The organism is Bacteroides sp. D22 (assembly GCF_000163675.1).
GTDB lineage: Bacteria > Bacteroidota > Bacteroidia > Bacteroidales > Bacteroidaceae > Bacteroides > Bacteroides xylanisolvens.
In genome coordinates this window covers 1-53,774 of the sequence record NZ_GG774812.1, presented here as the reverse complement: position 1 = coordinate 53,774, position 53,774 = coordinate 1, and the positions used below count along the sequence as shown (strand labels likewise).

The window sequence follows — 53,774 nt, the reverse complement described above, 5'->3', positions numbered from 1 at the left end:
CTATTCTGCAAGCGTGCAGGAATAGAGCCGACTATCGGGCATTTGAAATCAGACTTTCGTTTAGGACGCAACTTTTATAAAGGTGTGTTCGGGGATGTTGTCAATCTGCTCTTAGCCGCAGCAGCGTACAACTTCAAAAGAGCCATGAGGGTTCTTTGGCTACTTGTTGAAAAAATCTGCGGGACACTGTTTTCTTGCAATATCCCGCAGATGAGTACTTTTTAAGGGACGACTATATAGTCTATACTAATAATACTCTCTGTTTAACCCATAACAATGCGACAGACTTAAATCCCATATAAATAAAAAAAACGAGCTAATTCTTTTTATAGAACCACTCGCCACCGCATCAGAAAAGCCTAAAGGCTTTTCCATAGTACCTCAAATTTCCTGAAAACTAATCTTCTTTTTACCTAAAAACGTCTTACCTATTGTTATCCTTTTACCTTCTATTAAAAACTTATCCTATTGAACTAAACTAAAAAACTTTTAATACCTTAAACTGTCTAATCTAATACCTCTATTTAATATTTTCTTTTACCTTATAAACTAACAGCAATTTCTCAACTGCTTTGCAAAGGTACGAATATTTTTCGTGTGCGCAAACGGTTTTATATTTTATAACACTTCCGCAGGCTATAAGTCTTTCACATCGCTCAATGCAACCAGCTTATTTACAATAGCATAGATAGTCAAACCGGCAGCACTATGTATTTGCAATTTTTTGCTAATATTTCTCCGGTGTGTAATCACCGTATGAATCGACAAAAAAAGCTTTTCCGCTATTTCCTTATTTGTCATTCCCTTCACCACACAGATAACGATTTCCTTTTCCCGCTGGCTAAGCGTATCCTGATTATCCATCCCTTCTTCTTCAGAAACCACATTCAGCAAACCCGCAATTTTCTTAGAAAGAGTTTCCAAATCATCGAATATTGAAATAGACTCATCATACTTACCCAATAATGAAGCATCTACAAAAGAAGTAACCAACGCTATTAAACGTATCCTTTTACCAGATATTTCTTCTCGAAACTTAGCTACATCAAAGTAATCACCAAAAGCAGGATTGACAATCAACATCTCGGGACATTGCGTCCGGACGCAATCGTGCAAAGCTTCAACAGACAACAATTCTATTGGTTGCACTTTTACGTTAGAAAGACGCTTCAATGCAGCAGTCAACCCACCACGAATAATTACAGAGGTCTCTGCAATAGCTATTCGAACAACTTCGTTATTTTTCATTTTCCCTAATCCTCCTTTCCAAATTCAGAATAGCAGGAACAAAAATATAGTCCTCAACCTTGCAATGAGATTCCAGTCCGGCTTCACAAGCATATATGTCGAAAAGAGCCGCGTTCAGAAGATTCTCATTTGCTTTGGCAGGGCAATATTTTATAATGATATTTTTTAGTTCTGTCAACTTCTCCCCTACCTGATCGTGATGTTTGGAAAAGGTACTGATCTGATAGTTTTTGGGAGCATTTCCCTTAATCAATGAATCGACATACTTAAAGACGGTTTTCTCTTCATAATCCATGTGCTTACGCACTTCTCGTGTATATTCATCAAAAAACTTGAGAATAAGAAAAGCTACATCGTCCTGCGAACAATCAATTGCCTCGATCAATTTACGACGAATAGCCGGAAGAGAAAAATCAAGAAAATAAATATGTGCCTGCCGCAGATAATCAATCAATGCAGGTATGGAAATATCATCTTTATCCCCATCGAGCCGGGAAAAGCCTTCAGCCATAAAGTTGACTACAATCAGAAAAGTCCGACAGTCCACTCCATTTAGTTCACAAACTTCTTTGACTGTTTTGTCACCAAACCCCAATGAAAGCCCAAAACGACTCATCACTTGCAACAAAGAATAATTATCGCTGATGAGATCGATCATCTTATCAGTCGGCTTGTATTTCTGTAAATTATCCATCATACCTATGTATATTAGAGAGTACAAAGAAACGGAATATTTTGCTGAAATGCAATCATCATTTATAGGTATTTTAAATCATCATTTATTGGCAAATACTAATTATACGCTACTATTTTGTGGCACAACTTTAGGCAAGCTAGTCTTTTTTTAGTAATTTTGTCGCTATCTATTTGTAATTAGTAACTCATAATTTTATATTTAATAAAATGGCAAACGAACTCGAGCTGAAATACGGCTGCAACCCCAATCAAAAGCCTGCCCGTATCTTCATGAAAGAAGGAGAACTCCCCATCGAAGTATTGAACGGACGTCCCGGTTATATCAATTTGTTGGATGCGTTCAACAGTTGGCAATTAGTGAAAGAACTGAAAGAGGCTACCGGACTGCCGGCTGCCGCTTCTTTTAAACATGTCAGCCCTGCAGGTGCTGCTGTTGCGGTAGAAATGAGCGACACGCTGAAAAAGATTTATTTTGTGGACGACATGAAACTGTCTCCATTAGCTACAGCATACGCCCGCGCACGTGGCGCAGACCGTATGTCATCTTACGGAGACTTTATCGCATTGTCCGACACCTGTGATGAAGAAACAGCACGCATCATCAACCGTGAAGTATCCGACGGCGTCATTGCTCCTGACTATACTCCCGAAGCACTGGAGATTCTGAAGAATAAAAGAAAAGGAACCTATAATGTAATAAAGATAGATCCTGCATACCGCCCGGCTCCTATCGAACACAAAGATGTATTCGGAGTGACTTTCGAACAGGGAAGAAACGAATTAAAGATCGATGAGAGTCTTTTGAAAGAGATGCCTACGCAGAATAAGGAAATTCCGGCTGATGCGAAACGCGACTTAATCATTGCCTTAATCACTTTAAAATATACGCAATCCAATTCGGTGTGTTATGCCAAAGACGGGCAGGCAATCGGTATTGGCGCAGGCCAACAGTCACGCATCCACTGTACGCGTCTGGCAGGAAATAAAGCAGATATCTGGTATTTACGCCAACATCCGAAAGTGATGAACTTGCCATGGATTGAAAAAATCCGTCGTGCAGATCGTGACAACACTATCGACGTTTACATCTCGGAGGATTATGACGATGTATTGGCAGACGGCGTTTGGCAGCAGTTCTTCACAGAAAAGCCGGAAGTGCTGACACGTGAAGAAAAACGGGCATGGCTGAATATGATGACAGGTGTAGCTTTAGGATCGGACGCTTTCTTCCCATTCGGAGATAATATAGAACGCGCGCATAAAAGCGGTGTCAGCTACATTGCACAACCGGGTGGTTCCGTACGTGATGACCATGTGATTGGAACTTGCGACAAATATAATATGGCAATGGCATTTACAGGCATCCGCCTATTCCACCATTAACAATATCGACTATTTTTATTCCATATATCCCCATTTATAATGAGAATGAGACAAATCTTCCATTATAAATGGGGATTTCCTATTTCTTCAAGCCCCTCTATCTTTGCAGCGTTACATTTAAAAACGAATCAAAGATGAATAAAATTGGTGTATTTTATGGTTCCACAACCGGAACAACAGAAGACCTTGCCCGTCGAATTGCAGAGAAATTAGATGTACCATCGGCAGATGTATTTGATGTATCCAAGCTAACAGAGGCATTAGTCAATGAATATGACGTATTGGTGCTCGGCTCTTCCACTTGGGGAGCAGGCGAACTTCAGGACGACTGGTACGATGGAGTAAAAGTTTTAAAGAAATGTGATTTATCTCATAAGTCTGTAGCCCTGTTCGGTTGTGGCGATTCTGACTCGTATAGCGACACCTTCTGTGACGCAATAGGCATTCTTTATGAAGACTTGAAAGATACCCATTGTAAATTCTGTGGAGCAACAGACACCGCAGGTTACACATTCGACTCTTCTATCGCTGTTGTAGACGGCAAGTTTGTAGGCCTTCCGCTTGACGAAGTCAACGAAGATAGCAAAACAGACGAACGTATCAGCGCATGGGCTGAACAAGTGAAACAAGAAATTAGCTAATTTTACCTTAACATAAAAAGAATACTTTGCATCATGGCAACTGAAAGAATCATCCCCGGCGAAATCCGAATTTTTCTTAATCATATTTATGAGTTTAAGAAAGGCGTACGCAACATGGTACTTTACACAATGAGTAAAGAGCACGAAGAATTTGCCATCCGCCGATTGAAAAATCAAAAGATCAGTTATATGATACAGGAAGTAGGTACCAATAAAATCAACCTGTTTTTTGGAAAGGCAGAATGTATGGAAGCCATGCGGCACATCATCATCCATCCTTTAAATCAACTGACTGCCGAAGAAGATTTTATTTTAGGAGCCATGCTGGGATATGACCTATGCCAGCAATGCAAACGATATTGCAGTAAAAAAGAAGGTATAAAGATGGCAGTTTAAGCGATAACCTTAGCATAAGTTTAGCTTTGTTTGTATGTAGTTTGTCTTGAGTGGAATCGTTTCTTTAAAAATAGGTATCCATTAAAACATTTTCCAATGGAAACTTGTTGTATAAGAAACGATTCACTCAATTATAACAAAATCAAACATTGCAATGAAGCAGCAACAAGAACAACTTACCGCCTATACACTGGCCGGTATTTTCACCCTTTCATTACGACTTATTGTTGGTTGGACTTATTTTTCAGCCTTTTGGCGGAGACTCGTCCTCGAAAACAAACTTATCCCGGATTCTACCGGATACATTGGAGAGAAGTTCAATCATTTCCTACCTAATTCCATAGGAATCAAACCCATCATCGAATATCTCGTCAGCACCCCCGATTTACTTTGGTGGGCGATGGTTATCTTTACTATCATTGAAGGTGTTGTCGGATTACTCTATATGCTTGGTTTCTTTACCAGATTAATGAGTATCGGCGTATTCAGTCTTGCATTCGGCATTCTGTTGGGTTCCGGCTGGTTAGGAACAACCTGTCTTGATGAATGGCAAATAGGTATTTTAGGCGTATCCGCAGGATTCACCATTTTCCTGTCCGGCGGCGGAAAATACTCTTTGGATTATCTGCTACAGCCCCAACTATCCAAAAATAAATGGCTGGTATGGGTTACTTCCGGCGAACTTCCATTGTCTATCAAGCGATTCAGTAAAGTAGCAATCGGCGGTGCAGCCATATTGTTCATACTCACCCTATATACCAACCAGGTTTTTCATAATGGCGTATGGGGACCACTACATAACAAATCAGTAAAACCCAAAATTGAGATATCAGATGCAAATGTCAATAACGGAGCCCTGTCTTTTAAAGTATATCGTGTTGAGGGTGCCGATGTATACGGCTCATTTCTTATTGGCATTACTCTTAAAGACACAAGTGGAAAAGTGATACTTCAAAAGAATGGAGAAGACCTTGCATTATTCCCTCTCACTAATATAAAGAATGATTATATAGCTAAGGTAGTCCCTGGTAAACATAGCCTTATCATCCCATTGGGCAGCAAAGCTACTTTGGCAATTAGAGATAACAGTTTGCAAAATCTTCCCGAAGGCCAGTATGAATTAATATTGACCGACATTAGTGGAATTACTTGGAATAAAAACATCACAATCGAGTAAATCCGGCCTACTCTACAAACGGATCATAGACAAAGGTGTATATCAGCAAAATTTATTCGGCTGGCATACACCTTTATTCTTTTATTTTACCAAAATAACAGGTTTTATCTTCTCAAGCACTCAAAATTACCTACATATACTGAATTTTAGAAATTACTATGCCTAGTATTGGGTATTGCCATATCTTTTAACCTCATATAACTTTGCAGCCGATAAAATTATTAAAAAAATGAGAAAAATAACTGCAATCATTATTCTTTGTTTCCTACATTCTCTCACACTTCCGGCACAGGAAACTAAAAAAAAGTCTAAAAACCGTAAAACTTCTTCCACAGAAGAATATACTAAATTCCGTTTCGGAGGGTATGGAGAAATGGCGGCGAGCTATAAAGATTATAATTTCAATCGTTTTACTCCCAATGGTTCCGGTAAACTTAATCGTGGAGAGATTTCCATTCCACGTTTTGTATTAGCCTTTGATTATAAATTCTCCTCCAAATGGGTATTGAGTACCGAAATCGAATTTGAATACGGAGGTACGGGATCTGCTCGCGAAATTGAATGGTTTGAAGAGAACGGCGAATATGAAACAGAGATTGAAAAAGGCGGTGAAGTAGCTTTGGAACAATTTCATATCACCCGTCTCATTAATAAGCACATCAATCTGCGTTTCGGACACATGATTGTACCGGTAGGATTGACCAACAACCATCATGAGCCTATTAATTTCTTTGGAGTTTACCGCCCGGAAGGTGAAACAACGATATTGCCTTCCACCTGGCATGAAACAGGTATCGCCGTATTCGGTGAAATTGGACGGTTTGATTATGAACTTCAATTAGTCAATGGGCTTGATCCACAAGGATTCCGCAGCGAAGACTGGATAAAAAACGGCAGACAAGGAGCATTCGAAGTCAACAATTTCACCAGTCCGGCTTTTGTAGCCCGCGTAAACTACCATGGGGTAAAAGGATTAAGAGTAGGTGCTTCTTTCTATTATAACCAGACAGCAAAGAACGGAACTAAGCCTTGGAGAAATACAGGTTATAAATTTCCGGTAACCATTGTAACCGGTGATTTGCAATACAAAGGCTTTAATAACAACCTGATTGTACGCGGAAATGCCGTTTATGGAAACCTAGGAGCGAGCGGAGCTTTAACCACAATCAACAACAGTTCTTCAGCAGCTTCCGGTTACCCTAACACAACAGTAGCACAAAATGCAGTCAGCTACGGGGGTGAAGCAGGATATAATATAGGTTCTTTCTTCCATTCTAAAGCTCCCCGTATCTATCCTTTTATTCGTTATGAATATTACAATCCGATGGAAAAGACAGAAGCTAACACAGGTTTGTTGGCCGACAAACGTTTTCAGGTATCAGCCGTAACAGCTGGATTGAATTACTACGCTCTACCCAATCTAGTAATTAAAGCAGACTACACCCACCGCTCCATAGGAGGTGGAAAATATAATGACGAAAACTTAGTCTCTGTAGGCATAGCCTATATTGGTTGGTTTATCAAAAAATAAATATAATTTTTAATAGCAATGAAAATGAAAACATGGAAATTTCTGCCTATAATGGCAATGGGAGTATGTATGGCGATGACCTCTTGTAGTGAAGATTCTAAAAAAGAAGATGTTTCACCCAACCCATTTGCGGGTTTTAATACCCCGGACAGTGGCACTGCAACAGATGATGAATTAAAGGCTGCGGTTGCAACGTATGTAGATGATGTAGTGATTCCTACTTATCAAGATATGTACAATAAAGTAACCGCATTAAACACGGCAGTACAAAAGTTATCAACGTCCTCCAGTGATAATGATGTAGCCAATGCAGCAGACGCTTGGGTTGCAGCACGTAAACCCTGGGAAAAAAGTGAAGCTTTTCTATATGGTCCGGCAGATTTGAATAAGCTCGATCCTAGTCTGGATAGCTGGCCTTTGGATAAAGGAGGTATTGATGCAATTCTACAGTCCGGAAATTGGGAAGACGCTGTCGGAGGAGACGTAGACGACGGTGATGATGCACCAGCCGATGCACCACAGAACTTGCGTGGTTTCCATACTGCCGAATATTTATTGTTTGAGGATGGTGAAGCAAAAAAAATCACAGACCTGGATGCTAATAAAATAGGATACCTCAAGGCTGTTGTCGGACGTATGTCAAAAGACACAGAGCTTTTGTTAAAAGGTTGGACAGAAGGTAAAAATCTGGAGAACGGTGCCTATAAAGATGCAATGAAAGCACCTAACGGAACTTACTCTATAAGCAATATCAAACAATCTGTTGCAATGATACTAAACTCTGACAATGGTGCAGAAGGAATTGCCAATGAAGTAGGTGCAACGAAAATCGGAGATCCGGTAGATAAGTGGAACAGCGGAGATAAAGAAGGTGGTGTATTAGCCGTAGAATCCTGGTATAGCTGGAACTCTTTAGATGATTATACTGATAACATTTACAGCATCCGTAATGCTTACTATGGTAGTTTAGACGGAACTGTTGCCAGTGCAAGTCTGTGCTCTATCATGAAAAAAGTGAACCCGACATTGAACGACATGGTTGTTAAGCAGATTCAGGAAACAATCACAGCAATCAATGACATACCTCACCCCTTCCGTAACAATTTAGGCGCTACTACTGAAGTTAAGAATGCTCAAAACCAATGCGCATTTTTATGCAGTGGTCTGGCTTTAGTCCGCGGAAAATTAGCAGGAGAATAAACAATATTAATTATGATGACTAAGTTCTTTCTTTTAGGAAAGCCGGTTATCAAAGCATTACGAGGAGGACTCCCAAGGCGATTGGGAAGAATCCTCTTTGTTGCGATAAATATAGGCTTCCTGCAAGGTTGTGATCATGATGCTTTCGACGGCATTATTTATAAGCCAAACGGAGAAATAGCAAAACCGGAGGAATTATCAGCCGGTATTTCCACTATTTTTTCTACCGTAAGTGGCGCTTATGACACCAATGCAGACTGGGTCACCGGTGAATTATTAACACGTTTCAATCGTGGCGATGGTTTGTATGACAATTCTCGTGGAGTAGGTACAGGCAGCGGTAATGGATTAGGACCTATTTTTGGAGGCTATTCCTGCGGAGCTTGCCATAGAAACACAGGACGTACTACTCCGGCATGGGTCACAGGTGGTTCCGGTGCAGGCTTTTCATCTATGCTGGTTTATATTACACGCAAAACCGGAGGATATTTCCCCGAATATGGCCGTGTATTACATGACCAGTCCATTTATGGCGTAAAAGCCGAAGGCAAAATAAAGATAACCACTACTACCGAAAAGTTCAAGTTTCCCGATGGAGAAGAATATGAATTAATAACTCCTCATTATGAAATAACAGATTGGTATGATTATGAAATAAAGCCCGAAGATCTGATTATTTCGGTACGTGCCCCCTTGCGGCATGTCGGCATGGGTCAGATGATGGCACTTAACCACGATGAATTGAAACAGTTGGCAGCTCAAAGTAACTATCCCGAATACGGCATTAGCGGACGCCTGAATTATGTGACGGAAAAAGGAAAATATGACATTGGAATATCCGGCAACAAAGCCAACCATCAGGATTTAACAGTAGAACTGGGATTCTCTTCGGATCTGGGGGTAACCAATGACCGTTTTCCACATGAAGTGGGCGAAGGACAATCACAAATGATGGGATTTGCCAACCAAGGTGTAGAGATTTCGACCCGTGACATGGAAGATGTCGATTTATATATGCAGACATTGGGAGTTCCTGCACGCCGCAACGTGGATGACGAAACCATCAAACATGGAGAGCAAATGTTCTATCAAGCAAAATGCCATTTATGCCATACCGTTACTTTACATACCCGCCCGCGAGGCAGCGTATTACTGAACGGAACTCAACTACCCTGGCTGGGCAATCAGATCATTCATCCCTACTCCGACTTCTTATTACACGACATGGGACAAGGATTAGCTGACGATTACCCTAGCGGCCTGGCACGCGGTTGCGAATGGCGTACTACTCCATTATGGGGAATCGGCCTGCAGGAAATTGTCAACGGACATACCTATTTCCTGCATGACGGACGGGCACGTAACCTGACAGAAGCCATCATGTGGCATGACGGCGAGGGAGCCGCTTCACGTTCCATTTTCTCCCGCATGTCGAAAGAAGATCGCGCAGCCTTACTAACATTCTTGAACAGTTTATAATATAATCAGCAACAACAATGAAAAAAAAATATCTAGCACTCGCGCTCACTGCATTTCTGTGCAGCCACTCTTATGCTCAAGATTCAAATGCAAAAGAAATCGATGATAAATATGTAGAGAATGATGTTGTTTCGCTGGCAGGAAAGAAAGGTTTTTCTTTTTCTACCAAAGCCGGTGATTTCTTATTCAAGCCCTATGCCTTAGTTCAAACCAGCCTCTCTTTCAACCGATATGACGATCAAGGTTTGGAAAGCCTTTATGCACGTAACTGGGCAAACAGTGGTTTTGCTATTCCGAACGCAATACTCGGATTTACAGGCAAGGCATTCGGGAAAGTTACATTCAATTTATCACTGAATGCGGCAAAAAGCGGTGCCGCCTTATTGCAACAAGCCTGGTTTGATGTAGCGCTCAAAGAATCATTCCGTATTCGTGTCGGGAAGTTTAAAACGCCGTTTATGCATGCCTATCTGACCACACTGGGGGAAACATTATTTCCGGTGTTGCCCAGTTCCGTGGCAGGTGGCGTATTAATGCCCTATGACATCAATGCTGTGAAGCCGAGCATAGCTACCGGCTTCGACCTGGGTGTTCAGATACATGGTTTGATTAACGGAAAATGGAATTATCAGTTAGGTATTTTCAATGGCACAGGGATTGATGTCAATTCGGCAACCAAAGGAATGTGTGATGATCATAAATGGCTGCCCCAACTGCTTTACTCCGGTCGCCTGGTATATATGCCCAAAGGTGAAATGCCAGCCACACAAGGTAATCCGAACAATCTGAAAGAAGATAAAATGCAATTCGGTGTATCTACATCTTATAATGCCGAGGCCGAAGATCATAGTAGCAGCGATTGGCGTATAGGTGCAGAGTTTGCCATGGTAAAGAACCGTTTCTACTTTGCAGCCGAAGGTTATTACATGAATATGCATTTCACAGAAATCATGCATAAAGACAAAGACCTGAATTACTGGGGAGCTTATACACAGGCCGGTTATTTTGTAACTCCTAAATTACAGGCTGCTCTCCGTTATGATATATTCGATCGCAACGGGACAGACGAAGGCGGTTTGTTGAATATGCCTGCCATCGGAGCCAATTACTACTTTGTCGGTTCTAATTTAAAACTTCAGATGATGTACCAATATCTGGGCAGAACCGGTCATGACACGCAGACTGATCGTGATAATGATGGAGTGGGACTATCACGCCATAGCGTTACCGCTATGTTACAATTCACTTTCTAATGTATAGGAGGAGGAATCTGTCTATGAATAAAAGACTCAACTATTTATTGATAACCTGTGCCTGCCTAAACCTGTGTTCAGCTTGTGATGAAGGTAAAATCTATCCGGATGACACGATTGACAGTGGACGTACGGCTACTGTAACACTTCATTTCACCCATCTGGATGCTTGGCCGCAGAAAAACAATATGTCATTAATCTCCTTAGGTGAGGACGGAGTTACTCCCATATTGGTTAAGCGCATTCTGGAACCATCTAGCGAGGCAGAAGCTGTAACTGTAACATTAAACAACTTAAACGGAAACACGCGTAGTATTGCCGTAGCCGTTATCACGTCCGGAATGTCTTTGGTGCATGCGTATCAGTCATTTCCCGTAAATGCGTCGGATGAATCGCTGACTTTACCAGAGACAACAATCGAAGTGGCTTCATTCAGCCGCATCCAAACGCAAGTTTTCAATGCCAAATGTGTGATGTGTCATGGAGGAAGTACAACAACAGCCGGAGATTTGGATCTGACGGCAGCCAAAGCCTATCAATCACTGATTAATGTAAAAGCTCCCCATTCTGCGAAAGGAAAGAATTATGTCACTCCTGGAGATTTAAACAACAGTTATTTATTAGATGTATTAGAGCACGATAATCACATCGATATATTCAATGGAGCTGAACAACGTGAAGTTCGCGCTTTGATTCGGACATGGATCAAAGCAGGAGCCGAAAACAATTAACTTGTAACAGAAATTTTTGATATGAACAGCAAAAAACAACAACCCTTGAAATCAGAAAAGACTTTAGCAGAAATATTTAAATACGAAGTGGCAGACGGTGTTTCCGAGTATCATTTAATGATTCACGCAATCCAGCCGGAATCCACTTATGAAGAACAATTAAACGCCATTATAGATACATACTACCAATTACGGGAAAAAGAACTGCAAGGGACCGTCGCCATTTTCAAACGATACTTTTTGAGCGACGCTTCCAATCAGGCAGATACCTTGTTGGCACTTACTGCTGAAAGCTCGGATTGCGCACTTTCTATCGTAGAACAGCCACCATTGAATGGAACCAAAGTAGCAGTATGGATTTACCTTCAGACGAAAGTACAGACACAAATGCTGCATAATGGTCTTTTCGAAGTCAAGCATGGACCCTACCGTCACCTTTGGGGTGGCAGCTCTTTCAATCGGGCAGCCAACTCCGAATACCAAACCCGGCTACTATTAAACGACTATGTTATGCAGCTCATTGAACAAGGTTGCAAACTAGCCGCCAACTGTATTCGTACCTGGTTTTTCGTACAGAATGTGGATGTGAATTATGCCGGAGTAGTAAAGGCACGTAACGAAGTATTCGTTACCCAGAACCTGACGGAAAAGACACACTATATCTCCAGCACAGGTATCGGCGGACGCCATGCTGACCCCAAAGTACTTGTACAAATGGACACGTATGCCGTTGGCGGAATCAAACCCGAACAAATTCATTTCCTTTATGCGCCAACACATTTGAATCCCACCTATGAGTATGGTGTCAGTTTTGAACGTGGCACGTATGTAGATTATGGAGACCGGCGCCAAGTATTCATCTCCGGAACAGCAAGTATTAATAATAAAGGCGAGGTGGTATATCCGGGAGAGATCCGTAAACAGACAGAGCGGATGTGGGAAAATGTAAAGGCTTTACTGAAAGAAGCAGAATGTACATTTGATGATATGGGACAAATGATCGTGTATCTGCGTGACATAGCAGATTATACCATCGTCAAAGAAATGTACGACAAACGTTTTCCTTGTACCCCTAAGGTATTTGTACATGCGCCGGTATGCCGCCCGGGATGGTTGATCGAGATGGAATGTATGGGAGTAAAAACCTGTGAAAATAAGGAATACGCTCCCTATTAATATCATTAAAAAGATATGCCGTTGAAAAGATTACTTATCATTTTATACATCTGTCTGATAGGATTACTTGCCGCAGCCACTTTCATAGAGCAAGCATACGGGACAGAGTTTGTAGAAAGAAATATATATCACACAATCTGGTTTTGTTGTTTGTGGGGAGTTATTGCTGCAATAGGGGTTGTTGCCCTCATCCGACGTTCCTTATGGCGGCGACTTCCCGTTTTGCTGTTTCATGGCTCCCTCCTCGTTATCTTGGTGGGGGCCATGATTACATTTATCTATGGCGAACAAGGATATATGCATTTACGTCCGGATACAGTAAAAAGCAGCTTTCATTCGCCACAGGGCGACAAGAACATTCATCTGCCATTCACGATGAAGCTAGATAGTTTCCGGGTAGAGTATTATCCGGGGACAAAAGCTCCCGCCGATTATGTCAGTCATATCAGCTATTCACTTCCCGGTCAGAAAGATTCCGTGCACAACGAATGTATCTCAATGAACCGTATCTTTACTACACAAGGCTTCCGATTTTATCAGTCCTCATTTGACGAAGACGGTCAAGGAAGTTGGCTGACAGTAAATTATGATCCATGGGGTACAAGAGTGACCTATAGCGGCTACATTCTACTGGGCATCTCTATGATTTTACTACTATTTTGCCGTCAGGGAGAGTTTCGTAAGTTACTAAATCATCCCTTATTGAAAAAAGGAGGATTATTTATCTTATTCCTTTTCTACCTGACAGGAACAATGCAGGCACAGCAAACACCTCTTCGTGTATTAAACAAAATACAAGCAGACAGCTTGGCACAACAACAGGTTATTTACCATGACCGGGTAGTACCATTCAATACACTGGCAAGAGACTTCGTCAAAAAACTGACAGGAAAAATCTACTATAAAGGATTGACTCCCGAGCAAGTTATAAGCGGTTGGATTCTTTACCCGGATTCATGGAAGAATGAACCTATGATATACATCAAAAGTCCCGAACTGCATCATTTACTCGGTTTGGAATCTTCTTATGCACGCTTGACCGATTTATTTGACGGTCCAGTCTACCGTCTTCAGAAAACCTGGCAACAAGAACAGGGAAAAAGTAGCAAACTCGCCAAAGCCATCCAGGAAACGGATGAAAAAGTGGGACTGATCCTGATGGTGGAAAAAGGAACATTCATCCAGCCATTACCCACTGATGGTAGCGTGCAACCTCTCTCCGAACTGGAAGTGAAAGCCGAATTACTCTACAACCGGATTCCGTTCAGCAAGATTCTTTTTATGATAAATCTGTCATTGGGAGTGTTGTCTTTCATGCTTCTACTTCATAACAGCCTGCAAAGAAATACACCCTCGCCCAAAGCCAAAACGATTTCCCGCACAGCAGGAACGATCTTTTCTGTTGCACTCTATCTTGCTTTCATATTCCATTTAGCAGGATATTGCCTGCGCTGGTATATTGGCGGACGTGTTCCTCTTAGCAACGGTTATGAGACAATGCAGTTCATGGCACTCTGCATCCTCTTGATAGCCTGTCTGCTCCATCGAAGATTCTCATTTATACTTCCATTCGGATTCTTGCTCTCCGGCTTTGCGTTGTTAGTCTCTTATCTGGGACAGATGAATCCCCAGATCACCCCATTAATGCCGGTGCTCGTCTCTCCGTGGCTAAGTATTCATGTTTCATTGATTATGATGTCTTATGCCCTATTGGCATTCATCATGCTAAACGGAATACTGGCATTATGCCTCCGAAAAAAAGAATCGGAAAACAATGTCTCCGGAAACGACGCTGTACAAGACAACCGGATAGAACAGTTGACGCTAGTCAGCCGTTTGCTACTCTACCCTGCTACGTTCTTTTTAGGGGCAGGCATCTTTCTGGGAGCAGTTTGGGCAAACGTTTCCTGGGGAAGATACTGGGCGTGGGACCCGAAAGAAGTATGGGCGCTGATCACTTTCCTGGTATATGGAGTAGCATTCCATTCACAAAGCCTGCGCATTTTCCGCAAACCACTATTCTTCCATATCTATATGATTCTTGCTTTCCTGACTGTCTTAATGACCTATTTCGGAGTAAATTATGTTCTTGGGGGGATGCATAGTTATGCAAATTCCTAAACCACTATATATAGCTAGTAACCGATAGAAGAATACCCATTTTAGGGGATTGCGGGAAAAGCGGAAAGCCCCTATCTTTGCAGTATCAGAATTAAATTAATTAGTCATAATTATATTACGTAGCCACATTAAAAATACATAGAAATCGGCCGAAGTGATTCACCCGCATTTCTTTTATTTGGTTGTTAAGTTAGAAAAAACCATATAATGTATTCATTTTGGAATATGAATAGATGACATATTCTAAAAGAGGCAAGGACGTCCGGCTTGTGAAAGCCGGACGTTTTTTTATATCAGTAAGAGAATAAAGTAAGAGAGCTCATGCATTCATGAGCTCTTTCCAACCAGCCGTTTCGAAAACGATATACTCCGCTATAAATTTCTCCATCTCCTCCTTCTTCACAGGATGCAACACCAACTCTTCGAGTAAGGCAAACAACCATACCGTATTCAAGTGAATGAAAAAATTGGTTATTGCTATATTGATATGCGGATATTTCTGTTTCATTCCTTGAAAAAAGACAGAAATCGTACGCGTCATCAAATCCGTATATTCGGAACGGAAGTTCTCCAAAACAGAACCTTGTGCCTGAAAAAGCAGCAGCCGTAAACGGTCACGATGTTCAGAGACTAATCTGATATATTCCCGTACAGATGTTTTCTGGTAATCCGAATCCATAAAGACATCGATTGTCATCTGATCGGCATCATGATTATAAATCATAGCATACAGATCATTCAATACCGGTTTCAGAATCGTACGGAATATCTCATCTTTATTGGTGAAATAATGATAGATATTACTCACCGTCATCCCTGCCCTCGAAGCTATTTCACGCATAGAGGCATCCTTGTATCCCTTTTCCAGAAACACTTCTTCGGCTACCTTCAAGATTCGCTCTTGTATATCTCCCTTCAAAAACTGCATAGTATCACTGCTATTTATCCATTCATATTTGTAACCTGTCTGTTCACCATCCGGGCAAATATACCATTTTTCTTTTTCAATTCCTCCGGTGTTCCCATTTCAGCAACACTTCCATTCTCCAATACTACAATTTTGTCGGCATTGGCAACGGTTCGCATACGGTGCGCAATAATCAGTACTGTTTTGTTACGTACCAATTCCGATATGCCTGCCTGTATCTTGGTTTCATTTTCCACATCGAGCGAAGCAGTAGCCTCATCCAGCAAAACAATTGGAGCATCCTTCAACAAAGCGCGGGCGATGGAAATACGCTGCCGCTCACCACCTGACAATGTTTCCCCGTTCTCACCGATAATCGTCTGATATCCCTGCGGCATTTTAGTGACAAACTCATCACATTGTGCTAGGCGGGCAACTCTCCGGACTTCCTCATCCGTAGCATCCCGTTTGCCAATACGGATATTATCCATGATGGAAGCATTAAAAAGAACTACTTCCTGAAAAACAACGGAATAGTTCGTCAGTAACGTTTCAGGATCAATCCGGCTGATATCCTGTCCGCCGAGGGTAATCTTTCCCGACTGAATATCCCAAAAACGTGCTGCCAACCTGGCTGCCGTACTCTTGCCACTGCCCGAAGGACCCACCAAAGCTGTTTTTTCGCCTTGTCGGGCAGTAAAGGACAAGTTCTTCAATATTTGTTTTCCCTGCTCATAAGCAAAGTCTACCTGCTGAAACTCGATGTCATAGCCTTTAGGAGTAAAATCGGTAGTTCCATGCTGTACCGGCAATGCTTCCATCTCATTCATTCTGCTGATACGCACATCCAGATAGAACAAAGCGGCAATATTATTCATCACCTCGCTGATCGGAGCATATACACGCGAGCCGATCACCATAAATATAAGATAGGTAAACAAATCGATTGTCCCCGAAGCCAAGAGATTGGCACCGACGATAATGACGCTTGCCAAGCCGAGTTTCAATACACTTTGGGAACCGTTTACCAATATGCCGAGCACCAGTTCATTACGGGTCAGTACCTTTTCATAGGTATCGATGCTTGCATCCAATTTCTCCAGATAGTCCCTCTCCTGATTATAAGATTTTATCTCCTGAATAGTATCAAGTCCTTCTTGAATATGTTCAGTCACCATTCGCTTGTTCAGATAATTACTTTCATTGCTTTTCTGTATTTCCTTCTTCGAGAAAAGAAGAATTGCGGCGGCAAGCGGCACTACCCAGAACAAAGCAATCGTCAACTGCCAGTTATAAAATGCCATACCGACGGTAATAAGCAGAATGCTGATAATGGAAGCAAACAACTGGGGAACCGCATGCGAGAAAGTATGTTCGAGATCAGTGCAGTCATCCATAATCGTGGCGGTAAGGTCGGAAAGATTCTTTTCGCCGAAGAAAGCCAGAGGCAACTTGCGAAGTTTTTCCGCCAATGAGATACGCCGGTTCGCGCTCTCATCATAAACGGTGGTATAGGTGCTACGATATTGCAATACCGCAAATATATACATGACTATCATAAAGATAATACCGAGTATGCTATAGTAGAGAATACCATGCGTCACCGAAACCGAAGGCTGAAACACCGGACGAAGATATTCCTCAAGAAAGAGAAAAACAAATACCGCCGGCAACATCAATACAATATCTAGCAGTGTAGTGAAAAACACACCTTTACAGAAATCTTTTGCTCCTTTAGTTGAAAGGGCAAAACGTCTTTTTATTACTTCAATCATTAGAAACCTCCTTTCCTATTGTCCAGCGAACGGATTGCTGGTATTCATTCCACATATTATAATAGATACCTTGTTTTTCAAGCAGTTTGGCATGTGTGCCTTGTTCCGCAATCTTACCCTTGTCAATCACAAGAATATTATCGGCATCCGTGATGCTTGAAAGACGGTGGGCAATCATCAATACGGTTTTTCCTTTTGTCAGTTCTTTCAGGGCTTGCTGAATCAGATGCTCATTTTCGGGATCGGCAAAAGCAGTCGCTTCGTCCAGTACGATGATGGGGGCATTTTTCAGTATCGCACGTGCGAGCACGATTCGTTGTTGTTCCCCGCCGGAGAGATACGTTCCTTCTGTACCGATCTTTGTATTTAGTCCGAGCGGAAGTTTATTGATAATTTCCCGGCATTGTGCCATATCTACTGCCCGTTCCACTTCCTCCATTGTCGCGTTGGGATTACCATATTTGATATTTTCAAGCAAAGAAGTCTTAAATAGCTTTGTATTCTGAAACACAAAAGAAATATGTTTCATCAGTTCTTCAGGGGCGATTTCTCTTACATTGATGCCACCTATTAAAACCTTCCCTTCTGTTGCCTCCCAGAAACGGGGAACAAGACGGGCAATTGTCGTTTTCCCTCCGCCTGAAGCTCCGACAAGAGCTACTGTCCTTCCTTGCGTAATGGTGAAACTGATATCATCTACCGCCTTTTGATTAGCTCCCGGATAGCTGAAGGAAACCTTTTCGAACTGAATACTGAATTCCTTTACCGGTTGTGGATGCGCTACAACAGTCAGGTGCTCATAAGCAACCAGATTTTCAAGACGTCCGATGGCCTCACTCGCCTGCCCCAAAGCCTGATTGAGATACATACTTTTCATGATACTTTGGGAGAATACGGGAGTAATGAGAACAAATAGGAAGAAATTAAGTAATACCGATGCATAATTACCAGAATAACCGATCAGCAAAATAGCCAACGGAGCAAGGAAAAACACAAAGCCATTGATAATAACGGTATAGAGCGACATCGGCTTCTCCCACATTCGTGTATAGCCGAATACCATTTTATTATAATTCATGATACAGCGATGAAAGTTCTTGAAAGAGTAAATGGTCTGCTGGAAAACCTTCACTACGGGAATTCCTCTCACATACTCTACAGGTTCGGTATTCATTTCCTCCAGAGAAGTCATGTAGCTTTTCATAAACTGCCGTCCCTCCGCATTCATCATAAATCCCATAACCAGCATGGCAATAATTACAGGAACGATACATGCCAGACCGAGTATCCAGTCGAACATAAAAATCAGTATGACAGCTACCAACGGCACTAGAAAAGTAGCCGCAAGGTCGGGCAACTGATGTGCCAGAAAACTATGGGTAACCCCTGCATTGTCATCTATAATCTTACGGATACGTCCGCTCGTATTAATGTCAAAGAAACCGAGAGGCATACGCACTATCTGGCGCATGGCTTCTTTGCGCAAATTCGATTCAACCCGAAAAGCTGCAAGATGCGAAGACATCAAGGCGGCAAAATAAAGGACGATACTCGCCACGGCCATGCCTGCCGCCCACCAGGCATACGTCACCACATTACCGGAAGAGGTTATCTCTCCGTATTCAAGCAGTTCTCTCACAATCAGCCAAATAAGAATATAAGGCAACATGCCCGCCAGGGCACTTAGGGCAGACAGTAGCATTGCCGCAGGCAAAAGCACTTTCCGTTTACCCATGTAGTTCTGAAGTTTTTTCAATGTACTCATAACGTACGTTCAATCTATATTAAGTTCGACAATCATTTAACTTATCGCTTGTTTTCAAAAAAGAACAATATTCGAAATCGTTCAAAAAAAAAGAGAGCTTATATTTCTATAAGCTCTCTTCATCCCATTCAATCCGGTGCATGTGCACCTTTGATATATGATTAATCTCGACTCGTCTCTCACTGATTCGCATAAGTTTTCAATTATTTTCTGCAAAGGTACCGCTCACCGGCAAGACGAGCAATACCTAAAAATAATGAAATTTGCTATTCAGACTATAACGAATAAGTAATGATTAAAACAACAGAATAGTTATTCATGTTTCAGCCACGTACTTGGCAATACTTCTTTTTCACTTTTTTCATTCACCAGTTCCATCTGCAATACGCCTCCGTTACAATCGAAGTAACGCACCTCTATCGGATGAAGCCCGGCTTTCAATGCCTTCTGCACAATAATCTCCACCGGCGAATGTGCTCCATCATTATCTCCCAACAATTCACCGTCGAGCATCAATGTGCTACCGTCGTCCGAAAGAAGGGCAAATGTATAGATACCATCGGCAGGAACTTCCAGATAGCCGGTCAACACCAGACCGATATTTCCTTTCACCTCTTCGGGGATAGATACCGATTCCACCACATACTCCCCTTTGACAGGAGCTGCTTCAATATCCGCACAAAGATTACCACGAAAATCGTGCCATACTGCTTTCAAGCCGGACTGCAAAGCAGCCGGAGCAGTCACCGCCTCCGCATAAGGAGCCTTTACATACTTGGTACGCACCACATCCGATGGAGAACCATCCGGACGGAAAGTACGGAAAGCAAAATCGGTAGTCTCCTCCACTTCCAAAGCACCGTCATAAAGAGCTGATTCCTTGGTAGGCATACTTCCATCTGTCGTATAGCGTATTTCAGTGCCGGGCAACGGGCAAGTCAAGTCAACTGCTGTTTCATCAATAAATGCATTCACTTTATAGAATCCCTGCAAATCGGGCACACGATAATTTACCCTCATCACATCCATCCGTTTAAACTGCGGAACAAGCTGACGATAAAACTCTTCGAGACTTGGTTTAGCAGCCGGCTCTGCCCAAGCTATTTCGCTCAATGCAATCATGCGGGGAACAATCAGATATTCAATGCGTTTCATAGTCGGAATCCATTCAGCCCAGAGATTAGCCTGTACACCCCAGATGTATTTCTTCTCTTCCGGTGATAACCGTTCATCCGCACACGGATCATACGCCAGTATTTTCTTTACTGAATTCTGATCCTGCGCATAATCAAAATAGAAATGTTCATTCGGACAAGCAATCACTTTCTGCTTTTGTGCGGTCGCCGTAGGCAACGCGTCTTTCGCCCAACTTCTCCACCATGTAATAGCAGCATCGGAAGATAATCCGTCGGTTACCACTTCATCCCAACCAATAAGTTTCTTTCCGTTGGCAAGGAAGAATTTCTCCATGTCACGTACAAACCATGCCTGAAGCTCTTCTACTGAACCCAGTTTTTCCGTACGAATACGTTTCTGACAGAGAGGACATTTCTTCCAGTTGGCTTTCTCCACTTCATCACCACCCATGTGCACATATTCATAAGGGAAAAGCTCGAAAATTTCTTTGAACACATTCCTACAAAACTCCAGCGTTGTATCTTTACCCGGACAGATAGGAGAAGAGAATGTTTCCCCCCACCCGATTAATCCGTCGCACGCCAATTCCGGATATTGACCGATAGCCGCCAGGAAATGTCCCGGCATATCAATCTCGGGAATGACATCAATTCCTCTTTGTGCAGCATAGGCTACAATTTCTTTGATATCATCGTGAGTATAATAGCCTCCATACAGCGTATCTCCTTCCACAATGCGTATCTTATCTTCCGGAATCAGGAAATCGGTATTATCTTCCTCTTTCGCACGTGCCATACAGGTACGATCCTGCGTATTGAATTTACGCCAGGCCCCTTTTTCCGTAAGCAACGGGTACTTCTCGATCTCTATACGCCAACCTTGGTCGTCGGACAGGTGCCAGTGGAATTTATTGAGTTTATACAAAGACATCAGATCCAGTACATGCTTCACCTCATCTTTATTCCAGAAATGACGGGAAGCATCCAGCATAAATCCACGCCATTCAAAACGGGGGGCATCTTCTATTTGCACGGCAGGAATCGAATAAGTTTGTTTTTCTCCCTGTACTTCTATCGTTGCAGGAAGCAACTGGCGAATAGTAGTAATCGCAGAAATAAAGCCCGAATAGTCAGTTGCCTCTACCCGAACAGACTCCGGTGTAGACTCAAGTTTATAAGAGCCGGGCTTTCCACCGGTATCTTTCAACTGGAAATACATATCTACCTGATTCTGATCGGTAGTGACTTCAACAGAAGACGATATGACATTCCGAAGAATCTCCTGCAGATACCCGACAGCCGGAAACAAGGACTGATCGGAAACCCCAATCTTCATTCCATCTTTTAAAACAAACGAGCCAGACTGCTCGGTCAGACTAACGGGGGTAGGTAGGATTGCAATCTCTTGCTTGACGGTGGGCGTACAAGAAGAAAAAACACAAGCTGATACAATGAGTAAAGAACTACTTAGTTTTTTGAACATGCGGTTAACTATTTAATAAATGATTTGTCCTGTCTTTAATTGACCATCTATATATAATACAACTAAAACATAGAAACTACTAAAAGCCCGGAAAAAGTTTTTTTTGCGACTTGACGTCACAGACTCCTATAAATGTTTATCTTTGCTAGCCAATCTCAATCAAACAATTAATTATAAAGAGTCACTTCAATGTCAAGAGAGAACATCTTAATCAAAACCTCATGGATTAGCACCATTGGCAATGCAATCCTGTCCGCATCAAAAATCTTCATCGGTTTATGGGCCGGTAGTTTGGCGGTAGTAGGCGACGGTATCGACTCGGCAACCGACGTCGTTATCTCTATCGTTATGATTTTTACGGCACGCCTCATCAACCGTCCTCCTTCAAAGAAATATGTATTCGGTTATGAGAAAGCGGAAGGCATCGCGACAAAGATTCTGTCACTGGTGATATTTTATGCCGGTATGCAAATGCTGATATCTTCCATTCAAAGCATCTTTTCAGATGAAGTGAAAGAGATACCATCGGCTATCGCTATCTATGTGACTATATTCTCTATTGTCGGCAAACTGATGCTGGCTTCGTACCAGTACAAACAGGGAAAGAAAATAGACAGTTCCATGCTGACGGCGAATGCGATAAATATGCGTAATGATGTTGTCATCTCGGCCGGAGTTTTATTAGGGTTGATTTTTACTTTTATATTCAAATTGCCGATACTCGATTCGATAACGGGATTGATAATCAGCCTCTTTATCATCAAGTCGTCCATTGGTATTTTTCTCGACTCGAATGTGGAGCTTATGGATGGCGTGAAGGATGTCAATGTGTATAATAAGATATTCGAAGCTGTCGAGAAAGTGCCGGGAGCAAGTAATCCGCACCGGGTCAGGTCGAGAATGATAGGAAACCGGTATATAATTACGCTCGATATAGAGGTGAATCCGCAGATAACGATTACACAAGCGCATGAGATTGCCGGGGCGGTGGAGAAAAGTATTGAAAGCTCGATAGATAATGTCTATGATATTCTGGTGCATGTGGAACCTGCCGGGGAGTGCCAGACGGATGAGAAATTCGGGGTAGACAAGGATATGGTGTGACACGTGAAAATCTTCGGCAACAAAGAAAGCTATTCCGCTTCTTTTTCTTAACTTTGCATTCATCGTTCACATTTTAATAAAAATTTGATATGGAAGAAGGAACATTCAGGCGCTATCCTATCGGGATACAGGATTTTGAAGATTTGCGCAATAATGATTACATATATGTTGATAAGACTGCACTGATTTATCAACTCGTCAATACAAATAAGATTTATTTCCTGAGTCGTCCCCGTCGTTTCGGGAAAAGTCTGCTTGTCTCTACGCTCGAAGCCTATTTTCTGGGAAAGAAAGAACTTTTCAACGGACTGGACATGGAGCAGTTAGAGAAAGACTGGACAGTGTATCCGGTGCTACATATCGACTTTAGCGGCAGTAAATATATGGAAGCAGAGTCACTTCGCGCATCTATCAATGTTCAGCTGTTACTTTGGGAAAACGTCTACGGACGTCAGGAAGGCGAAGACACATTTAGTTTACGTCTGGAAGGTATCATCCGCCGCGCTTATGAGCAAACCGGGCAGCAGGTTGTCGTATTAGTGGACGAATATGACGCCCCGATGCTGGACAGTAACAATAACCATGAGTTGCAGCATGAGATTCGTGGTATCATGCGCGACTTCTTCAGCCCCTTAAAAAAGTCAGGTAAATATCTTCGCTTCCTCTTCCTGACGGGCATCAGCAAATTCAGCCAGATGAGCATATTCAGCGAACTTAACAATCTTCAGAACGTCAGCATGAGCGATAATTACAGCACTATCTGCGGTATCACCGAACAGGAACTGCTGACACAGATGAAAATTGATGTCGAACAGATGGCACAAGCCAACGATGAAACGTATGAAGAGGCGTGTGCCCACTTGAAGAAGCAATATGACGGATATCATTTCAGTAAATCCTGTGTGGATGTGTACAATCCTTTCAGCCTGATTAATGCTTTTGCCCAAAAGAGTTATGAGAACTACTGGTTTTCTACCGGTACCCCTACCTTTCTGATAGAACTCCTGCAACAAATGAACTTTGATATCCGTCTGCTCGACCGTATGGACGCCAAGCCGGAAGACTTCGACAAGGCTACGGATTGTCTCACCGACCCAATTCCGGTGCTCTACCAAAGCGGTTATCTCACAATCAAGTCGTACGATGCTTTCTTTCGTACCTATACATTAGGCTACCCGAACGAGGAAGTAAGAATCGGCTTTATCGAGTCGCTCATCCCTTCTTATCTTTACCAACCTACGCGCGAAAGCAACTTTTATGTAGTGTCCTTTGTGCGTGATTTAATGAAAGGAAACCTTGAATCTTGCCTTGAACGCACCCGGTCTTTCTTCGCCTCTATTCCGAACGACCTAAACAACAAAGAGGAAAAACATTATCAAACTATATTCTATCTTCTGTTCCGCTTGATGGGACAATATGTGGATACCGAAGTCAAAAGCGCTGTCGGACGGGCGGACGTGGTTATCAAAATGCAGGATGCTATTTATATACTTGAATTTAAAATGAACGGCACCGCAGAAGAGGCTTTAGCGCAGATTAACAGCAAAGGGTATGCGATTCCTTATGAGGCAGACCACCGGAAAGTGGTGAAGGTCGGCATCAACTTCGACAGTACCACGAGAACGATTGGAGACTGGAAAATCGAAACGGATTAACAGCGTACGCCACTTGCTTGAAGTAGACAAGGATATGATGTGACACATGAAAAAGGCAGCAGTTGCTCTCGTCTGTGAGTAACTGCTGCCTTTTTGCGTGTTCTGTGCTGTCGTAGCCGGGAAATTAGGGTGTATTGCCACAGCTTGCTGTGGTGCGTTTCCCTAACTTGTTGTGGCATGCTCCCCTTGCCTGCTGTGGCATGCTTCCCTAGCCTGCTGCGGCACGTCTCCCCAGCCTACTGCGGCACACATCCCTTTCCGCCGTTCCGGTTTTACGTATTCAATAGGCTGTTGCTTTGATACGCAGCTTGATGGCATTTTCGGCTGTATCCAGTACCAGTTCGCAGTTTTCAGAGGTTACAGAACTACCGGTGACGTCCATTTCCAATGAGGTGATTTTCTCAAGATCGAGTTGGGTTAAGGTGTATCCGTCTCCTTTCACCACCGTGAATCCACCTTCGGGAAAATGGGATGGCCGCATCTTCCATTGAGCCACAAACGTCAGTTTGTCCTTGTCAAGGGTGATTTTCTCTACCGGTGTAGAGTTGTCTTTGTCGTCGCCGCCGCAGGCGGTTACCAACGTTGCTGCCACAAGGCAGAGGAAAAAGATTCTTAGTTGTTTCATGCGTCTTTCTGTTTTCTTTAAAAGGGTAAATTATGAAAGGCTGCCGCTTTTTTGTTTGCCATGAGGGCGGATGCGCTGTCTGCAGCCGGACTGTCCGTCCTCATTCGTGACCTGCTTCTTTATGCAGCCGGGTCGGGGGCTTCACCTCCTCCGGGGATTTCAGGGTCGGGCGCTTCGCCACCGCCACCGCCACCACCCGCGTTTTCGTCACCCAGCAGAATCGGGAAACGGTAAGAGCGTGGCGTTTTCAATGCCTTGTTGCTTCCGCTATATTGTGTCGTGATGCTTAGCGCATAGAGCTTTCCGGCTTCTATGGCAGGTAGCATGATGGTGAGTTGTGACGGTGCGTTGTGAACGATGACGGACACTTTCAACGGGACGGCTCCCTCTTCGTCTTTGGTGAGATAGATGCCGACCGAAGGGTCGTCACCGAGGATTTTAATGTTGCTTCCGCTGATAACGGCAGGACCGCCGGAAGTGATGACCTGGCTGATACTCTTCGTCACGGAGTCGGTGATGGAGTTGATGACCGGCCCCGTCTGTGCCAGCCCGTTGCAGATTACTTTTACGGCTTTGAGCTGGTCGCGCAGCAGTTGTCCCGGTGTGTAGGACACACCGAGCGAGTGCTTCGTGGCGTCAAACTGGGCGTTCTCCCCGAGGAACGAACCGCGTACGGTGACGATGTACTGTCCCACACCGTCTACCACGCTCTTCCCTTCGGCGATGGCTTCCACCTTCTTCTGGTCGGCAAGGTCGAGGATGTTCTCGATGGTTTCCTGCCGGTACTCGGTACGCTCCTTGATGATGCGTGCTGCGATTTCTTTGTTGTGCAGACTGCCTGTGATGCGTGCGCGTCCGGTGTAGTCGCCTTTTTGCTCGGTCATGATGTTGTCGTAAAGGTCAACATTGAGCGTGATTTTTTCGTTTGTTGCCATGATAATGATTGTTTTAAGGAAAGTGAATATCTATTTATTAGTTACGTTCTGTGCTGCTTGTCATTTCGCACGTATCTTGATAGCATTACCGTCCAGATAAAGTTCGAGATAACTGTCATATGTCATGCCCCCAGTAGTATTAGTCATCAGATGGAACTTCATAAGATCACTGTCAGTCAAGGTGTAGCTGTCGGTTCCCTTAACAACGGTTTCGGCTCCTGGCCGGACAGTGGAACGACTCAACAAGTAATCATATAGATCTAATTTAAAATCAGAATCCGCCGGAAGTTCGTTTTCAACCGTAACGGTGGGGATGGTCACTTGATTGCCATTAATCGCAGCTTGCAGACAGAGGCTCCGTTCACTCCCATACGTTCCCTCCTCCCTTGCTTTTATTTTTCCGCCTTTCAGTTGCAGTATTCCTGTAGGGGCAACAAGCACTTCCTGCCCCTTTATGCTTTTGGAGATTTCAGCATCGCCTTCCATAATGAGCGTGGCATTATCACCGACAGAGATACCAATTAGCTGGTCATTATCATTCCCATTGCCGGAATATAGTTCGAAGCCGTTACCCAGCGTTAGTTTGCAAGACGCCCTAACAAATATGCAGGCGACTTCAGCTAAATGGGCATCAGCATTTCCATAAATGTTGAGGTTGGTCAGCTTCAATGACGCGCCGTTTGTAAGCTCAAAAAGGCTTTTGTCGCTAGCGGTACGGGAAATACTATAATTATCGCCGCTGATAGGATTATTTCCGTCGTCAATAGCAATGTGTTTGCCGTCTATTGAAAAGGCAAAATGCTCTGCATCCGCAGCAACCTCAAAACTTCCACCGAGGATGATTTGTGTTGGTGCATCCGCAGTGCCGTCTGCCGTTTCAATAGCGGTTTTCAGTTCGGCTGCGGTAGTGACAAGCGTCTTGTTGCTGACCGTCACAAGGCAGGTGGCGGACTTTTCGCGTGCGGTGGCGGTGATGGTAGCTGTTCCTTCAGCTACGGCGGTCACCAGTCCGTCTTTACTTACGGTGGCTACGGAAGTTTTGTCACTGCTCCATACTACGGATTCGGCAGTCACCCGGTCGGGGACAATGGTGGGAACCAGCGTTTCGGTCGCTCCCGATTTCAGGGTCAGAGTCTCATGATTGAGGGTGATGCTCTCTACGGGCACGGAGTTGTCGTCATTGTTGTCGTCGCCACAGGCGGTTGCCAACGTTGCTGCCATAAGGCAGAGGAAAAAGATTCTTAGTTGTTTCATACGTCTTTTGTCTTTCTAAAAGGGTGAATAAATCGTGTTCTCTTTTCGGACAAAAATAATATGCAACAACGAAAAGGTATAGCCAAAATCCTGCATTGTATAGCCAAAATCCTGCAAATCTTGCAGGATTGCCGGAAATTCCATTGTTCGGAGAAACTTCTACCTATGCATTGATGGAAACAACAGCATTTGATGATAAAAGAGTATCGCCTTCTCCTTTAAAGTACAGACTTTTGTTGGCGGAACTCAGTAGGAGTCATTTTTACCAATTCGCGGAAATTGCGGTTGAAGGTGCGCATTGCCTTGAAGCCCGACGCTCCGGCAATGTCTTCGATTGTGTGGTTCGCGTAGTCCGGAAGCAGGAGCAAGTCCATGGCATGACGGATGCGCAGGCGGAGAAGATAATTTTGCAAGGTCAGTCCTGTGGCACGCCCCACAGCGGCGGAGAGATTACGCTCGTTTGTGCCAAGAGCTTTAATCAGGTCGTCACGCTTGAAGTTGTAGTCGAGGTACGGTTGTTCTTTCTGCAGATAGGCTTCGAGCTCTTCAAACAAGTGGTTGCTATCGCCGGATTGCAGGTAACAGATGAGGTCGCCCATATCGGCTTCGAGCGGTGGTTGGGACAGTTTTCCATCCTGTTCGACGATAAAACGGCGTAGCATCTCGTAAGTGTAATGATAGTTAGTGTACAGCCATGCAAAAGCAGGATAGAAAACCACGATAAGGAAACTGAAACTAAACTCGGGTATCGGTCCCGGACAGACAAGTAAAACCCATGCGCCAATGCCGATACTCAACGCATAAAGGAAAGCGCGCATCGTCCACCGGAGTTCCAGTTTTGAGATACACTCTCCGGTCAATTCTTTTAAATGCGTGATGTAGCGGTGTTTTTTAGGGCAAAAGAGGCGGACGTAAACGAACAGTTGTACGGTATAGGTGACACCGAACAAGGTCCGCACTGCCAACGGGAGATTGTGAACGACACACGCACGCCATTCTGCTAAAGAATATACACAGACGTCCGCTTCAATGCAGCAACTCACCACATACAGCAGAATGAAAACGAGCGAAGGCGCCGCATGCTTCATCACATTGGCAAAAGTGACGTATCTGCTGTCGAACAGCAATATCAACATAAACGTGAACATCAACGCCTGCGAAGAAGCAAGCACCAACACCAATATTGAGAATAAGTCCAACGACCGGTATACGCCGAACCCGTCAACCAGCAACTCCGCCAAATGACCGGCAGCGATAATGAGAGAAGCAGCGATGAAGAAATGGCATGCACGCCTGTATTTGGGATTAATGGCGTGCGCCATCTGCTTGAAGCAGACAAGACCGAAAGATATAGACAGACATATTCCGATAATAATGCCGTTTGTTAGTGTGTGTAAAGCCGGTATATCCATTGCTTAGCATTTATTTTCCCGACAAAGTTAATGAATCTTGACGAGAAACCGACTAGTTACACCCTGTAAAACTCGACAAGTCTGCAAAATCGTATAGAAACAACCTAATAGCTAATCTTCACTCCGGCAAAGAAACTTCTCGGCAGAGAAGGCCCGTAAATATAGCCGGAATCCCGATTAGCTCCTCTATCAAAGTCCTTCTGATAAGACTCAAAGAGGTTCTGAACTCCGCCGTTTAGTTGCAAATCGACTGTTTTGTATAGCTTGAAGTCATAAGCCAGTTTCACTCCCAAATCGAAGAAACGGGGTGTACGGATGGCTTCCGCCTTTCGTTCGGGCATTGCGCCCAGTTCGGCGTTCTCGGCGGTGATATCCATGCGTTGCACTAACATTCTCCCGGTATAAGTTCCTGACAGGGCAATGGATAAAGGTTTGATGGGAGTATAAGTAGCTGTGAAGTAACCATATGTATCGGGAGTACGGAAAATTTTCTTTTCTGCCGGTGCGTCGTCATGCCATTTATGAGGTTCATCGTATCGGCTGCGTTGCAAAGTGAGTCCCGCTTGTATTTGCAGGATGGAAAGATAAGCCACTTTGCCCTCCAGCGTTAGCCCCATCACTTTCGCGCCGGGACCGTTACTGCGTGGTTTTACCAATATCCCATCGCCACGGTCATAAGGTTCGCCCAACACGAAGACATCTGTCAGTCTTGTATAAAAGCCCTCGATCAAGAAATTCGTCTGGAATACTCCGAAACGGTGATACATATCTGCGGACGCACTGAAACTTTGGGATTTCTCTTCTTTCAAGTTCTTCGCACGCTCAATCATTGCCACTGTTCCGCCCACATTTTCAATATGCATATCTTCATCAAAAGCCTGCGGAGCACGGAATCCGGATGAATAGCTCAAACGCAGGTTTATATTCTGTGTCGGGTTGAAACGCAAGTTGGCACGGGGGCTAAAGATGACATTATCTACCATGTTATGCTTATCCAGACGACCACCGATCAGAATGCCCCAACGGTCGTTCTTCCACTCGTTCTGCAGAAAAGCACTGTAAATATTTACCGTCTGATCCGTGTGGCGGTCATATCCCCACATATTATCTTTCAGACGATCACGGTTATATTCAAGTCCTGCCGTGAGGTCAGAAGGCATAAAAAAACACTTATCAAACGTATGTACATACTGCGCGCCGCCCATAGCGGTTAAATCCGTTGTTTTTCCATAGGCTTTCAGAGGATCGTTACCCGGTCCGTAATAACTGTCCCGATCTGTATTGGCGGCTGACGCAAAGATACTTAGACGGTTCTTTTCATCTGGCGAGAAATAATCGAACTTCAAACTTCCACCATCAATCGAATGTTGCAACTGCTCTGCAATATGGGCTTCGTGAGGAGGACGGTCCAACATATCCCCTCCCCGACGGAATTCCTGCATGTGGTGATATTCGAAGGTTAGTTTGGAGTAAGTGCTTGTTTTCAGATAAGAGCGGAAGCCCACTGTCTGATTCTTCAATTTAGGTAGTTCGGTGAATCCGTCTCCGTCATAATCATATCCGGACCGGTGACGGTTCTGACCAAAGATATACAGTCCGGCACGATGATCGTCCGTCACTAATGAAGCATTCAGGGAGGTATTGTTATCGAATGAGGAGCCGCCCCCTAAAGCAGTAAGGGTGTGCGACAGCTGGCCGGAATTGCGCAAAGGCTCTTTGGTGATTATATTGATGGTTCCTGCAATGGCCGAAGAGCCGAACAAGGCGGAACCTCCCCCACGCATCACTTCTACGCGTTCAATCATGCTGGCGGGAATCTGTTCCAGGCCATACACTCCGGAAAGGGCACTGAATACGGGACGGGAATCTATCAAAATCTGCGTATACGGTCCGTCCAGTCCATTGATGCGGACTTGCTGGAAACCACAATTCTGGCAGTTTGTCTCTACACGTACACCGGGCTGAAAGTTCAGCCCTTGCGATAAAGTGGAAGAGTTAGTCGTTTCAAATAGCTTCAGATCGACGACATTTACCAAAGTAGGAGCCAAACGGCGCGTCGTTTCACTGCGGTTGGCGGAAACCACTACCCCATCCAAAGCAATCGCGTCCTCTTCTATTTCAAAATCCTCTTCCAGTGTCTTTCCTTTTTTCAGAGTCACGTTGCGGGTCACGGTCTTGTAGCCGACCGAGCTAACCTCCAGTATAAAGTTACCTTCCGGCAAATTCTTCAAAAAATAATGTCCGGTAGCGTCGGTCACGGTTCCTATCGTTGTTCCTTTCAGTGCAATGGTGATGTAAGGAAGGTGCTCTTTCGTTTTCTTATCCAGTACATGGCCTATGATGTTCGCATCGGATTTTTTCAGTTCAGGGTAGTCCGGATGTTCAGCCAATGCGTATGACAGGACACAATACAGGCCGGCCAGGACTAAAAGATATTTCTTCATTGTCGTTAGTCTTTTAATGTTTAAAATCAAAAATAATAATAAGGGAAAGGGAAGCAGCGATCATTAATCGTTGTTCCTAACTGATGAATACTGTTCCCGAAAAGATAGACTAAGCGACAGGAGGTGCTCTAAGAGATATGACGCCCGGACAAGAACGGTGATATGGCTCAACTTGCGGGCGGATAAACAGGATACATAATAGAGATAAAGCAGCGACCGCGAATGTAGGTATTAATCCGCTGTCTGTCACCAATACATGATTCAACAGGTGAATGAGTTGGAATTCAACCGTCGTATGGCTATGTTCACTGCCTTTTTTAAATGGATGCGAATGGACAATCGTTACCCCGTTTACTACATGGGAGTGAGTAAATAAAGTGATTCCTGCCATGTACGAGATAAACAGTACAGGCAAAAACCACTTCATTATATGTAGGTACAATTGTTTCATCCGGTAATCTTGCACATCTATTCTGTGCAGTAAAGTCAGGGTTTAGTTTGTTTTTTTGCAAAGATAAGGATTGTCTCCATGCAAAACAATCCCTATTTATAACGATTTTAAATCTTAACCGAATCTTAATAACTGATCTTCACCCCGGCAAAGAAGCTTCTCGGAAGTGACGGACCATAGATATAGCCGGAGTCACGGTCAGCTCCTTTATCGAAGTCGTCCTGATAGGCATTGAAAATATTCTGTATGCCGGCATTCAACTGGAGGTTCATCGACTTGTAAAGTTTGAAGTCATAAGCAGCTTTCAAACCGATATCGAAAAAGTCTTTGGTATTCACCGTTATCGGATTTTCAAGGAATCCCGGAACCGGCTCGTGGGGAACCAGCATCGAACCGGTATAGGTACCGGAAAGAGCGATAGATAACGGTTTTATCGGGGTGTAGGTTGCTGTAAAATAGCCGTAAGTATTTGGCGTACGCATCATTTTCTTCACCGCCGGAGCTTCTTTGTTCCAGATGTGCGGTTTGCTGTAATGGCTCTGTTGCAGAGTGACTCCCGCCTGAACTTGGATTTTATTCAGGTAAGCCATCTTTCCTTCCAGTGTCAATCCCAGAACTTGCGCTCCTGATGCATTGTGACGGGTACGTGTCAGAATTCCATCCACTACCTCTCCGTCGGTAAGGGCAAAAACATCCGACAACTTTGTATAGAATCCTTCTACCAGGAAGTTAACCTGAAACGCACCAAAACGATGATAAATATCTGCCGAAGCACTCAAGCTCTGTGATCTTTCTTCTTTCAGATTATCCGCCAGTTCAACCATCGCTACATTACCGCCTACATTTTCCACATGCAAATCTTCGTCGAAAGCCTGCGGAGCACGGAAGCCGGATGAGTAACTAAAACGAAGATTGATGTTTTCTGTCGGATTATAACGCAAGTTGGCACGCGGACTGAATATCACATGGTCAATCAGATTATGCTTATCCAAACGGCCGCCAATCAGGAATCCCCAATGATCATTTTTCCATTCGTTCTGAAGGAAAGCACTACCGATATTCACTTTCTGGTCTACCGTGCGGTTGTATCCCCACATGTTATCTTCCAGTTTGTCCTGATTGAACTCTATTCCGGCAGTCAGGTCGGAAGGCATGAAGATGCATTTGCCGAAGCTGTAGACATACTGTGAGCCTGCCATCCAGTTCAAGTCAGTGGTGTTTCCGTAAGCATCCAAAGGGTCTCTGTCACCTGGACCATAATAGCTGTCGCGATTGATATGCTGTGCAGATGCAAACACATTGAAACGATGGTTCTCGTTAGGGGAGAAATAATCGAACTTCAGTCCTCCGCCATTGATTGAGTGTTCGGTCTGCTCCGCCACATTCGCTTCATGAGGCGGGCGGTTCAATAAGTCTCCTCCCCTGCGGAATTCTTCCATGTGGTGATATTCAAAAGTAAGTTTCGAATAAGTCGTTGTTTTCAGGAACGAACGGAAACCAATTGTCTGACCGTGCAATTTGGGTATTTCGGAATATCCGTCGCCGTCATGGTCATACGCAGAACGGTGGCGGTTCTGACCGAAGATATACAGACCTGCACGCTGGTCGTCCGTCACGAGAGACGCATTCAATGCCGTACTGTTGTCGAAAACGTCGCCATCGCCAATTCCCGTAATCGTATGAGATAACATACCAGAGTTGCGCATCGGTTCTTTGGTGATGATATTGATTGTACCGGCAATGGCAGATGAGCCGAACAGTGCCGAGCCGCCTCCACGCATCACTTCCACACGTTCTATCATGCTGGCAGGAATCTGTTCGATACCATACACACCGGAAAGCGCACTAAAAATGGGACGGGAATCGAGCAGGATTTGCGTATAAGGGCCATCCAGTCCATTGATACGCACTTGCTGGAAACCGCAATTCTGACAATTGGACTCTACACGAACACCCGGCTGAAAGCTCAAGCCTTGCGCCAAAGTCGTAGAATTGGTATTCTCAAAGATTTTCAAATCTACTACATTCACCAGTGTCGGAGCCAGACGGCGGGTGGTTTCATTACGATTGGCAGATACGACTACGCCATCCAAAGCAACCGCATCTTCTTCTATCTCGAAATCTTCTTCCAATGTACGCCCTTTCTTCAGCGTCACATTCCGTCTGACGGTTTTATATCCCACCGAACTGACCTCCAGCACAAAATTACCTTCGGGAAGATTCTTCAAAAAATAATGCCCGGTAGCATCGGTCACAGTTCCGATGGTCGTACCTTTCAAGGCGACTGTAATATAGGGTAAATGCTCTTTTGTATTTTTATCAAGAATATGGCCAACGATATTGGCATCTGACTTACGTAATTCGGGATGATTAGGATATTCATGAGCTTGTCCTTCGAGGGCAGGCAACAATGTGCAGCACAAGCAGACAAGCGAAAAGATGTAATTCTTCATTTTTCGTTTGTTATTCGTTTTCGATAAGTATTTACATGGATAGACAGATAATGCCCGTACCTCATGCAAGGTACGGTATCATCATTTAAAGAATAGAGAAACGAATAACCGGGGGTGCCCTAAGTCCCACTACCCCATGATACGGACAGTGATAGTGAGTGTGTTGCGAACGTCCGGGCAACAAGCATAATAAGAAAGGAATAAAAAGGGAAAGAGCAAAAACAACAGCCGCACCGTCTGCCGTTAAGTGAGACAGACAATGAATCAGCTGTAGTTCGACTGTAGAATGTTCATGTGCCGCCCCTTTCTTAAACGGGTGTGAATGGACGATTGTCACGCCATTGACCACATGCACGTGGGCAAAGAATGTAAAGCTTACCAGATACGATACAAACAGTATCGGCAAGAAGTAGCGTGTAATATTCAATAACAATCGTTTCACCTCATTTTTTTCTTTGAGGCGGCAAAGATACGAACTATTTATTTAACAATCAATTATTATATGAAATTCTGTTAATATACAGCCGAGGCTATTACTTGAATAAACAGAATTAAGAATACCATGGCAATCGGATAAACAGTTGCGTAAGCTACGCTCGGAATATTGCTATCCACCATCGAGTCGGCAGCAGCGAGTCCCGGAGTACTTGTCATCCCTCCTGTAATAGTTCCCAGCAAATCGAGCAGACTGATTTTAAATACGAAATGTCCGACAATGGCTGCAACAAGCATTGGCACCAATGTGATGGCGGCTCCTACTCCGAACATCAATAATCCGCTTTCCTGGAAGGTAGCTACCAGATTCTTACCGGCAGAAGTTCCCACTTCGGCAAGGAAAAGAAGCAGACCTAACTGGCGCAACAACTGATTGGCAGGTCCGGACATAGACCAGATAATGGGTCCTGTCTTACCTATCGCACTCAACACAAGAGCTACCATCAAAACTCCCCCGGTCAGTCCCGGTGAGAATGACAGGCTATCAGAGAAAGAGATATTTATTTTGCCGAATAACACGCCCAATACAATACCCATTGCAATGGGGAAAAAGTCCGTATCAGATAGTTTCTTCGCATTATTTCCCAACAGGCGGGCTACTCCTTTAAGTCCCTCTTTCTCACCGACTACCATCAGTTTATCACCAAACTTCAAGGCTAGATCGGGAGACGGAGATAAATCAATACCGCTTCGACGAACACGAGTCACTGTACAACCAAAGTTTTTCTGTAAGTTCAAATCACCCAGTTGTTTGTTTATCATGTCTTTTTTAGTCAACAACAAAGACTCTATTTCCTGTGTTTTATCCAAAGGCAGTTCACCTTCTTCTCTATTGCCTACCAACACAGCCAGTTGATCCAGTGACTCTTCGCTGCCTACGGCTTGTATGTAGTCTCCTTCATGCAACACCGTATGGGCGGTAGGAATGGATATTTCATCATTGTGTTTCAGACGTGAAATGACAGCACCTGTCATACCACGCGCATTAATTTGCACCAAGCTGCGATCGAACACATTCGCATTAGTGACGCGATAAATACAAGTAGTCAATTCCGGGAATTGTCCGCGACGTTCTATCTCCAGGCGACGGGCTTCTTTATCTAAATCCACCCGCATGATTTTAGGCAACAGCTTGACAAACAGAATCACGCCGATCACTCCAAACGGATATGCGATACCGTAAGCAATGGATGCCAGAGGAGAATTGGTACTGTCGATGGCAACAGCCAAACCCGGCGTACTAGTCAGCGCTCCGGCAATCAGACCGACAACACTCGGTGTATCGATATCAAATGCATATTTCAGTCCGACTGCAGTAAGACAGGCGGAACAAATAATAAGCATAGTGATGAGAATAAGCGTCTTTCCTTTGCTACGGAAAGAATCGAAGAATCCGGGCCCTGCCTGAATACCGATGGTAAAAATGAAGAGCACCAAGCCGAAGTTTCCTAATTCTTTAGGAATGATAACACCAAAATGCCCGAAAAGAAGGGCAATGAAAATAACTGCCGACACATCGAGAGATAACCCCTTAATTTTAATTCTTCCCAGCATAAATCCCAATGCGACAATCAGGAAAAGGGAAAAATAAGAGGAATGCAATAAGTCAGTAAACATAAAAAATAAAGGTTAGTTAGTTTAAGGGCGCGAAGGTACGGATTTTATTTAATCCTCACAACATTCCTTGCAGCAAGTAGTCCTTTCGTCTTCAAACTCCAAAGTGGCATGATGAATACCTGCCTCTTCAAGTGCTTCCTTTATATGCTGTTTCACTTCTTCCAACTGTGTGATATTGTCAATAACAATATGGGCAGTCAAAGCGGTTTCCGTTGTGCTTAACGCCCAGATATGCAGGTGATGGCAATTCTCCACGCCGGGTTGTTCCATGATAAGTTGCTGTATCTTTTGAGCGTCTATCCCCACCGGTACTCCATCCAACGACAACCGGAGGCTATCGTGAAGCAATCCCCAAGTAGAGACAATAATGATAACAGCAATGCCAAGTCCGATAATCGGGTCAATAATGCTCCATCCTGTATAGGTGATGATAATGCCGGAAACAACTACACCGACAGACACCAATGCATCTGCTGCCATGTGCAGATAAGCTCCTTTCACATTCAGGTCCTTATCTTTATCTTTCATAAAGAGCCAGGCAGTCAGTGCGTTGATGACCACTCCCACCCCGGCTGTCCATGCGATGGCAGAACCATCTACGGAAACCGGGTGGAACAATTTATCTACACTCTCGGCAATAATAATGCCCACGGCAACCAATAATATAACTGCATTTAATAAAGAGACAAGAATCGTACTCTTCTTATATCCATACGTGTAACGGCTATTGGGATGAACTTTCTGCAACCGGAAAGCCAACATAGCAAGCACCAGACTGGCTACATCACCCAAGTTATGCCCGGCATCGGAAAGCAATCCCAGAGAATTATAATAAAACCCTACTCCGAATTCTACGATAACAAAAGCAATATTCAGAGTGATGCCTATGATAAAAGCCTTATTGAGCGATGTCAACTGATGATTATGTTCGTGATGATGAGATTCCATATTATATATTGTTATTACATCTACTACCTAAAAAACATCTTATTGGGAGATTGGTTCATCCCCATTCCACTTTCGGCAATAGTAACGGCTCCCCTCCAGAAAAAACAAGCCACCGAAATGAATGAATCATCCCGATGGCTTATCCCCTTTAAACACCTTTAAACAAAATGAAAATATGCCTCATATACTAACTAAACTAACTAACCCTCGAGGCATATTTTAAAGAGGCTGTCGCATCAACCTCTTTTTATTATAGACAGCTTTCGCTCTCTAATCTTATTTACGAGCTTCGGCAATATAACCGAGAGCTTCTTCACATTTTGCAGTTACATAAGCCCAGTCTTCTGCTGCCACTTTATCTTTCGGGAACAATTTAGAGCCCATACCTACGCAGAATACACCAGCTTTGATCCATGCAGTCAGGTTTTCTTTAGTAGGTTCTACCCCACCTGTCACCATCAGCTTAGACCATGGCATCGGAGCCATCAAGCCTTTCACGAAGTTAGTTCCGTAAACATCACCCGGGAATACTTTGCAAAGATCGCAACCTACTTCCTGCGCAAAACCTACTTCTGATACAGAACCGCATCCCGGAGTATAAGCTACCGAACGACGGTTACATACCTTAGCAATTTCAGGATTAAACAACGGACCTACTACGAAGTTAGCACCCAGCTGCAAGTACATAGCAGCAGTAGCCGGATCAACGATAGAACCGATACCGATTGCCATTTCAGGACATTCTTTTGCTGCGAACTTAACGATTTCAGCAAATACTTCCTGTGCGAAGTCACCACGGTTTGTGAATTCAAAAGCACGAACACCACCGTCATAACAAGCCTTTACTACTTTCTTTGCAACTTCTGCATCTTTGTGATAGAATACAGGAACCATTCCTGTAGAGCCGATCTTATTCAATACGGCTATTTTATCGAATTTTGCCATCTTATTATTTACTATTTTATTATTTACAATTTACTATTTAATACTTTTGCTATTTATTATTCATCCGGCCTTTCATAGTGGTTATCGAGCTAACTATTATTTTTAAAAGTTCCTCATTTTCTTTGTATAAATCAACTAACAATTCTGATTTAACCAATTGAACTTCCATTAATAATTCTAGCCAATATAAAGTCTCATCCAATTCTTCTTCCACCATCTTCAATTTATTAAGAAAATCTTTATCTGATTTTCCTAAACATGCAGCTCTATAATTGGCAGCAGGAGATGTACCCGAACGAATGATTTGATTACCGATAGCTCTACCAGCAGGAGTATTGGGCAACTTATCTACTAATCGAATAATACGTATTGCTAATTCCTTTAGTCTATTTTTAAGTTCAATAGTTGTCATTACGCAAAAGTATTAAATCGTAAATAGTAAATCGTCCAATCGTAAATAAGCTTATCTCTGTACGCGGCCGCTTGCATCACCACCAGCCAATGCTTCTACTTCTTCTATAGAAACAAGGTTGAAGTCACCATTGATAGTATGTTTCAATGCAGATGCAGCAACAGCGAATTCAAGAGCAGCACCCTGATTAGGTTTAGTCATCAAACCATGGATGATACCGCCAGAGAAAGAGTCACCACCACCTACACGGTCGATAATCGGATCGATATCATAACGTTTTGAAGTATAGAATTCTTCTCCGTTGTAGATCATAGCTTTCCAACCGTTGTGAGTAGCAGAGAAAGATTCGCGCAAAGTAGAAACTACATATTTGAATCCGAATTCTTTCATCATCTGCTGGAAGATACCTTTGTAACCTTCAGCATCTGTGTGACCAGCCTCAACGTCAGCATCCGGCTTGAAGCCCAAACAAAGTTCTGCATCTTCTTCGTTACCGATACATACGTCTACAAACTGCATCAACGGTTTCATGATAGACTGTGCTTTTTCTTTAGTCCACAGTTTCTTACGGAAGTTCAAGTCAACAGAAACAGTTACACCGTGACGTTTTGCAGCTTCACAAGCCAGACGAGTCAACTCGGCAGCCTTGTCAGAGATAGCCGGAGTGATACCAGACCAGTGGAACCAGTCAGCACCTTCCATGATTGCATCAAAATCGAAATCAGCAGCGTCAGCTTCAGCAATAGCAGAGTGAGCACGGTCATAAATAACTTTGCTAGGACGCATAGAAGCACCTGTTTCCAAGTAGTAGATACCTACACGGTCGCCACCACGGGCAATAAAGTCTGTCTTTACGCCATATTTACGCAATGCGTTAACAGCAGACTGTCCAATTTCGTGTTTCGGTAATTTAGTTACGAAATAGGCGTCATGTCCGTAGTTGGCACAGCTCACTGCAACGTTAGCTTCTCCACCACCATATACTACATCAAAAGAGTCAGATTGAACAAAACGAGTATTACCCGGAGTTGATAATCTAAGCATGATTTCGCCTAATGTAACGACTTTCTTTCCCATAATCTTATGTTTTAAATTCTAAGTTATTAATATTATGAACTTTCAATTTATCATTTCATCCCTATTTTAGGGGTTAACACGCTGATAATATGTCTATTAATCCATAAAAAGACTAACACCACATACCTTTCGTGTGCGGGCACAAAGATACAACAATTTTCGTAATTACAAAAATTGTTATATATTTGTATCGAAAATATTAAGATTATTATTGTGTGCGAGCACAAAAACCTATATAAATAAAGGTTATCGTATGAATAAATTGCCCGAAAGGATCAGAATCAAAGACATCGCCCGTCTGGCAGATGTATCAGTGGGAACAGTAGACCGCGTTATTCATGGACGTAGCGGAGTGTCGGAAGCCAGCAAGAAACGCGTAGAAGAAATTCTGAAGCAGCTTGACTACCAGCCCAACATGTACGCCAGCGCTTTGGCTTCTAATAAGAAGTATACGTTTATCTGTCTGCTGCCGGAGCATCTGGAAGGCGAATACTGGACAGCGGTAGAAACCGGTATCCACGAAGCTATTGCCACCTATTCGGATTTCAATACTTCGGTGAAAATCAACTATTACGATCCGTACGACTACCATTCATTCGAGAATGCCAGCGAAGCCATTCTGGCTTTACAGCCGGACGGAGTGATGGTAGCTCCTACCGCTCCGCAATATACGAAAGGTTTCACCGATCAGTTGCAGGCATTGGATATACCTTATATATATATAGATTCCAATATCAAAGACGTTCCTCCTCTCGCCTTCTTCGGTCAGAACTCACGCCAAAGCGGATATTTTGCTGCCAGAATGATGATGTTACTGGCACGGGATGAAAAGGAAATCGTTATTTTCCGCAAAATACATGAAGGAATTGTGGGTTCTAACCAGCAAGAGAACAGAGAAATCGGTTTCAGGCAGTACATGAAAGAACATCATCCGTCTTGTACTATACTGGAGCTCGACTTGCATGCCGAACGCAACGACGAAGACAATGAGATGCTGGATGAATTCTTCCGTACCTACCCGACAGTGAAGAACGGAATCACATTCAACTCTAAAGCCTATATCGTCGGCGAATACCTGCAAAGTCGCGGAAAGAAAGATTTCAATCTGATAGGTTATGACCTTCTGGAACGGAATGTCACCTGCCTGAAAGAAGGAAGCATCTCTTTCCTCATTGCCCAGCAACCGGAACTGCAAGGCGCCAATGGCATCAAAGCTCTTTGCGATCACCTTATTTTCAAGAAAGAAGTGACCTGCATCAACTATATGCCCATCGACTTGTTAACGGTAGAAACAATAGACTATTACCATAGCAAATAACAACAAAGTACAACTTTACAAGTACATTACATGGAAACAAAGTATTTAAGAATTAATCCTGCCGACAACGTTGCCGTTGCCATTGTTAACCTCCCGGCAGGAGAGCATCTTTCTGTAGATGGCATTGAAATTACATTGAACGAAGACATTCCTGCCGGACATAAATTCGCATTGAAGAATTTTGCTGAAGGCGAAAATGTAATCAAGTACGGTTATCCTATCGGACATGCACGAATGGCAAAGAAACAGGGTGACTGGATGAACGAAACGAACATCAAAACCAACCTCGCCGGATTGTTGGATTACACTTACAACCCGATTCAGGTTTCTTTGGATATTCCTCATAAAGATCTTACATTCAAAGGTTATCGTCGCAAAAACGGTGATGTAGGGGTAAGAAACGAAATATGGATTATCCCGACAGTAGGTTGCGTAAACGGTATCATCGGTCAACTGGCTGAAGGACTGCGTCGCGAAACCGAAGGTAAGGGAGTGGATGCCATTGTCGCTTTCCCACACAACTACGGTTGCTCACAACTTGGTGACGACCACGAAAATACGAAAAAGATTCTTCGTGACATGGTGCTTCACCCCAATGCAGGCGCTGTATTGGTAGTAGGCTTGGGATGCGAAAATAACCAGCCGGACGTGTTCCGTGAGTTTCTGGGCGAGTTTGATGAAGACCGCGTGAAGTTCATGGTTACTCAAAAGGTAGGTGACGAGTATGAAGAAGGAATGGAAATCCTACGTGATTTATATGCAAAGGCTTCTAAAGACGAACGCACCGATGTTCCTTTGTCCGAACTGCGTGTGGGATTGAAATGCGGTGGTTCCGATGGTTTCTCCGGCATTACGGCAAACCCGCTATTGGGTATGTTCTCCGATTTCCTGATTGCACAGGGAGGTACAAGCGTATTGACCGAAGTACCGGAAATGTTCGGTGCAGAAACCATCCTGATGAACCGTTGCAAAAACGAGGAACTGTTTGAACAGACCGTCCATCTGATTAATGACTTCAAAGAATACTTCCTGTCACACGGAGAGCCTGTCGGTGAAAATCCTTCTCCGGGAAACAAAGCCGGCGGTATCTCTACCCTGGAAGAAAAAGCACTGGGATGTACCCAAAAGTGCGGAAAGAGCTATGTATCCGGCGTGATGCCTTACGGTGAACGTTTACAGAAAAAAGGTCTTAATCTGCTTTCTGCTCCGGGCAATGACCTGGTTGCAGCCACCACCCTTGCTGCAAGCGGATGTCACATGGTACTTTTCACCACCGGACGTGGTACTCCTTTCGGTACTTTTGTTCCAACCATGAAGATTTCCACCAACTCGACGCTGGCTAAAAACAAACCGGGATGGATTGACTTCAATGCTGGTGTAATTGTAGAAAACAAACCAATGGAAAAGACTTGTGAACGCTTCATTGATTATATTATCAAAGTAGCAAGCGGTGAATTCGTAAACAACGAAAAGAAAGGCTATCGCGAAATTGCTATCTTTAAAACAGGCGTAACCTTGTAAATTATTTTTTTGATACAGTAACTTATACGAAGTTAAAAGACACATCGTTAACACCATAGAATTGCTATCCCCTACTCAACAAGAAGTTGAACGGGACAGCAATTCTTTTTTGTATAATACCATATCAAAGCCTCATCATACCATTGAACTCTTTATTATCAAAATATTCAAGCAAAAAGTTTGTTCATCTGAAATCTTTTATTTTACTTTGCAATACAAAGTACTTTTTATATGAATAAAGATAAAGCATTAGAATCGGTAAATGAGATAAAAGAGTTGATGGAAAAGTCCTCAAAGTTTATCTCTCTAAGTGGTCTCGCTGCAATCATGGCGGGCATTTACGCATTAGTTGGCGCATATATCGCCACACAAGTTATTACACCGGGCACTCATTTAATTGTTGCCCTTGAATTGATGGCTATAATAGCCTCGCTCGTATTGGTAGCTGCTGCGGTCACTGCTTGCATCCTGTCCTATTACAAATCCAAGAAGACAGGGCAAAAATTTTTCAGCCGCCTCACTTACCGGGCATTGTGGAATTTCTCTCTTCCGATGCTGACCGGAGGTGTTTTATGTATTTCCATCCTTATGCACGAGTATTACGACATTTTGGCTTCTGTCATGCTTCTATTTTATGGGCTGGCACTAGTCAACGTTTCCAAGTTTACTTATTCCAGCATCGTATGGTTAGGTTATGCTTTCATCTGTTTGGGCATCGTAGACTGTTTTTGGGAAGGTCATTCACTACTGTTCTGGACCATCGGTTTCGGCGGTTTCCATATCCTCTATGGTATATTGTTCTATTTACACTACGAAAGAAAGAGATCATAAATGATAGAAGCATTCCAATATATTAATAAAGCATTCGAAAGCAAGGTCCGACTGGGCATCATGGCTATTCTGATGGTAAATGAGGAAGCTGATTTCAATTTTCTGAAAGAACAGCTCTCTCTGACCGACGGCAATCTTGCCAGCCATACCCGTGCCCTGGAAGAACTGGGATATATCGTATGCAACAAAAGTTTTGTCGGACGAAAGCCACGGACTGTTTTTCAGGCAACCCCGCAAGGCAGAGAAGCTTTCAAATCGCATATTGAAGCCTTAGAGAAATTTCTAAAATCAAAATAAATAATTCATCAAAACACTACTGGCTTATGGACGCTTTCAATGAAAATTCAAATGAGCAACAGGCGCAGCAACCTATGGGATGCCTCCACCGTTTCTCCAAAACAATCAAGGTTGTCATCATCGGATTATTAATCCTTCTCCTGATGATCCCCATGTTTATGATTGAGAATCTTATTTCCGAACGGGGACGAACCCAGGAAGAAGCTATCGACGAGGTAAGCGAAAAATGGAGTCTTGCACAGACCATCACTGGCCCTTACCTGAATCTCCAGTATCCGGTTGTCACTGAAAACAACGGTGAGAAGAAGATTTCCATCAAAGACCTGATACTTTTTCCTGACGAGCTTATGGTCAACGGACAACTGAAGACTGAAATCCTGAAAAGAAGTATCTATGAGGTCAATGTATATCAATCGGAACTGACATTGAAAGGGTCATTCAGTTCGGAAGAATTGAAAAAGAGCAGAATAGACATGGACCAGTTGCAGTTTGACAGGGCAGCTATTTGCTTGAACCTGACCGATATGCGGGGTATCAGCGAACAAATCAGCATCACTCTGGGAGATTCTGTTTATATATTCGAGCCTGGCATGGACAACAGAGGAATAGATAACACCGGAGTTCATGCAATCGCTAATTTATCGGAATTGAAGCAGAATAAAAAACTGCCTTATGAAATAAAAATCAAACTGAAAGGTTCACAGTCATTCAACTTTATTCCATTGGGTAAAACAACTCGTGTAGATCTGAAAGCCAACTGGAATACACCGAGCTTTACCGGAAACTATCTGCCTAACAACCGGAATATTACGGAGAAGGAATTTTCCGCACAATGGCAAGTCTTAAACTTGAACCGGAATTACTCACAGGTGATGGTTGACTTCAACACCTCAAATATCAAAGATATTGAGAGTTCCAGTTTCGGTGTGAACTTCAAAATTCCGGTGGAACAGTACCAACAGTCCATGCGTTCCGCAAAGTATGCTATTCTGATTATCCTACTGACTTTCGGAGTTATCTTCTTCACTGAAATCATGAACAAGACCCGCATTCATGCCTTGCAGTATTTATTGGTAGGACTGGCTCTCTGTCTATTCTACAGCCTGCTCCTCTCCTTCTCCGAACACGTCGGTTTCAACCCTGCCTATTTGTTATCTTCTGCACTGACTATTATACTGGTAGGCGGATATATGTTCGGAATCACCAAGAAAAAGAAACCGTCATTAATCATGTCCGGTTTGTTGACTATACTCTATATTTACATCTTTGTGCTTATCCAACTGGAGACTTTCGCATTATTGGCAGGCAGCTTAGGGCTGTTTATCATTCTGGCAATAGTGATGTATTTTTCAAAGAAAATAGACTGGTTTAATGAATAAGATTCTATTTTTCAAGCTGTCAATTAGAAAACTATGGATATAATATATATTAAAGGAGATGCTACATCTCCTATCTCACCGGGTAATAAAATCATCACTCACATCTGCAATGATATTGGAGGATGGGGAAAAGGATTCGTATTGGCACTTTCCAAAAAATGGAAAGTTACCGAAGAAGCTTACCGCCAATGGTATAAATCCCAAGAAGAATTCTCCTTAGGAGATGTACAGTTCGTCCACGTGGCAGATGATATATATGTCGCCAATATGATAGGACAGCAGGGTATCTACAAAAATACAAATGGATTACCTCCTATCCGCTATGAAGCAGTCCGACAATGTTTAAAAAAAGTAGCCTTGTTTGCAATGGAACAGAAGGCAAGTATACATATGCCACGAATTGGTTGTGGATTGGCTGGCGGGAAATGGGAGGTTATCGAACAAATTATCAAAGAAGAATTAATTGATAAAGAAATAGCTGTAACCGTATATGATTTATGAATAAATCCAGAGTTACTCAATAAACAAGAGGCTTTCTTCTGAAACACTTGACAAATGGCTTTTTATTTTGTATCTTTGAGGAAACAAAAGCAATAAGAGGAATGAAAAATATAAGAAAAATAGAGACATAAACAGCCTTTAAACTGATACATTTCAGTATTAGTACAGATATATCATAGGGCAATGATCTAACGATCATTGCCCTATTTTGTTTATATTTTTACTTAATTCATTCTATCGAATCTCTAAAAACGATCAAAATAGTTTTTAATAAACTCTGATACCGTTTATAATAAACTATCAAAAAGTTTATTATAAACAGAAAGTACATTTATTAAGAGCGCAGTCCTTAATTGTAAAAATTGAGAAACACGTTTGCATACAATAGCAGGTCATTAATAAGTCTATTTATTTACACAGTAATAGAAATGGACATAATCATTATTTCATCCAAACGATTGGATAACCTAAATCTCTTTTGATAGCTTCCATTTCTGCACTATGCCACATTTCATGTTTAAAGCTCCACGACAATGCTTCATATTTAGTTTCCGCAACAGGATGTTTAAACGGGAGAGGCTGCAAGCACTCTGCCAAAACATCATCATTCAGAGTTTCCAGATTCTCGATACAGATTTGATGAACAATTTCCGTTTGTTCTCTCAATTCAGCAACTGGAATCAAGTCCTTTTCTATGGAACGATGCAATGTTCCCATACCATTGAATATTCTATTATATTTTGGGATAGGAGGCACTAACCGCCCCACCTTTTCGTTCACTCCGGTAACAGCTGTCAGTGTATGGAAATTCTGTGAAACAAGCAGATGTCCCACTTGCCAAATAAAGTTAGAATCTGTTCCTTCAGGAATAACATACCACAAATCTTCCGGCAATTCAGACATCAAACGATTCACAAATGTGCGAGCTTCTATAATCTGCTCCTTTAAAAAGTCAATTTTACTCATAACTATATGTTTTTTAATTATACATATAGTTAGTGGAAAAGCAAATGAGCTTTGTGACAACTTACTGCAAGAATTTCTCCCAATAATTTTTCCTCGGTAGTTCTTTTTCAAACTTCCTATATAAATCGGCAAGCCTCATCATTCGTTGCACCATTGTATATTCTTTATCCATATCAATAGAATATACCGGTTTGCAAATGCGACATTTACAAGCACCATCGGGATTATATAACGGGCAAGTATCATTCATAAAAGCTGTGATTTTCTGAATGGAACGATTATAGATTTGCCGCACATTACTTTCTTTCAGTTCCATGATTTCGCCAATCTGCCGATAAGGCAACCCGACATTTTCTCTAAAGATAAAAATCAGACGAGCATCATTATTCAGACAATGATTTAAAGCGGTGATACACCAGTCGCACCTTTCTTTTATCCATTCCCGCTTCGCTTCTTCCCCACCGGAATATTCAATTTCCGGCAACGAACGGAAATATTCGATTTCCGACATTTTCACCTGCTTTTCACATGCTGCATATCTGCCAATAGTGCGACGAGCGATAGTGTATATCCATGTAGAAATCTCCGAATCGCCTTTAAAGCTACTGATACTTTTGCAAAGTTCATACCACACTTCCTGTGCTGCTTCGCGGGCGATTTCTTTATTCTGAATCATCCGGTGAGCAATCATGGAAATCATATTTCCATATTCTTTCACCAAATGATTGATATCTATTTCCATCGTTACACACTAAAATGTTTTCTTCAAATATATCATATCCACCAACTGCACACCATCCTCATACATCGGATGATCGTAGTTGTCAGTAAAGAAATTCTTTATCCGGTGAGAAATCGCAAAACCACAATGTTCATAGAATGATCTGGAAGAAGGTACATCTCCTGTGCCCACCAACATTTCAGAGCACTTCCCTTGATAATATTCAAATAAAAACTCTATTAAACGTTTTCCGTACCCCTGGCGCTGGAAGAAAGGAACAGTAGCTATATTCTTGATTTCATAAACACCTTCCCCCTCACGTGTCACCACACAAAGAGCTTTCAGCCCGTCATCATAAAGAACAAACATGTCACCACGTTCCAAATATCGGTCAATCATATCCTCTTGTTCATCAGCCAAGAGTAATAAATCGAGGAATTCTTTTTTATCTGAAGTTACTAGTTTTATCTCCATATTTTTAGATATTGAACGGTGTGGAAGTCATTGACCTGTACCGTTATATTTGTTTATCAACAACCTATAAAATAGTTTATTGCAAAGATATAAACTTTCTGGACACTACAACTGTTCCACAAACTCGTTTGACAACCCCGTACATTCGGCTATCACATCAAGAGCAACGCCTTTCAGTTTGAGTTTGCGAGCTATCTCCACTGTTTGTTTTTGTTGTTCAAGAGTATTGAAGATTAAGGTAATCACCTGACCGATGGCTTCGATAAACCGTTTTCGTTCCGGACGTTTTGAGAAGTCTACACCCCAAAAAGTGGAACGTTTACGGTGAAGAATCAGGTAATAGATACCTGCATTTATCAATGCCGAAATAATATCGATGTGAAGCCCTGTATCCTTAAACAGATCATTGTAGCGGGTAAATACATCAGCATAGAATAATTCCCGGTTGGCTGCCAGCCGACGAGTAGTAGGATTATCTTCGGACAATTCCCAAAGAAGCAGTTTTTGCATCTCACTATCGTTATAGAGGGCATTGGCAAGATTGGTAAAGACTTCGGCCATTACCTTTTCATTAATTGTCGCCATCGGATGTTTGGGGGTGAACAGATCAGAAATCCAATAGTCTACCGAAGCGGCATAAAGCGAAAGTATCTTCTCCACAGAAGTGTAGTTACGTTTCAACACGTCTACACGAATGCCTGCTTTCTCCCCAATATCCACCATCGTGATACGGGACAATCCTTTTTCTTTTGATAGTTCCGACACAGCTCGGAGGGTAGCCTCCTTTAATTCGTTGCGAGTACGGCGTATTCTTTGCGTCTTATCCTCTTTCATTTCAAACGGTTATCTTCGATTGGTAGCAAAGGTAATAATTTACCCGAAATTATAAGTAAGCAAGTTCGAATAAAATAAAAATAAATAAATATTTAGAGAAATAATTTTCTTATAAATATTATCATTACATTTGCGTATCACTCGTTACAAAAAACAGTATAATTAGTATACTGCTAAATACAAGATGATTATATGTGATCTATATGAAAATATAATCTTTAAATAAATGATAACTATTTTATAAGATACAAACATGAAAGCATATCAGGCAAAAGATAGAATAAATATACCCCATCTGCTGATACACGCCTGTCAGAGTAAAGGCAAGCAAAGCCAGTATACATTACTGCCCAAATCAATTGTTGGAAAGCTGCTAAATACCAAAAAGAAGAGATCGTTCGACGATATTTTAGAAGAAAGTTTTAATGGTATAATTAAAAAAAATAACAGCGAAGGACAAATTACCGCTGTTAGTACAACGTTATCGACAGTGCAATAGTAAAATGAAAAAGAATGATTTTATAAATAACGACTTGCAGTTTTTATAGAAGAAAACTTTGAAGAGTGGTAAAAAGGTTATTAACATACATCTGTGCGACCTAATGACAAAAGCTACCCGCAATTAACAACTAATAAATAAAGAAAAATATGGAAACAGTTAATGACAACAAATGGATGGAAAAATGGGAAGCAGTAAAAGAAAAGACTGTTTGTCCCGTTGACCTGAATACTTATTTTGAACAGAAAGAAATCGCCGGAAAAGCATTAGCTATAATGGACATTGGGGCATGTGATTTACCAAGCGGGAAAGTGTTGGTAAGAGATCCATTGGTATATCTCTCTGACCGTAGTGAACGCCCCTATCTTCTAACTGCTCCTACAGGAACATATCACACTGAAATATGTGTAGTCAAATCTGATGGTGAGGATTGCGACCGCTATGCCGCTGTACGTCTATGTTTTTCTGAAAAACGAGCTGTTCGCTTCTACGAAGCATTGGTCGGAAATGAAGACCTTGACACATTGGAAGATGGAGATTATTTTGGCTTTTGTGTCGATGCTGGACTGGGCTGTATCTGTGACGAGGTACTTCATCGCATTTATTGTGATTGGGATGAACAATGGCGCAAAGATAATCCTGATGATAACCCCTACGATGGATATTTTGCATCTCTATTTAAAGAGAATTATAACCAACATCCGGAATATCAGCGCAAAGGAGGCGACTGGCTGAATTGGCAGGTACCGGGAACAGAATATCATATGCCAATTTTTCAATCCGGATTTGGAGATGGTGCCTATCCCGTATATTGGGGTATTGATGAAAATGGAACCATTTGTCAATTAGTCATTCAGTTTATTGATATCCAATTGGCTTATAGTGAGGAAACAGAAAATGAAGAATAGAGTGCCAAGATTGAAGATCTTACAATAACCTACTACAATTGATAATCAAAAGAAAAAGGAGACTAATTATGTCATTCCTTTTAAAGTCATTCGCAACAAACTAAAAAATAGAAGCAATGGGATCTTTCAAAAAGCTGGTAAATATTTTATTAGGAACAAAAAAAAGAATATGCAGTAAAAGATTTGGGAATCTTTCACTCTAAGGTTTGTGATTGGTGGCAGAATGAGCACTACGCCTGGTGGAGCACAGTACAGTTACCATCATATTCGGCGGAAACTGTGATTTGGTTAGAAGGAGATGCTTCAGCTCCTTTGTCACAACAGTTATTGGATTTACAGGCATTGTTGGAGAATTGGAAATCAGTGATTGCCCGGGTGGAAAGCTTATTACCTAATGAAAGCCGATTGGCACATAAAGAAGAAGCATATATTTCGTGGCAGAATAGATTTTATCCGGAAGAAATAAAAGCATCCGTCAAGTACAACGATAGCTGGGAAATCACATTTACCACAGACGATTTGGATTATTGTTTCAGCTTTATTTGGAAAAATAACACTGTGCGGGATTTAACCCTATATTAACTAGATGATAACAACCTGCAAACTGTCCAAAATCAGTTAGTGACTTAACACTAGCAATAATAATTAAATAATAGAAAGTTATGAAAATAATTAATGAAGAAAAGCTGAAGCCAGTTATAACTTCAAAGCAAGTTATGATTGAAAATAAACCAATAACTAATGTTATATACGATGATGATGGTGATTGGCTATGTTTTCATGCATATACAATTAAAGAAGATGATGCTTATATTGTTTCAATAGAACAAATTATCGAACATGATAAAACACTGCTTTCTTTGCCTGATTTGAGAGAAGGAGAAAAAGTCAGACGTTCCAATATCAATAAATTATGGGAAAAGTATTAGGTTCTGCATTGCAAACATTCATAATGTATTGCTAACAAACAGCACACCGCCAAAAGCATACGCTGCCGAACATTATCACCCGCAAAATAAGACAGAAAATGAACACTGAATACAAGGGCTTAAAAATAGCGGAAGATGCAAAATTTGAGAATATGGATTTTGTGGATTATGATTTCACAAAGTCGGATATCACCGAAGTCGTTTTTAAGAACGTGAACTTCCGTAATTGCATTTTCAATAAGACTATTTGCGGACATACCAGATTTTGGTGCTGTTTCTTTGAAAACTGCACATTTACAAGAGTCGATTTGTCTGCTACCTACCTCGGAGCTTGGGGCGGTGGGCAGAATAATTGCACTTTTGTCAAATGTAAATTAGGTAAAATCACAAACGCTTCATATATAACAAATACCGTATTTGAGAACTGCAAGATAAAAAGTTACATAATATATTGTCTTTATATGGAAAATGTTCGCTTTGTAGGTTTGATAGATGATTTTATGATACAGAGAATGAGAAAAGAGGAAATCACACAGTATCAAACTTCAGATAAATCAGAACAAGTTATCTTCCGGATTAAGAAACATACAAAAATGGAGAATATCCTTGATGCTTCTAAAGTAATCATGAAGAATATCGATTTTTCATTGGCAACGATGCAATTCATCAATTTCAAAGAATGTGAATTAGAGCATATCATCCCACCTATAGATGATAAACATCTATTAATCGGTAAGAATTTGGATAAAATTACCGCAAGAGTATCAGAAGAGATTGAAAAAGACTGGTATAATGCAGATAATAAAAGTTGGGCTTTGAATTGCATAAAAAACGTACTAGAAGAAGCACCGATAACGATTGTTTGCTGGCATGAATTCAAACATTTTGAGAATGAGGAATTTGCTGATAGGTTAATGGAGCTATTTATAAAAGCAAAAAGGGAATTGGACGATAGCAAACAGCTAACAACATAATGCTACACACTACCGGATATTATTAACCAAGTAAACAAAAACATATGGAAAATTACTACACAGTACTTTATGAAGGATGGCAGATGCAATGTTGCGGTCAACCATTCAGTATAAACGATATGGTTAGATGGGATGTTTTTACTTTCAATAAAACACTAACTGACGTCAACCAAACAATAGAATACATATACGATGCACATTATGAAACGAGTGATGGATTACATATTTTACAAGGAACAGTCCATCAAATAAATGCGATTTATACAAAATATAAGCCATCTGCAGCCAATCCTCAATTTCTAATTCCTGTTTCAAGCCTTCTTAGAAGTGTGGTTGATGCTAACGGATATGAAGAAGAAATTAATGGAATGACTTTTGACTCTTATATTGTAGTATTGAGAAACGTTAGCATTAAAAAAGTTACTAACCAAACAGTACGCGGTTTAAAATAGCACGCTGCCAAACATTGTTAGTTAAACAATAAAACTAAAATAACAAACATGGAAAAAGAACAAGATTTTTTTAGCAACCTGACACCAACAAGTGGCGGTTTAATCCTCATCGCTTTGGGAGCTTTAGTCCTTATCGGGGCTATTCGCCGATGGGAATGGATATTTGACATGACGGGACAACGCACCGGAAGATTCAATTTTCTCCTGTGGTTATATGACGTATTCGGCGAAAAAGGATTGAGAGTCGGAATGATTATCAATGCTATCATCATCATGCTTGGTGGGATCGGGATAATGATATTTATGAAATCATGAAATACCGTAGATTCACCACCGTCGGCGAACTTCGTGAGAAGCGAAAAGACCGTAAGGAGACAGTAGGCTGCCTTCTAATACTGACAGGCGCCCTTATATTATTTGTCGTATTGCTCTATCTGTTATCTCCGGATAGAGCATTACTAAACAGTACGGCCTTGTGTGGTGTCAGTTATCGGCAGCTTATACTTATTATGATGCTCACCACAGCAATATTCATCACCATCATAGGTGTGCTGGCAGCAAACAAAGGCACACCGTTTAGTTATTACCTAAAAACACTGGGATGGAGCTTTGCAATTGGATTTTTCCTGCATGGTATTGGCATCAGCTTGTTGTTACATACTAACCGATGGATGGCGGATGATGCATCTGTCCAAGCGGAATATCGGGTGACGAAAGTACGTTTCCAGCGTCCGAACAACTCATCCCGCTATCGTGCTTTTCTGCCTGAATGTCGTGTATTACAGGCTGAAAGTATCGGTAATCCCGGAGAACAGCTTTATTTCCATGTACCAATAGATGCACAGGTAGCTGTAGGCTGCACGTTGCACGTTACCCTACATAACGGTATCTTTGGTTGGAAAGTAGTGAATGAGCTGTCTGTGGATTGCCAGGAATTAAATCGGGATATTCAGTAAATGTTCCTCTTTCTAAAAAATCAAGAGAAAAGCTTTGCTTTACGTGAGCTTTTCTCTTGATTTTTTCGTTCAACTCTCCCAGTCTTCTATCTTTTTTGTAGAATATTGTTTACATATTCTTATTTTTTCCTTCCCACCCATGCATTATGTACATGTCTTTTTTAGGGGAAGTTAAAACCTCTCCTGTTTTTCCTGTTATTTTAGTTAGATTATGCTGCCTTTCTTTTTTTCTTTTCGACCTTTTCTATCATACATACCGCATTGGCTGTATGTATCCCAAAGAAAATCC

General features: G+C 42.4%; 51 protein-coding genes and 1 pseudogene. 29 read left to right on the top strand and 23 right to left on the bottom strand.

Annotated elements, in window-relative coordinates:
- Positions 1-225: transposase (locus HMPREF0106_RS26150; protein WP_157133821.1), on the top strand; the 225-nt coding region annotated here is incomplete at its 5' end.
- A gap of 411 nt (positions 226-636) precedes the next feature.
- On the opposite strand, the gene HMPREF0106_RS08345 is transcribed toward HMPREF0106_RS26150, so the two are convergent.
- Complete coding sequence (locus HMPREF0106_RS08345; RefSeq protein WP_004312521.1) at positions 637-1,248, bottom strand: helix-turn-helix transcriptional regulator; 612 nt, start codon at positions 1,246-1,248, stop codon at positions 637-639.
- Positions 1,238-1,942, bottom strand: a complete 705-nt coding sequence (locus HMPREF0106_RS08350) for a hemerythrin domain-containing protein (RefSeq protein ID WP_004312522.1) — start codon at positions 1,940-1,942, stop codon at positions 1,238-1,240. Before HMPREF0106_RS08350 ends, HMPREF0106_RS08345 begins: the two co-directional genes overlap by 11 nt.
- Before the next feature lie 209 nt (positions 1,943-2,151).
- Here HMPREF0106_RS08350 and HMPREF0106_RS08355 point away from each other — a divergent pair, with 209 nt between their 5' ends.
- The 11 genes from HMPREF0106_RS08355 (at position 2,152) to ccsA (ending at position 15,032) form a co-directional block, all read left to right on the top strand.
- Positions 2,152-3,327, top strand: coding sequence for a phosphoribosylaminoimidazolecarboxamide formyltransferase (locus HMPREF0106_RS08355; protein WP_009040482.1), 1,176 nt, complete (start codon positions 2,152-2,154; stop codon positions 3,325-3,327).
- Between the two features lie 134 nt (positions 3,328-3,461).
- Positions 3,462-3,968: a flavodoxin FldA gene (gene fldA, locus HMPREF0106_RS08360; protein WP_004311873.1), complete on the top strand. Its 507-nt coding sequence runs from the start codon at positions 3,462-3,464 to the stop codon at positions 3,966-3,968.
- 33 nt (positions 3,969-4,001) lie between these two features.
- A complete protein-coding gene (locus tag HMPREF0106_RS08365; RefSeq protein WP_004312525.1) occupies positions 4,002-4,364 on the top strand; it encodes a DUF2023 family protein in 363 nt (120 codons plus the stop codon).
- A 154-nt stretch (positions 4,365-4,518) separates the two neighbouring features.
- A complete protein-coding gene (locus HMPREF0106_RS08370; RefSeq protein ID WP_004312526.1) occupies positions 4,519-5,541 on the top strand; it encodes a TQO small subunit DoxD in 1,023 nt (340 codons plus the stop codon).
- A 229-nt stretch (positions 5,542-5,770) separates the two neighbouring features.
- A complete protein-coding gene (locus HMPREF0106_RS08375) occupies positions 5,771-7,072 on the top strand; it encodes a porin (protein WP_032851505.1) in 1,302 nt (433 codons plus the stop codon).
- Between the two features lie 24 nt (positions 7,073-7,096).
- Complete coding sequence (locus HMPREF0106_RS08380) at positions 7,097-8,272, top strand: imelysin family protein (RefSeq protein WP_004312528.1); 1,176 nt, start codon at positions 7,097-7,099, stop codon at positions 8,270-8,272.
- Between the two features lie 12 nt (positions 8,273-8,284).
- Entirely contained in the window at positions 8,285-9,751 is a 1,467-nt protein-coding gene (locus HMPREF0106_RS08385) for a di-heme oxidoredictase family protein (RefSeq protein ID WP_004312529.1), read from the top strand.
- Positions 9,752-9,768: 17 nt separating this feature from the next.
- Positions 9,769-11,004: a porin gene (locus tag HMPREF0106_RS08390; protein ID WP_004312530.1), complete on the top strand. Its 1,236-nt coding sequence runs from the start codon at positions 9,769-9,771 to the stop codon at positions 11,002-11,004.
- A 23-nt stretch (positions 11,005-11,027) separates the two neighbouring features.
- On the top strand, positions 11,028-11,735 hold the full coding sequence (locus HMPREF0106_RS08395; RefSeq protein ID WP_004312531.1) for a hypothetical protein: 708 nt from the start codon (positions 11,028-11,030) through the stop codon (positions 11,733-11,735).
- A gap of 21 nt (positions 11,736-11,756) precedes the next feature.
- A complete protein-coding gene (locus tag HMPREF0106_RS08400) occupies positions 11,757-12,911 on the top strand; it encodes a Rid family hydrolase (protein ID WP_004312532.1) in 1,155 nt (384 codons plus the stop codon).
- A gap of 15 nt (positions 12,912-12,926) precedes the next feature.
- Positions 12,927-15,032 (top strand): cytochrome c biogenesis protein CcsA, encoded by a 2,106-nt coding sequence (gene ccsA / locus HMPREF0106_RS08405; protein ID WP_004312533.1) that lies wholly within the window; start codon positions 12,927-12,929, stop codon positions 15,030-15,032.
- A gap of 319 nt (positions 15,033-15,351) precedes the next feature.
- On the opposite strand, the gene HMPREF0106_RS08410 is transcribed toward ccsA, so the two are convergent.
- From HMPREF0106_RS08410 to HMPREF0106_RS08425, 4 genes are all read right to left on the bottom strand, one after another.
- On the bottom strand, positions 15,352-15,960 hold the full coding sequence (locus HMPREF0106_RS08410) for a TetR/AcrR family transcriptional regulator (RefSeq protein WP_009040478.1): 609 nt from the start codon (positions 15,958-15,960) through the stop codon (positions 15,352-15,354).
- Positions 15,961-15,974: 14 nt separating this feature from the next.
- Positions 15,975-17,714, bottom strand: a complete 1,740-nt coding sequence (locus HMPREF0106_RS08415) for an ABC transporter ATP-binding protein (RefSeq protein ID WP_009040477.1) — start codon at positions 17,712-17,714, stop codon at positions 15,975-15,977.
- The gene (locus HMPREF0106_RS08420) at positions 17,707-19,479 is read right to left on the bottom strand and encodes an ABC transporter ATP-binding protein (RefSeq protein WP_009040476.1); all 1,773 of its coding nucleotides are present in this window, start codon (positions 19,477-19,479) and stop codon (positions 17,707-17,709) included. The genes HMPREF0106_RS08415 and HMPREF0106_RS08420 overlap by 8 nt, the downstream gene beginning before the upstream one ends.
- A 312-nt stretch (positions 19,480-19,791) precedes the next feature.
- Positions 19,792-22,098 (bottom strand): family 20 glycosylhydrolase, encoded by a 2,307-nt coding sequence (locus tag HMPREF0106_RS08425; protein ID WP_009040475.1) that lies wholly within the window; start codon positions 22,096-22,098, stop codon positions 19,792-19,794.
- A gap of 189 nt (positions 22,099-22,287) precedes the next feature.
- Between HMPREF0106_RS08425 and HMPREF0106_RS08430 the strand changes: the two genes are divergently transcribed.
- The gene (locus HMPREF0106_RS08430; RefSeq protein WP_004312538.1) at positions 22,288-23,202 is read left to right on the top strand and encodes a cation diffusion facilitator family transporter; all 915 of its coding nucleotides are present in this window, start codon (positions 22,288-22,290) and stop codon (positions 23,200-23,202) included.
- 89 nt (positions 23,203-23,291) lie between these two features.
- On the top strand, positions 23,292-24,857 hold the full coding sequence (locus HMPREF0106_RS08435) for an ATP-binding protein (protein ID WP_008640655.1): 1,566 nt from the start codon (positions 23,292-23,294) through the stop codon (positions 24,855-24,857).
- A gap of 280 nt (positions 24,858-25,137) precedes the next feature.
- On the opposite strand, the gene HMPREF0106_RS08440 is transcribed toward HMPREF0106_RS08435, so the two are convergent.
- The 13 genes from HMPREF0106_RS08440 to HMPREF0106_RS08500 all read right to left on the bottom strand — a co-directional run bounded on the left by HMPREF0106_RS08440 (position 25,138) and on the right by HMPREF0106_RS08500 (position 39,925).
- Positions 25,138-25,482: a hypothetical protein gene (locus HMPREF0106_RS08440; protein ID WP_004312540.1), complete on the bottom strand. Its 345-nt coding sequence runs from the start codon at positions 25,480-25,482 to the stop codon at positions 25,138-25,140.
- A gap of 119 nt (positions 25,483-25,601) precedes the next feature.
- The gene (locus tag HMPREF0106_RS08445; protein ID WP_004312541.1) at positions 25,602-26,417 is read right to left on the bottom strand and encodes a DNA-binding domain-containing protein; all 816 of its coding nucleotides are present in this window, start codon (positions 26,415-26,417) and stop codon (positions 25,602-25,604) included.
- A 60-nt stretch (positions 26,418-26,477) separates the two neighbouring features.
- Positions 26,478-27,671, bottom strand: a complete 1,194-nt coding sequence (locus tag HMPREF0106_RS08450) for an Ig-like domain-containing protein (RefSeq protein ID WP_008640656.1) — start codon at positions 27,669-27,671, stop codon at positions 26,478-26,480.
- Positions 27,672-27,889: 218 nt separating this feature from the next.
- Positions 27,890-29,083 carry an AraC family transcriptional regulator gene (locus tag HMPREF0106_RS08455; protein ID WP_009040474.1) on the bottom strand — a complete coding sequence of 398 codons (1,194 nt, stop codon included), beginning with the start codon at positions 29,081-29,083 and terminating at the stop codon, positions 27,890-27,892.
- 104 nt (positions 29,084-29,187) lie between these two features.
- A complete protein-coding gene (locus tag HMPREF0106_RS08460) occupies positions 29,188-31,527 on the bottom strand; it encodes a TonB-dependent receptor (protein ID WP_008022917.1) in 2,340 nt (779 codons plus the stop codon).
- 109 nt (positions 31,528-31,636) lie between these two features.
- Positions 31,637-31,978 carry a hypothetical protein gene (locus tag HMPREF0106_RS08465; protein WP_008770610.1) on the bottom strand — a complete coding sequence of 114 codons (342 nt, stop codon included), beginning with the start codon at positions 31,976-31,978 and terminating at the stop codon, positions 31,637-31,639.
- A gap of 125 nt (positions 31,979-32,103) precedes the next feature.
- Positions 32,104-34,431 (bottom strand): TonB-dependent receptor, encoded by a 2,328-nt coding sequence (locus HMPREF0106_RS08470; RefSeq protein ID WP_009040473.1) that lies wholly within the window; start codon positions 34,429-34,431, stop codon positions 32,104-32,106.
- An 85-nt stretch (positions 34,432-34,516) separates the two neighbouring features.
- Positions 34,517-34,873, bottom strand: coding sequence for a hypothetical protein (locus tag HMPREF0106_RS08475; protein ID WP_032851504.1), 357 nt, complete (start codon positions 34,871-34,873; stop codon positions 34,517-34,519).
- Positions 34,874-34,944: 71 nt separating this feature from the next.
- Complete coding sequence (locus tag HMPREF0106_RS08480) at positions 34,945-36,543, bottom strand: aspartate:alanine exchanger family transporter (protein ID WP_009040471.1); 1,599 nt, start codon at positions 36,541-36,543, stop codon at positions 34,945-34,947.
- Between the two features lie 48 nt (positions 36,544-36,591).
- Positions 36,592-37,491: a cation diffusion facilitator family transporter gene (locus HMPREF0106_RS08485; protein ID WP_009040470.1), complete on the bottom strand. Its 900-nt coding sequence runs from the start codon at positions 37,489-37,491 to the stop codon at positions 36,592-36,594.
- A gap of 276 nt (positions 37,492-37,767) precedes the next feature.
- Positions 37,768-38,436, bottom strand: a complete 669-nt coding sequence (locus HMPREF0106_RS08490) for a bifunctional 4-hydroxy-2-oxoglutarate aldolase/2-dehydro-3-deoxy-phosphogluconate aldolase (RefSeq protein WP_004300153.1) — start codon at positions 38,434-38,436, stop codon at positions 37,768-37,770.
- 49 nt (positions 38,437-38,485) lie between these two features.
- A complete protein-coding gene (locus HMPREF0106_RS08495; RefSeq protein ID WP_009040469.1) occupies positions 38,486-38,848 on the bottom strand; it encodes a four helix bundle protein in 363 nt (120 codons plus the stop codon).
- Between the two features lie 51 nt (positions 38,849-38,899).
- Positions 38,900-39,925, bottom strand: a complete 1,026-nt coding sequence (locus HMPREF0106_RS08500; protein ID WP_004313177.1) for a sugar kinase — start codon at positions 39,923-39,925, stop codon at positions 38,900-38,902.
- A gap of 253 nt (positions 39,926-40,178) precedes the next feature.
- Here HMPREF0106_RS08500 and HMPREF0106_RS08505 point away from each other — a divergent pair, with 253 nt between their 5' ends.
- The 6 genes from HMPREF0106_RS08505 to HMPREF0106_RS08530 all read left to right on the top strand — a co-directional run bounded on the left by HMPREF0106_RS08505 (position 40,179) and on the right by HMPREF0106_RS08530 (position 45,772).
- Positions 40,179-41,243: a LacI family DNA-binding transcriptional regulator gene (locus HMPREF0106_RS08505; RefSeq protein WP_004303832.1), complete on the top strand. Its 1,065-nt coding sequence runs from the start codon at positions 40,179-40,181 to the stop codon at positions 41,241-41,243.
- A 30-nt stretch (positions 41,244-41,273) separates the two neighbouring features.
- A complete protein-coding gene (locus HMPREF0106_RS08510; protein WP_009040468.1) occupies positions 41,274-42,764 on the top strand; it encodes a UxaA family hydrolase in 1,491 nt (496 codons plus the stop codon).
- Between the two features lie 231 nt (positions 42,765-42,995).
- The gene (locus tag HMPREF0106_RS08515) at positions 42,996-43,595 is read left to right on the top strand and encodes a hypothetical protein (RefSeq protein WP_009040467.1); all 600 of its coding nucleotides are present in this window, start codon (positions 42,996-42,998) and stop codon (positions 43,593-43,595) included.
- Positions 43,596-43,892, top strand: a complete 297-nt coding sequence (locus HMPREF0106_RS08520; protein WP_004313179.1) for a winged helix-turn-helix domain-containing protein — start codon at positions 43,596-43,598, stop codon at positions 43,890-43,892.
- 26 nt (positions 43,893-43,918) lie between these two features.
- A complete protein-coding gene (creD, locus tag HMPREF0106_RS08525; protein WP_009040466.1) occupies positions 43,919-45,271 on the top strand; it encodes a cell envelope integrity protein CreD in 1,353 nt (450 codons plus the stop codon).
- Positions 45,272-45,304: 33 nt separating this feature from the next.
- Positions 45,305-45,772, top strand: coding sequence for a macro domain-containing protein (locus tag HMPREF0106_RS08530; protein ID WP_008776564.1), 468 nt, complete (start codon positions 45,305-45,307; stop codon positions 45,770-45,772).
- Between the two features lie 441 nt (positions 45,773-46,213).
- On the opposite strand, the gene HMPREF0106_RS08535 is transcribed toward HMPREF0106_RS08530, so the two are convergent.
- From HMPREF0106_RS08535 to HMPREF0106_RS08550, 4 genes are all read right to left on the bottom strand, one after another.
- Positions 46,214-46,738, bottom strand: a complete 525-nt coding sequence (locus HMPREF0106_RS08535; RefSeq protein ID WP_008776563.1) for a DinB family protein — start codon at positions 46,736-46,738, stop codon at positions 46,214-46,216.
- A gap of 61 nt (positions 46,739-46,799) precedes the next feature.
- The gene (locus HMPREF0106_RS08540) at positions 46,800-47,480 is read right to left on the bottom strand and encodes an RNA polymerase sigma factor (protein ID WP_008776562.1); all 681 of its coding nucleotides are present in this window, start codon (positions 47,478-47,480) and stop codon (positions 46,800-46,802) included.
- 9 nt (positions 47,481-47,489) lie between these two features.
- Positions 47,490-47,933, bottom strand: a complete 444-nt coding sequence (locus HMPREF0106_RS08545; RefSeq protein ID WP_008776561.1) for a GNAT family N-acetyltransferase — start codon at positions 47,931-47,933, stop codon at positions 47,490-47,492.
- A 105-nt stretch (positions 47,934-48,038) separates the two neighbouring features.
- Positions 48,039-48,767, bottom strand: coding sequence for a transcriptional regulator (locus tag HMPREF0106_RS08550; RefSeq protein ID WP_008776560.1), 729 nt, complete (start codon positions 48,765-48,767; stop codon positions 48,039-48,041).
- A 253-nt stretch (positions 48,768-49,020) separates the two neighbouring features.
- Here HMPREF0106_RS08550 and HMPREF0106_RS08555 point away from each other — a divergent pair, with 253 nt between their 5' ends.
- From HMPREF0106_RS08555 to HMPREF0106_RS08590, 9 genes and pseudogenes are all read left to right on the top strand, one after another.
- A complete protein-coding gene (locus HMPREF0106_RS08555) occupies positions 49,021-49,266 on the top strand; it encodes a hypothetical protein (protein WP_008776559.1) in 246 nt (81 codons plus the stop codon).
- A 149-nt stretch (positions 49,267-49,415) separates the two neighbouring features.
- The gene (locus HMPREF0106_RS08560; protein ID WP_008776558.1) at positions 49,416-50,174 is read left to right on the top strand and encodes a DUF4241 domain-containing protein; all 759 of its coding nucleotides are present in this window, start codon (positions 49,416-49,418) and stop codon (positions 50,172-50,174) included.
- A gap of 183 nt (positions 50,175-50,357) precedes the next feature.
- On the top strand, positions 50,358-50,756 hold the full coding sequence (locus tag HMPREF0106_RS08565) for a hypothetical protein (protein WP_009040465.1): 399 nt from the start codon (positions 50,358-50,360) through the stop codon (positions 50,754-50,756).
- Between the two features lie 80 nt (positions 50,757-50,836).
- The gene (locus HMPREF0106_RS08570; RefSeq protein ID WP_008776556.1) at positions 50,837-51,103 is read left to right on the top strand and encodes a hypothetical protein; all 267 of its coding nucleotides are present in this window, start codon (positions 50,837-50,839) and stop codon (positions 51,101-51,103) included.
- 98 nt (positions 51,104-51,201) lie between these two features.
- A pseudogene (locus HMPREF0106_RS28130) lies at positions 51,202-51,330 on the top strand (pentapeptide repeat-containing protein); the annotation flags it as partial.
- Between the two features lie 234 nt (positions 51,331-51,564).
- Positions 51,565-52,077, top strand: coding sequence for a hypothetical protein (locus tag HMPREF0106_RS27890; protein ID WP_229097238.1), 513 nt, complete (start codon positions 51,565-51,567; stop codon positions 52,075-52,077).
- A gap of 44 nt (positions 52,078-52,121) precedes the next feature.
- Positions 52,122-52,529 carry a DUF6578 domain-containing protein gene (locus HMPREF0106_RS08580; RefSeq protein WP_008776554.1) on the top strand — a complete coding sequence of 136 codons (408 nt, stop codon included), beginning with the start codon at positions 52,122-52,124 and terminating at the stop codon, positions 52,527-52,529.
- Between the two features lie 48 nt (positions 52,530-52,577).
- Positions 52,578-52,844, top strand: a complete 267-nt coding sequence (locus HMPREF0106_RS08585; RefSeq protein ID WP_008776553.1) for an Imm17 family immunity protein — start codon at positions 52,578-52,580, stop codon at positions 52,842-52,844.
- Entirely contained in the window at positions 52,841-53,485 is a 645-nt protein-coding gene (locus HMPREF0106_RS08590; RefSeq protein ID WP_009040464.1) for a hypothetical protein, read from the top strand. The genes HMPREF0106_RS08585 and HMPREF0106_RS08590 overlap by 4 nt, the downstream gene beginning before the upstream one ends.
- Positions 53,486-53,774: the final 289 nt, after the last annotated feature.

Excerpts from the sequence above, each read along its gene's own strand:
- HMPREF0106_RS08345 (WP_004312521.1), bottom strand. The coding sequence starts at position 1,248 with ATGAAAAATAACGAAGTTGTTCGAATAGCTATTGCAGAGACCTCTGTA.
- HMPREF0106_RS08350 (WP_004312522.1), bottom strand. The coding sequence starts at position 1,942 with ATGGATAATTTACAGAAATACAAGCCGACTGATAAGATGATCGATCTC.
- HMPREF0106_RS08355 (WP_009040482.1), top strand. The coding sequence starts at position 2,152 with ATGGCAAACGAACTCGAGCTGAAATACGGCTGCAACCCCAATCAAAAG.
- fldA (WP_004311873.1), top strand. The coding sequence starts at position 3,462 with ATGAATAAAATTGGTGTATTTTATGGTTCCACAACCGGAACAACAGAA.
- HMPREF0106_RS08365 (WP_004312525.1), top strand. The coding sequence starts at position 4,002 with ATGGCAACTGAAAGAATCATCCCCGGCGAAATCCGAATTTTTCTTAAT.
- HMPREF0106_RS08370 (WP_004312526.1), top strand. The coding sequence starts at position 4,519 with ATGAAGCAGCAACAAGAACAACTTACCGCCTATACACTGGCCGGTATT.
- HMPREF0106_RS08375 (WP_032851505.1), top strand. The coding sequence starts at position 5,771 with ATGAGAAAAATAACTGCAATCATTATTCTTTGTTTCCTACATTCTCTC.
- HMPREF0106_RS08380 (WP_004312528.1), top strand. The coding sequence starts at position 7,097 with ATGAAAACATGGAAATTTCTGCCTATAATGGCAATGGGAGTATGTATG.
- HMPREF0106_RS08385 (WP_004312529.1), top strand. The coding sequence starts at position 8,285 with ATGATGACTAAGTTCTTTCTTTTAGGAAAGCCGGTTATCAAAGCATTA.
- HMPREF0106_RS08390 (WP_004312530.1), top strand. The coding sequence starts at position 9,769 with ATGAAAAAAAAATATCTAGCACTCGCGCTCACTGCATTTCTGTGCAGC.
- HMPREF0106_RS08395 (WP_004312531.1), top strand. The coding sequence starts at position 11,028 with ATGAATAAAAGACTCAACTATTTATTGATAACCTGTGCCTGCCTAAAC.
- HMPREF0106_RS08400 (WP_004312532.1), top strand. The coding sequence starts at position 11,757 with ATGAACAGCAAAAAACAACAACCCTTGAAATCAGAAAAGACTTTAGCA.
- ccsA (WP_004312533.1), top strand. The coding sequence starts at position 12,927 with ATGCCGTTGAAAAGATTACTTATCATTTTATACATCTGTCTGATAGGA.
- HMPREF0106_RS08410 (WP_009040478.1), bottom strand. The coding sequence starts at position 15,960 with ATGCAGTTTTTGAAGGGAGATATACAAGAGCGAATCTTGAAGGTAGCC.
- HMPREF0106_RS08415 (WP_009040477.1), bottom strand. The coding sequence starts at position 17,714 with ATGATTGAAGTAATAAAAAGACGTTTTGCCCTTTCAACTAAAGGAGCA.
- HMPREF0106_RS08420 (WP_009040476.1), bottom strand. The coding sequence starts at position 19,479 with ATGAGTACATTGAAAAAACTTCAGAACTACATGGGTAAACGGAAAGTG.
- HMPREF0106_RS08425 (WP_009040475.1), bottom strand. The coding sequence starts at position 22,098 with ATGTTCAAAAAACTAAGTAGTTCTTTACTCATTGTATCAGCTTGTGTT.
- HMPREF0106_RS08430 (WP_004312538.1), top strand. The coding sequence starts at position 22,288 with ATGTCAAGAGAGAACATCTTAATCAAAACCTCATGGATTAGCACCATT.
- HMPREF0106_RS08435 (WP_008640655.1), top strand. The coding sequence starts at position 23,292 with ATGGAAGAAGGAACATTCAGGCGCTATCCTATCGGGATACAGGATTTT.
- HMPREF0106_RS08440 (WP_004312540.1), bottom strand. The coding sequence starts at position 25,482 with ATGAAACAACTAAGAATCTTTTTCCTCTGCCTTGTGGCAGCAACGTTG.
- HMPREF0106_RS08445 (WP_004312541.1), bottom strand. The coding sequence starts at position 26,417 with ATGGCAACAAACGAAAAAATCACGCTCAATGTTGACCTTTACGACAAC.
- HMPREF0106_RS08450 (WP_008640656.1), bottom strand. The coding sequence starts at position 27,671 with ATGAAACAACTAAGAATCTTTTTCCTCTGCCTTATGGCAGCAACGTTG.
- HMPREF0106_RS08455 (WP_009040474.1), bottom strand. The coding sequence starts at position 29,083 with ATGGATATACCGGCTTTACACACACTAACAAACGGCATTATTATCGGA.
- HMPREF0106_RS08460 (WP_008022917.1), bottom strand. The coding sequence starts at position 31,527 with ATGAAGAAATATCTTTTAGTCCTGGCCGGCCTGTATTGTGTCCTGTCA.
- HMPREF0106_RS08465 (WP_008770610.1), bottom strand. The coding sequence starts at position 31,978 with ATGAAACAATTGTACCTACATATAATGAAGTGGTTTTTGCCTGTACTG.
- HMPREF0106_RS08470 (WP_009040473.1), bottom strand. The coding sequence starts at position 34,431 with ATGAAGAATTACATCTTTTCGCTTGTCTGCTTGTGCTGCACATTGTTG.
- HMPREF0106_RS08480 (WP_009040471.1), bottom strand. The coding sequence starts at position 36,543 with ATGTTTACTGACTTATTGCATTCCTCTTATTTTTCCCTTTTCCTGATT.
- HMPREF0106_RS08485 (WP_009040470.1), bottom strand. The coding sequence starts at position 37,491 with ATGGAATCTCATCATCACGAACATAATCATCAGTTGACATCGCTCAAT.
- HMPREF0106_RS08490 (WP_004300153.1), bottom strand. The coding sequence starts at position 38,436 with ATGGCAAAATTCGATAAAATAGCCGTATTGAATAAGATCGGCTCTACA.
- HMPREF0106_RS08495 (WP_009040469.1), bottom strand. The coding sequence starts at position 38,848 with ATGACAACTATTGAACTTAAAAATAGACTAAAGGAATTAGCAATACGT.
- HMPREF0106_RS08500 (WP_004313177.1), bottom strand. The coding sequence starts at position 39,925 with ATGGGAAAGAAAGTCGTTACATTAGGCGAAATCATGCTTAGATTATCA.
- HMPREF0106_RS08505 (WP_004303832.1), top strand. The coding sequence starts at position 40,179 with ATGAATAAATTGCCCGAAAGGATCAGAATCAAAGACATCGCCCGTCTG.
- HMPREF0106_RS08510 (WP_009040468.1), top strand. The coding sequence starts at position 41,274 with ATGGAAACAAAGTATTTAAGAATTAATCCTGCCGACAACGTTGCCGTT.
- HMPREF0106_RS08515 (WP_009040467.1), top strand. The coding sequence starts at position 42,996 with ATGAATAAAGATAAAGCATTAGAATCGGTAAATGAGATAAAAGAGTTG.
- HMPREF0106_RS08520 (WP_004313179.1), top strand. The coding sequence starts at position 43,596 with ATGATAGAAGCATTCCAATATATTAATAAAGCATTCGAAAGCAAGGTC.
- creD (WP_009040466.1), top strand. The coding sequence starts at position 43,919 with ATGGACGCTTTCAATGAAAATTCAAATGAGCAACAGGCGCAGCAACCT.
- HMPREF0106_RS08530 (WP_008776564.1), top strand. The coding sequence starts at position 45,305 with ATGGATATAATATATATTAAAGGAGATGCTACATCTCCTATCTCACCG.
- HMPREF0106_RS08535 (WP_008776563.1), bottom strand. The coding sequence starts at position 46,738 with ATGAGTAAAATTGACTTTTTAAAGGAGCAGATTATAGAAGCTCGCACA.
- HMPREF0106_RS08540 (WP_008776562.1), bottom strand. The coding sequence starts at position 47,480 with ATGGAAATAGATATCAATCATTTGGTGAAAGAATATGGAAATATGATT.
- HMPREF0106_RS08545 (WP_008776561.1), bottom strand. The coding sequence starts at position 47,933 with ATGGAGATAAAACTAGTAACTTCAGATAAAAAAGAATTCCTCGATTTA.
- HMPREF0106_RS08550 (WP_008776560.1), bottom strand. The coding sequence starts at position 48,767 with ATGAAAGAGGATAAGACGCAAAGAATACGCCGTACTCGCAACGAATTA.
- HMPREF0106_RS08555 (WP_008776559.1), top strand. The coding sequence starts at position 49,021 with ATGAAAGCATATCAGGCAAAAGATAGAATAAATATACCCCATCTGCTG.
- HMPREF0106_RS08560 (WP_008776558.1), top strand. The coding sequence starts at position 49,416 with ATGGAAACAGTTAATGACAACAAATGGATGGAAAAATGGGAAGCAGTA.
- HMPREF0106_RS08570 (WP_008776556.1), top strand. The coding sequence starts at position 50,837 with ATGAAAATAATTAATGAAGAAAAGCTGAAGCCAGTTATAACTTCAAAG.
- HMPREF0106_RS27890 (WP_229097238.1), top strand. The coding sequence starts at position 51,565 with ATGGAAAATGTTCGCTTTGTAGGTTTGATAGATGATTTTATGATACAG.
- HMPREF0106_RS08580 (WP_008776554.1), top strand. The coding sequence starts at position 52,122 with ATGGAAAATTACTACACAGTACTTTATGAAGGATGGCAGATGCAATGT.
- HMPREF0106_RS08585 (WP_008776553.1), top strand. The coding sequence starts at position 52,578 with ATGGAAAAAGAACAAGATTTTTTTAGCAACCTGACACCAACAAGTGGC.
- HMPREF0106_RS08590 (WP_009040464.1), top strand. The coding sequence starts at position 52,841 with ATGAAATACCGTAGATTCACCACCGTCGGCGAACTTCGTGAGAAGCGA.